Genomic DNA, 55,736 nt, shown 5'->3' with positions numbered 1-55,736 from the left:
CTGGTGGTGGCGGCGCAGCATCTCAAGAAGCTGCGCAAACGGCCCGATGCCAGGCGGCTGATCAAGATCGCCGAGGCGTGGCGGCCGTGGCGCAGCGCCGCCGCGCTTCTGCTCTGGCATTATCGCCGCAACATGCCGGACTGGAGCGCGAGGGAAGTCAAAGCGGCCGCCAAGCCCGCACCCAAGGCTGCCCGAAGGCAAGTGGAGGCGACATGATCAAACTCGACGGGCCGAGCCAGGGCCCGCAGGCCGGCGGCAAGCCGGGTCATCTCGTCGTGCTGCTGCATGGCTATGGCGCCGACGGCAATGATCTGATCGGGCTCGCGCCCGTCCTGGCGCCCTTGATGCCGGATACGGTGTTCCATGCCCCCAACGCGCCATATCCCTGCGAAGGCAATCCGATGGGTTATCAGTGGTTCGGCATTTCCCGGCTCGACCCACAGGTCGCGGCCGCCGGCGTGCGCGCGGCTGCGCCCTTTGTCGATGCATTCCTCGACGAGAAGCTGGCCCAATACGGACTCGACGAGGCCAGGACCGTGCTGATGGGGTTCAGCCAGGGCACGATGATGGCGCTGCATGTCGGTCTGCGCCGCACCAGGCAACTCGCGGGCATCGTCGGCTTCTCGGGCATGCTGGCCGCGCCCGAGGCTCTCGGTCCCGAGATCAGGAGCCGGCCGCCGGTGCTGTTGCTGCACGGCGACAGCGACGAGATGCTGCCGCACATATTGACCCAACGGGCGGCGGAAGTCCTGCGCCAGCATGGCGTGCAGGTGCGCATGCACATTGCGCAGGGCGTTGGCCATGGCATCGATCAGACGGGGCTCTCGCACGCCGCGCGCTTCCTGCTTGACGCCTTCAAGCTGCCGCTGCCCCAACAAGGGACCTGACATGACCATCCAAGGAACGTGCGAGAAGGGCTTCGAGCGCGTCGCCGATGCCTTCCGGAAGAACTTCTCCGACCACGGCGAGGTCGGCGCTTCCGTCTGCCTGATGGTCGGCGGCGAGACCGTGGTGGATATGTGGGGCGGCTTGGCCGATCCCAAAGCTGGCAAGCCCTGGAAGAGCGATACGGTCAGCATCGTCTATTCCTGCACCAAGGGAGCGACGGCGCTCTGCACCCACATCCTGGCGAGCCGCGGCAAGCTCGATATCGATGCGCCTGCCATCGAGCTGTGGCCGGAGTTTGGCCGCCACGGCAAGGGCCGTGTCACCACGCGCATGATGCTCGACCATTCCTCCGCGGTGCCGGTGCTGCGCGCGCCGATCAAGGACACCGGACCCTATGAATGGGACTACATGACCGATCGGCTCGCCAACGAAGAACCGTTCTGGGAGCCCGGCGCCCGCAACGGCTACCATGCGATGATGTTCGGCTGGACGGTCGGCGAGATGGTGCGGCGCGCCTCGGGCCGGTCACTCGGTACGTTCTTCCGTGAAGAGGTCGCCAGGCCGCTGGGCCTCGACTTCTGGATCGGCTTGCCGGAGGAGATCGAGCCACGGGTAGCGCCCATGATCCCCTATATCTACAAGTCGAACGAGGCCAGGACGCCCTTCATGATCGACGTCGCCACCAAGCCGCAGTCGATCCCTTCCCTGTTCCTGTTCAATGCCGGCGCATGGCGCACGGGTGGCGCCAACAGCCGGGCCGGCCACGCCGCGGAGATCGGCGCTGCCAACGGCATCACCAACGCGCGCGGGCTCGCCGGCATGTATGCGCCGCTGGCCAATGGCGGTTCGATGGCGGGCGGCGGCAATCTCGTCGATGCCCGCACGCTCGTACGCATGGCCGAGGTCTCGATGGCCACGCACGACGACGCCACCCTGCGCATTCCGACACGCTTTGCCCTCGGCTTCATGAAGTCGATGGACAACCGCAGGCGCAGTGTGGGCGCGGAGATCTTCGGACCGGACATCGACAGCGTCATCCTGGGCAGTGCGGCCTTCGGCCATGTCGGCGCCGGCGGCTCCCTCGGTTTCGCCGATCCCGCCGCCGGTCTCTCCTTCGGATACACGATGAACCGGATGGGTCCGGGCCTGCTCATGAACGAGCGCGGCCAGTCCCTGGTCGACGCTGCATACCGGTCGCTCGGATACGGCAACAAGGATGGCGGCGTCTGGGTGAAATGACGCCACTCTCATTCCTGTCGCGAAAATTTGCCTGAAATGACCTTGCGGGAAACGCCGTGTATTGATAGGGTCCGATAGATACACAGCGTTTCCCTTACCTTTCGGTGCAGGAGCACGCCATGGCCAAAGCCTTCCCGACCGACAATCCTTTCCTCAAGGGCTACTACGCGCCGGTGAACACCGAGGCGGATGCCGGCCATCTGCAGATCTCCGGCGACATGCCGAAGGAGCTCTGCGGTACGCTCTACCGCAACGGTCCCAATCCGCAGTTCGCGCCACGCGGTCCTTATCACTGGTTCGGTGGCGACGGCATGATCCATGCCTTCCATGTCGAGAACGGCAATGTCTCCTACAAGAATCGCTGGGTGCGCACGCCCAAGTGGGAGATCGAGAACAAGGAGGGCGAAGGCCTGTCCGGCACCTTTGGCCATCCGCTCTACACCGATCCGCGCGTGCTGGCGCTCAACTCGACCATCGCCAACACCAACATCGTCTGGCACGGCGGCAAGCTTCTCGCGCTCGAGGAGGCGCATGCGCCTTTCTCGCTCGACCCGGCGAGCCTGATGCCGGTCGGGCCCAAGGGTGGTTACGAGACCTGGGATGACAAGCTCTGCGGTCCGTTCACCGCACACCCCAAGCTCGACCCGAAGACAGGCGAGATGGTGTTCTTCGGCTATTCGGCCAAGGGTCGCTTTACGAGGGAAGTAAGCCTGCAGACCGTCGACGCCGGGGGCGCGATCACGCGTGCCGAGATCCTCGAGGGTCCCTTTCCCTCGATGATCCATGACTTTGCGGTCACCAGGAACTGGATCATCGTGCCGATCTTCCCGCTGACGAGCTCGATGGAGCGCGCCATGGGCGGCAAGCCGCCCTTCGCCTGGGAGCCCGACAAGGGCACGCACATCGCCTTCATCCCGCGTAACGGCACGGTCGCTGACGCCAGGTGGATCGCCGCACCGCCCTGCTACGTCTTCCATCCGATGAACCATTTCGAGACGGCGGACGGCAAGGTGGTGATCGACGTCATGAAGTATGACGTGGCGCCGCTCTTTCCTCTGCCCGACGGCTCGCCCTCGGCGAAGGAAACGCCGCAGGCGCGGCTCTTCCGCTGGAGCTTCGATTTCGCGGGCCAGGGCAACACCTTCAAGGAGGAGCAGCTCGACGATCGCGCCGGCGAATTTCCACGCTTCGACGAGCGCTTCTGCATGAGCGACTATCGCCACGGCTGGATCGTGTCGGGCAACGTGGCGGCCGCCGGCAGCCCGCGCCACGATGGCATCACGCACTATGATCTGGCGACCGGCAAGAACGTCACCTGGAACGAAGGACCGGACGATCGCTTCGGCGAGCCGATCTTCGTGCCTCGGTCGGAGGACGCCGCGGAGGGCGACGGCTGGCTGCTGAGCGTCGTGTTCCGCGCCGATGAAGGCCGCAGCGACCTCGCCGTATTCGAGGCCATCGATCTCGCACGGGGCCCGGTCGCGTTGGCGCATCTTTCGAGCCGCGTGCCCGCCGGCTTCCATGGCAACTGGCGGCCGGGCCCGCTCTAGGCGGACGAAGCCGGCCGGGTTGCGACCGATCGCTCGAAGCGGCCGGACTTTCTTGACCGCATCGCTGGATGGCCGGCATACATCCGGACACCGAGCGTGGCGGCCTGCATGCCCTCCTGAAGTCGACGAGGATACGGTTCATGGCTCTTCCGGCACTGTTGTGTGACTCGCTTTCCATTCCCGTCGTCGGCGCGCCACTGTTCATCGTCTCCAATCCCGACCTCGTGATCGAGCAGTGCAAGGCCGGAATCGTCGGCTCGTTTCCGGCGCTGAACGCGCGGCCGAAGGAAGTCCTGGAGGAGTGGCTGAAGCGCATCGCCGGTGAGCTTGGCGACTACAAGGCGAAGCATCCCGGAAGGAAAGTTGCGCCCTTCGCGGTCAACCAGATCGTGCACAGTTCCAACGACCGGCTGGAGCATGACGTCGATCTCTGCGAAAAGTACAAGGTACCGATCCAGATCACCTCTCTGCGCGCGCCCGACGACGTGGTGAAATCGGCGCGACGCTACGGCTGTGTCGTGTTCCACGACGTGACCAACGTCGCGCACGCCAGGCGCGCGCTGCAGGCGGGCGTCGATGGCCTGATCCTGGTTTGCGCCGGGGCGGGCGGCCACGCCGGCCGATTGTCGCCCTTCGCCTTGGTCCCCGAGGTGCGCCAGTTCTATGACGGCTGCCTGCTGCTCGCGGGCTCGATCGCCAACGGCGCATCGGTGCTGGCCGCACAGGCGCTCGGCGCGGACCTCGCCTACGTCGGCACGCGCTTCATCGCCACCTCGGAGGCGGCGGCTTCCGCGGAGAACAAGCAGTGCATCGTCGAGTCGAGCGGCGAGGAGATCGTCTATACCAACCTCTTCACGGGCGTGCACGGCAACTACCTGAAGCGCAGCATCGCGGCGGCCGGCCTCGATCCCGATGCCTTGCCCGAGGCCGACAAGAGCAAGATGAATTTCGGCTCGGGCGGCAACATGAAGACCAAGGCCTGGCGCGACATCTGGGGAGCGGGTCAAGGCGTCGGCCAGGTCCACGATGCGCCTTCCGCCGGCGAGGTCGTGGCGCGGCTCAAGGCGGAGTACGAGGCGGCACGGGCCGCGCTGTTCGCCGGCGAGACGGTGCCGACCAGCCTCAAGCAGGCGGCGGAATGACGGCCCGTGACCGTCATCCCGGGCACTTGCCAGGGATCTGATACCGAAGAAAGATCGCTCGCTGCGCTCGCGATGACACGCTAGTAGCCTGTCATGCTGCGCCGCCTCTATGACTGGGTCATCCGGCTTGCCGGACACCCCAAAGCCATTGTCGCCATGGGCGCGGTGGCCTTCGCCGAAAGCTCGTTCTTTCCGATACCGCCCGACGTGATGCTGATCCCGATGGTGCTGGCCAACCGCACCAAGGCGTTCCGGATCGCCTTGGTGTGCACCGTCTGCTCGGTGCTGGGCGGTCTCCTGGGCTATGCCATCGGCTTCTATTTCTTCGAGACGATCGGCGCCTGGCTGGTGAAGACCTACGGCCTGCAGGACGGCCTGGAGAAGTTCCGTGCGGGCTTTGCCGAATGGGGCACCTGGATCATCCTGATCAAGGGGCTGACGCCCATTCCTTACAAGCTGGTGACGATTGCTTCAGGTGCTGCGCACTTTGATCTTGTCACTTTCGTGTGGGCATCCGTCGTGACACGTGGCCTGCGGTTCTTCATCGTGGCAGCCTTGCTGTGGAAGTTCGGCGAGCCGATCCGCAGCTTCATCGAGGAACGCTTGACGCTGGTGACGTGGTTGTTCCTGGTGGCGCTGGTGGGCGGGTTCGTGGCCTTCCGCTACCTGTTCTGAGGCCGTCGATGAGCGCTGCCCGGTCCAAGCCGCTTCCCCTTCCGAGCAAGATCGGCCTGCTCGCCGCCCTTGCCAGCGCCGCCCTTCTGGGAGGAGCTCTCTACTTCCAGTACGTCGTCGGCCTGCCGCCGTGCGAGCTTTGCTACTGGCAGCGCTATCCCCACGTCGCCTCGATCGTGCTCGGCCTGGCCGCGGTCGCGTCTCTCCCCGCGCCGCGGCTCGCCTACGTCTTCGCCCTCGGGGCGATCGCGGCCCTTCTGGTCACCGCCGGCATCGGCCTGTTCCATGTCGGCGTCGAGCTGCACTGGTGGTTGGGGCCACAGGCATGCTCCGGCCACATTCCGGGCGGCCTGTCGCCTGCCGAACTCAAGAAGTACCTTTTCTCGGCCAAGATGGTGCGCTGCGACGAGCCAGCGTGGTCGATGTGGGGCGTCTCGATGGCCGGCTGGAACGTGATTTTCTCGGCCGGCGTGGCGATCCTGCTTTCGCTGAGCATCTTCCGGCGCATCAAGGTGCTTCCATGAAAACCGGCGAAGGGCGCAACCCCGGCGACCTCGAGGCACGCCGTGTCGTCGAGCGCGCGATCCGCGTCGACCAGGCGGGCGAGTTCGGTGCGGTTCGGATCTACGAAGGCCAGCTCGCGGCGCTTCGCTGGACGGGGCGCGTCAACGGCGAGGCCGGCCGCAAGATCGCGGCCATGGCGCGTACCGAACGCGAGCATCGGACCACCTTCGACCGCCTCCTGACCGAGCGCCGCGTGCGTCCGACGATGCTGTCGCCGGTTTGGAACCTCGCCGGTTTCGCGCTCGGCGCGGCGACGGCCCTGATGGGCGACAAGGCGGCGATGGCCTGCACCGTCGCCATCGAGGAGACGATCGACGAGCACTATGCGAACCAGGCCGGCGCCTTGGGCGATGATGAAGCAGAGCTGCGCACGACCGTCGAGAAATTCCGCGCCGAGGAGATCGCGCATCGCGACGAGGCCCTGGCGTCAGGCGCCGAGCAGGCGCCCGGCTACGATCTCCTGACGCGCACCATCAAGACGGGCTCCAAACTCGCGATCTGGCTGTCGACGCGAATTTGAGCAATCGGCTCAGTTCTGATCCAGCTCGCTGTCCCAATAGAGGAAGTCACGCCAGCTCTCGTGCAGGTAGCCGGGCGGAAAGGCGCGGCCGTTCTCCTGGAGCTCCACCGTCGTCGGCTCGATCGGTGCGCGCTGCAGGATCATGCCGCTTTCGCGCAGCAGCCGATTTCCTTTCAGGAGATTGCACGGGCTGCAGGCCGTGACGACATTGCTCCACATCGTACGGCCGCCGCGGGATTTCGGCACGACATGATCGAAGGTGAGTTCGTTGGTCGCGAAATCGCCGCCGCAATACTGGCAATTGAAGCGGTCGCGCAGGAACACATTGAACCGCGTGAACGCAGGCCGCCGCGCCGCCGGCACATATTCCTTGAGTGCGATGACGCTCGGCAGGCGCATCTCGAAGGACGGGCTGTGGATCTTGCGGTCGTATTCGGAAACGACGCTGACGCGGTCGAGGAACACCGCCTTCACCGCATCCTGCCAGGACCATATCGACAAGGGGAAATAAGACAGCGGCCGAAAATCGGCGTTGAGCACCAGCGCGTGGCAGGACTCAAGGCCCGGCGTCACGGCTAGCTCCGCCGCGATTGGCTGGGACTACTTGGGAAGTCGATCCGGTCGAACATGGCGCGCATTGTGGCGATATTTTTTGGAAACACAATATGTCGATATCAAGGTCAGTCGGGATATCGCGCAGAGATGGCCGCGCCTCGTCGGACCTGATCGCTAGCGGCCGAGTCGCTCGCGCGCGCCCGCTTCTGCGCCGAGCGAGGTAGCGGCAAGCGCCAGCGCGCAGACCGAGAACGTCATGACCGCGGCGTATCCGCCGGTGAGATCATGCAGCAGGCCGCCGATCCAGGCGCCGAGGAAGCCGCCGATTCCCATGCCCGTGCTGATGAGGCCGTAGATCCGGCCGAAATTGGCGCCGCGATAGCGGAGCGTCGCCAGAGTCGAGATCATCGGACCGCGCGAGCCCTGGCTGCCGCCGAACAGCAGCACGTAGAGCCACAGCCAGAGATCGTCGTCCGGGCCGCGGACGAGGGCCAGCATGCCGACACCCGCGATCGAGCAGGCATAGGCGAGCAGCGCCGCGAGCTTGCGACCGCCGCGATCCGAGAGCCAGCTGAAGCCGATCATGCCGAGCGGCGTCAGCACTCCGGCGACGGCCAGTGCACGCGCCGCGTAACCACCTTCCATCCCGCGCTCCAGCAGATAGACCATGGCCTGCGGCGCGATCGAGAAGATGCCGAGCGACGTGAAACCGAAGGAAAAGGTGAGCGCCCAGAACGGCCATTCTCGCACCGCCTGTCCCACCGTCATGCCCGCGGTCGCCGAGGCGTGCGCGCGCTCGAGTCCCGGCGCTCCCCTGGCGATGCGGCGCCACGGCAGCAGGAGCAGCAGCGGGATGAAGGCGGCGCTGATGCAGGCAAAGACGAAATAGGCATGTCGCCAGCCCGCGGTCGCGATGATGTGCTCGGCCAGCGGCAGAATGACGATGGCACCCACTCCCGAAGCGGACCACGCGACTGCCAGCGCCACGCCCAATCGATGGGCTGCAAACCATCGGCCGAGCAGGGAAGAACTCAGCACACCGGAGAGCGACGCGCCGCCGAAGCCCATGATCATGCCAAGTCCGAGATAGAGCTGCCAGAGTTGCCCAGCCTGCGAAGCGCTGGCGCTCGCGAGCGCAGCGGCCGACATGCCGATCACCGTCAGCGCTCGCAAACCGAAGCGATCCACGATCCAGCCGGCGAGAGGCGCGCCGGTTCCGCCGACCAGCAACGCAAAGCTGTAGACCACCGTCACGGCGCTGCGGCTTGCCGAGAAGTCCTGCTGCAACGAGGGCACGAACACGGGGAAAGAGTCGCTGATCGACCTGCTGGCCACACCGAGGGCGAAGCACAGCGCCACCAGCGACCAGGGCACGAAACGGCTCATCACTTCCACCCTTGGCCGCACGATCGCGATCGTGCAAGCGGTTTGCCGGCCGGCAGGCTTGCAATTGCGACATGTGCGCGTCACGTTCCGCGCCGCGGAGGAGTTGGTGAATCAAACCCTGATCGTCGAACGCAGCTTCAATGGGCCGCGCTTGTCCGGCAACGGCGGCTATGTCGGCGGCCTGCTCGCCCGGCACTTCGACCCCGACAGCGCCGTCGAGGTGACGTTTCGCGCCCCCATTCCCCTCGAACGTTCGCTGGCGTTGCACTGGTCGGACGGCAGCCTGCAGCTTCATGATGGCGATACGCTGATCTGCGAGGCACATCCGGGCTCCGTCGATCAACTCGACCCGCCGCCTCCGCCTGCCGACTGGAACGACGTGATGGGACGCGAGCGCGACGGCGGCAGTTTCGAGGACAGCGACTTCCACTATTGCATCGTATGCGGACGCGGCCGCGCGGTTGGCGACGGCCTGCGCGTCCTGGGTACATCCGGCCCCGACGCCGGTCGATCGCTCTCCTGCTACGTGCCGCATGCCGCGCACGCCGACGGCGATGGCCGCATCAAGCGGGAGTTCGTCTGGGGAACGCTCGACTGCCCCGGCGCCTGGGCAGTACAGGATCCGGGCGACTGGCGACCCGCCCTGACCGGTCGCATGACTGCGATGATCATCGACCCGCCACGGATCGGCGAACGCTGCGCGGTGGTCGGCTGGAAGCTCGGGGCCGAAGGACGCAAGCTACATTCAGGCACTGCCCTCTATACCGAGAGCGGACGCCTGTGTGCCCTCGGTCACTGCACCTGGATATTGCTCAAGGACTAGCGGCCACGCACGAAGATCATCGCCTGATCGTCGCTGTAGGCGAGACGCCAGCCGGGCAGGTGCGCCAGGAGCTTGTTGGCCGGCAGATCCTTGGAAAGGAACGTCCATTCGATCTGGTATTGATCGAGAACGGCTTCGAGCGACGTCTCGCCGTGGAGATAGGCGGCGTCGACATAGCGCTTGATGAAATCGCCGCCGAACAGCTCGCCGCGCCCGTCGATGAAGGTCGGAATGCCGGACTCGATCAGGTATCCGCCGTAGCCATAGTGATTGAACACATGGCCCTTGAGGCCGGCCTTGTGCACGAACTCGAGAGCGGCCGAGGGCGTTGTCGCTTCCGGCGCCGTGACGGCGCCGAAGCGCACCAAGCCCGCAGCCAGCAGCGCCGCCACGGCGAGGCAGAGCGCGAGCAGACCGCGGCCCGCGGGCCGTGCCAACATGACAGGCCATCCCCTTGCCTCGGTCGTCGGCCGCAACGCAGGCCATTGCCGCGCCAGCACCGGTGCAATCACGAGCGGTGCCAGCATGGCCAGGATCTCGGCATTGCGCGCGTAGCGCAGGAAGAGGTGCGCGAGTCCGAGCACGATCAGGAGGCGAACCAGTGGGAGCTTCAGACCACGCGACAACGCGAGATAGAGCGCGACCAGCAGGATCAGTTCCTGCATGGGCTGTTGCTGGAAGTTCGGCGACCTCCATTCCGAGATCGTCGCCAGCGCGTCGCCGAGACCGAAGATGCGGAGCGTGACCAGCATCGATTCAGGCCCGTACGGCGTGACGCACGCTGCCAGCGCGGCGGCGACACCGAACTTGGCCCAGGCAACGAACAGCGTCCGGCGCTCCGTCCGGTCCTTGGCTGCCACCAGCGCATCGAGCGCCATCGCGCCTGCCAGCACGAGCCCAAGAGTGAAGCCGCCATGCAGGTTGGCCCAGAGCACCATGGCGACCAGCAGCACGGGCTTCGGGGCGCGGCGCTCCTCGACCGCGCGCACGAGGCCTGCGACCCACCACAGCATGACGGGGAAAGCGAGCACATGCGGACGGGCCAGGAAGTGGGCGCTCGTCAGGGCGAAGGCTGCAACCGTGAACAGGAGTGCCGGGAAGGGCGTGAGATCGCGCAGCAGCAGGCGCAGCAGCAAGGCGAACGTCGCCGCCACGGCGGCCGCCGCCAGCGCCCCCACGCCGCCCCAGCCACCCAGATCGTAGGCGCCGGCCAGCACCACCTGGGAGAGCCACTCCTTGGCGATCCATGCCTGTCCGGCAAAGGTGAAGGAATACGTGTCGACATGGGGAACCGTGCCGTGCTGCAGGATCCAGTTGCCGACGGTGATATGCCAATGGGTATCCGGGTCACTCAGCAAAGGCTCGGCCTTGAACAGCGCAAGCCAGATGAAGACACCGAGGCCAACCAGCAGCGGCCACGATGGTGCCCAAGGTGAGCGCGCCGGATCGCTCTGGCTGTGGGATGACAGGGACAGGCCGGAAGTGACGGCCATGAAAAGCTCCGAAATGACTGAAAGAATATCAACTAATTCACTGATAATATGACATTTTCTGAAAGACTTCCAGATGCATATCGGAACGGCGACGGGACTGCTCCGTTGCCGTTAGACTGGCTGCGGCAGCGTAACGATGGAGAGGGCGCGGTATGGCGCGGGCCAGGGCAAGCATCGGTAGGACCAACTACGCGACAGCGATCACGGCCGGCCGTCATCGCCTCGAGGCCGACGAGGGTCCCGAGCTCGGCGGGCAGGATTCGGGGCCGGCTCCCTACGATCTGCTGGTGGCGGCGCTCGGTGCCTGCACGGTCATCACGCTGCGCATGTATGCCGAGCGCAAGCAGTGGCCGGTCGAGGCGGTCCACGCCGATGTGCATTTCGTGCGCGAGGGCGACGATCAGCGGATCGATCGCCATCTCCGGATCGAAGGAACCGTGGATGCCGAGCAGCGCAAGCGCATGGCCGAGATCGCCGAACGGACGCCGGTGACCCTTAGCCTGAAGCGCGGCCTCGAGATCCGCACCACACTGGACTGAAGGAGAGACGACAATGCAGATCGGATTCAGCGCGCCCACTGCTGGCCCGCTGGCCAGCGCCGACAACCTGACGCGGCTTGCCGCCGGCGCCGAACAGCTCGGCTATCACTACGCGACGTTCAGCGACCATGTGGTGATCCCGACCGACATCAAGGCGCGCTATCCCTACAGCGAAACCGGCGAGTTCAGCACCGCGGGCAATGGCGAGCGCAACGAGCAGTTGATCGAGCTGGCTTTCGTCGCCGCGTGCACCTCGAAGCTTCGGCTAGTCACGTCGGTCATGGTCGTGCCCCACCGGCCCGCCGTGCTGGCCGCCAAGCAGCTTGCCACCATCGACGTCCTGTCCGGAGGGCGCGTGACGCTGGGGATCGGCGCCGGCTGGATGAAGGAGGAATTCGAGGCGATCGACGCGCCCGATTTCGACAAACGGGGCAGGGTGACCGACGAGTACGTCGCCGCCTTCCGCGAGCTTTGGGACAAGGAGCATCCGAAGTTCTCGGGTGAGTTCGTCAAGTTCGACAACATCACTTTTGCGCCCAAGCCCGTGCAGAAGGGCGGCATTCCTATCTGGGTCGGCGGCGAATCGGGGCCGGCGTTGCGCCGCACCGCGCGCCTCGGCGACGCCTGGTACCCGATCGGCAGCAATCCAGCCTTTCCGCTCGATAGTCTCGCACGCTTCCGCGCCGGGGCCGACAAGCTCCGCAAGCTCGCGGCCGAAGCCGGCCGCGACCCCCGATCGATCGGGCTCGCCCTTCGTTTCCCGCGATACGGTGCGGCGCTGCCGGACAAGGCAGGCGACGGCGAGCGACGGCTCTTCTCGGGCGCAGCCCCAGCCATTGCCGGCGACATCAAGGCGCTGGCGGCGCTCGGCGTCGGCGCCATCGACCTCAGCTTCGGCGGCGATACGGTGGCGGCGATGCTCGAGCAGATGAAACGTTTTACAGGTGATGTCATGGCGAAGGTCTGACCCGCCTTCACCTATTTCTTCTTGCCGCCCTTCTTTTTCCACTCCTCGTAGTCGCGCTTGGCTTCGTCGCCCGCAACCGGGAACAGGCCCTTGAGCGAGCGCCCGCGCGCCACTTCGTGCTCGGCGAATTCCTCGTACTCGTAGTTCTTGACAGCTTCCTCGGCCACCGCTTCGACGATATCGGGAGGGATCACCAGCACCGCATCGCGGTCGCCGACCACGATGTCGCCAGGATAGACGGCGACACCACCGCAGGCGATCGGGAGCTGCAGATCGACCGGGCGGTGGGCGATCGGGCTGGGCGGCGAGGACGGACGGCGGTGATAGGCCGGCAAGCCCGTCTTGAAGATGCCGTTGGTATCGCGGAAGCCACCGTCGGTGACGATGCCTGCCGCGCCGCGCGCCTTGAGCCGCCCGACATAGAGGTCACCCGCGGACGCCGCCCGCGAATCGCCACGCGAATCGATCATCAGCACGTGACCCGGCGGACACTCCTCCATTGCCTGCGGCTGGATCGTCGAACGGTTGGTCGAGGCCGGCCCGTCCTTGTCCTCGCGCGACGGAATGAAGCGCATGGTGAAGGCCGTCCCCACCATGGCCGGCTGCTCGGGCCTGAGCGGCCAGACGTCGAACAGAGTCATGCTGCGCAAGCCGCGACGGTTCAGGACGCCCGTGAGCGTCGAGGTGCCGACCCGGGCCAACGCCTCCCGCAGGTCGGAGTTGAGAGCGGTCATGAGTGCTTCTCCCTGGATCTAAGCCAGCCCAGCGGACGGCGGCTCGGCTGTCTCACTCGCCTGCCGACTGGACCTTGTTATCGCGATGGGCCTGGGAGCGGCGCACAGCCTGGGAGACCCGGCCGACAGCTGTGGGTTCGAGAACATCAGGTCCCTTGGGATTCTCGATCGGTCGCATACCCTTTCCGGCCCGCCGACCGGTGCTCGGATGATGGATGCGTGCCTTGCGTTTGCGCTCGAGCGCGGCGCCGAGCCGGACGCGGATCTCGGCGCGCTTCTCTTCCGCCCGCAGATGATCGAGCCGCGCGTTCACACGCTTGAGTGCCCGGGCAAAGACCTGTTTCTTCGCCGCGACGCCGCGTTCGCTCGATGTCTCGACGGCGGCGCTGCGTGGTTCGGCCTTGCCGCGACGTACGCGGCGGCGATGTTCGATCATACCGCGCATCCTCGCCCGCTGGTCACGCAGCCATCGCGCGAGGCCGGGCAGTTCGTTACGCGCCACTTCCAGCAAGGCTGGATAGTGGCTGCGAACGACCTTCTGGTACTCGTCTTCCGTTAGCAGACGGCGTTCATCCGCGATCGATGTGCTCATGCGGGCGATCCTAGCACTGCCCGCAGCAATTGCCGAGTATCAGCGCTTCTTCTGTGCATAGGTGCCGCCGGCACTGGCGGCGCGGACCTCAGCCGCCGTCTTCGCCTTGCGGATCTGCACCAGGCGACGTGCCTCGTCGTCGAGCATGGCCCGGGCGTTCTTCAGGACCGCCTCGGCATGCTGGACGGGAAACTTCACCGCCCCGTTCTCGTCCATGTGGATGAGTTCGCCCGGCGCCACATCCATGCCGCCTACCGACACCGGCACGTTGACGGCATGCACGGCCTGCTCTCCGTGGCCGGCAGTGATGCCGCCCAGCATGTACTGGAACCTGAGCTTGCGGATGGCATCGACGTCGCGCGACGGGCCATTGGACAGAAGTCCGACGCACCCGACAGCCATCATCTGGCTCACCATTATCTCTCCGGCGAGGCCTGCCTTGTTGTGCAGCTCGGTCGGCCATTTTTGCTGGATCACCAGGATGGTCGGCTTCTTCATGCCGTCGAGCGCATCGACCACGTCCATGAAGCTCAGCCGGCCCGGGAAGTTTGGATCAGGCAAACCGTAAACGCAGGTCACCGCGTAGCCGACGGTAGCGCCGAGTTCGGGGTAGATGCAGCGGATCGACGTGTCGGTATACCAATTCTCGGTCCACGGATTGTAGAGACCGAGGCACAATGGATTCTTCGGATAGGTCGCCACCACGTTGGTGATGGTGGGCGTGTCGATCTTGCGCAGCTCAGCAAAGAGATCGTCGGTCATCGGTCGCATTTCCCCATTCGGTTCGTCCCATTCTTCTACCCCAACGTTCCGCATCTTGCGCGCGAAAAGCTCGCAGCCACAGAACCCATGCCGCCGACTCGTCTCGCGCTTTTCGAGGCGCGACGATATCGTGGGGCCAAAGCTGCGAAAGGAAGGCAAATGGTCCAACGCATTCGCCGTGTCGTCACAGGACACGACAAGGATGGCAGGTCGATCTTCATCATGGACGGCGAGGCACCGAATGTCCTCGAGATGAAGTCGATGCCAGGAGTCGCTTTGACGGACCTGTGGCGGACGAAGACATCGCCTGCTTCCAATACCCGCAACGGAGATGCGGCCGCCGGCAAGATCAAGCTCGAGCCGCCGCAAGAGGGCACGATCCTGCGGATCGTCGAGTTCCCTCCGGACTCGGCCTGGCGCGACGCGGCCGACGCAAAAGCGGCCTTCGCCTCCATCGGCGCAAGCGGCGCGCCCGATCATGGCTCGGCCGATGCAATGATGCACTGCACGGCCACCGTCGATTACGTCATCGTGCTCAGCGGCGAGATCTACGCCATCATGGACAAGGGCGAGAAGCTCCTGAAGCAGGGCGATATCCTCGTCCAGCGTGGAACCAATCACTCCTGGAGCGTGCGAACCAAGGAGCCCTGTGTCATCGCCGCGATCTTGGTCGGCGCCCAACCGGTCGGCCGGCTGGCAAGGCAAGCCAGGCGCAAGCCGGCGCCGAAGCGCGCCGCCTCTTCTCGGAGGCGGCGCTGAGAAGTGACCTCGCCCGGCCTGGCTATCCGCCGTAGTAGACGTTGTCGCCGAGGTCCTTCATCTCGAGGATGGCAGCGTCGGGACGGCCGGCGGGAGCCTTGTTGAGATGAGCTTCGGTCACTTCGCCGACGACGATGTGATGATCGCCCTGCTCAACGATGGAGATCACGCGGCACTCGACCGCGCCCGGTGCATCGACAAGGAGAGGCGCTCCGGTCGCACCGGTGCGGAAGGATTGGCCGCTGATCTTGCCATTGCTCACGTCGGCCGGCCTGAAGAAGGTGAAGGCAAGGCTCTTTTGTTCCTTGCCCAGCATGTTGAGCGCGAAGCTCTTCGCCGATTTCACGATCTGATAGGCTCCCGAGTCCGTCTTGACGCCGACGACAACCAGGGGCGGCACAAAGGCGGTTTGCGTGACCCAGTTCACCGTCGCCGCCGCGATGCCGCCCTTGCCGTCGGACGCGGTCAGAACGTAGATCCCGTACGGGATCATGCGCAGGACCGTCTTCTTCGCTTCGGTATTCATTGTTCCCTCCGTACTCGATGGCTTCCGCGGTCAGCCGTCACAGGTTAAACGCGACACGGAGCGATAACCAGAGAGCCCGGTTGACGACAGACGGCAGGAAGTGGACGCTTCGACAACCCGTGTCGAGCAGTGTCCATGGCAGACATTCTGGCTCTTGGAATATCTCACTACCCTCCGCTGACCGGACCCGACGAGCGCATGTCGTGGATCCTGAAGCGGATGCTGCAGAATCCGCGTCTGCCGCTTGGCTTGCGCACGCCGGCCGGATGGCCGGACGCCATGCGGGTCGAATGGGGCAGCGACGAAGGCACCTGTTCGGCGATACGGCATCGCGCGGAGCTCGTCGCCTGGCTGCGCAGGACCCGCGCCGCCCTCGATGCGTTTCGTCCCGACTTGGTGCTGATGTGGGGCGATGACCAGTACGAGAACTTTCGCGAGGACATCGTGCCGCCCTACTGCATCAGCGCCTACGATCGCTTCCGCTTCGCGTCGCCGCCAGGCAACGTATGGGCCGAGAGCGGCAAGACCTTCGATCTCCCCGGCCATCCCGAGGCTGCCAAGATGCTGACCGGCCGCCTGATAGAGGAAGGTTTCGACACCGCCTATGCCTACAAGGCGCTGCATCACCCGCTCGGGCATGCCTTCACCAACGCCATCCTCTATCTCGACTATGACCGCAAGGGGTTCGACTATCCGATCATCCCGTTTGCCGTGAACTGCTATGGCCGGCGCGTGATCGCCCAGCGCGGCGGCCTGCCGACGTTCGACAAGGTGGTGGCCGAGGCCGATCTCGATCCACCGGCGCCGACGCCGAGGCGACTCTTCGATCTCGGGGCCGCGACCGCGCGCATCCTTGCGCAATCGCCCTACCGGGTGGCGCTACTTGCCTCGTCCGGCTGGTCTCACGCCTTCCTGACCGCCAAGAACCATTACCTCTACCCCGATACGCCGGCCGATCGGCGCATGTACGATGCCCTGTGTGCCGCGGACTGGGATTGCTGGCGCAACTATCCGAGTGTGGCCGTCGAAGAGAGCGGACAGCAGGAGATCCTGAACTGGATGTGCCTCGCCGGCGCACTGAGCGAGCTCGGGCGCACTCCCAAGGAAGCAGGTTTGGTCGAGACCTGGATCTTCAATTCTTCCAAAGTGTTCCTGATCGCGCCGCCACCTTGAGCCGTCACGGAGCATCCCATCGATGTCGGCTGGTCGGCCGAGCCGTGGAGTTACCCCCTAAGAATAGTCGTCTCGCCCCTTTTTGAACGCGGGCGCATCAAATGCAACCGTCTAACATGCGCTGAATTTAGGGCGCTGCGTCCGAAAGGGCGGGCTGTTGACATGAAACTGTGTACCGGCGCGTGGGTGGAGGTGCGGAGCAAGGACGAGATCCTGAGCACGCTCGACGAGAAGGGTCGCCTCGGCGGCCTCCCGTTCATGCCACAAATGTTCAAATATTGCGGTCGCCGCTTTCGTGTGCAGAACAGCGCCTACAAGACCTGCGATACGGTGAGCGGACATTATGCCGGACGAAGCTTGCCCGACGCGGTGCATCTCGACATCCGTTGCGATGGACAGGCCTATGGCGGATGCCAGGCGGGTTGCCTGATCTTCTGGAAGGATGCCTGGCTCAAGCCCGCCGACGATCCGGACGAAGAGCCGCCTGCGCCCAATGGCGAAAGCCCTCAAACCGAGCGGGCGAATGGCGGGAAGGACTGCACGGAGGGCGATGTCCGGGCGGCAACACGATACGAAGGACCAGGCGGCGAAACGAGATATTCCTGCCAGGCAACCGAACTGCTCAACTACACGGCACCGCTCAAATGGTGGGATGCCCGCCAGTACGTCGAGGCCTACACCTCGGGCAACAGAACATTGGCTCAGGTATGCCGCGGCCTCTGGTATCTGCTCTACTATTACGGGACGTTCGCGTTCAGCGACAGATGGGGTCACCCTGCGCGCTGGCTTTACAACCGCTTCCAATCCGCCACCGGCGGCATCCCGTTTCCCCGCATGCAAGGGAAGATCCCGGCGGGACAGCCGACGCCCCGGCACGATCTCGGCCTTCAGCCGGGCGATCTGGTGCGGGTAAGGACCTATGATCAAATCCTTGCCACATTGGACAGGCGGCTCTCGAACAGAGGGCTGTGGTTCGACGCGGAACTCGTGCCGTTCTGCGGCAAAGTCTTCTATGTCAGCGCCTGCGTCGAACGCTTCGTCGACGAAAAGACAGGACGGATGCGGCGGCTGAAAACACCGGCCGTCATCCTGCAAGGCGTGACCTGCAGGGCGCTCTACAGCGGCCGGCGGATGTTCTGTCCGCGCGCGATCCACTTGTGGTGGCGCGAAATCTGGCTCGAGCGTGTTCTAGCTGCCGAATCCTCGCGAGCACCTCTTTCCATCCAGCTCGGCACATGCAGCACTACGCAGGAGATCGCGCCGGTCGCCTACGACGGCACCGCCGCACATTGACCGCCGACTCGCTCGTCGATTTTCTCGGAGGAGCGCACGTTCAGTGTTCGCTACGGGCCAGCTCGTCCAACATGTAGCGCCCGACCGCGGACCGGGTGTGATTGGCAAGGACGTGTCGCCGACCGTCTTCCGCCATTTGCGAAAGCCTCGGCTTGTCGGCCAGGAGGCTCACGACCTGGTCCGCCAGACAATCGCGATCGGCGTCGTAGTAAAAGCAGTGTGCGCCTTCCCCGAGGTACAGATGGCGACGGTACCGGGGTCTGTTGATGAGCGGCACGGAGCCTGCGAGACAGGCTTCATAGTGGCGATAACAATCCCAGCCCTCGCCCTCGGGCGAGAGCACCAGCCACGATCGGCTCAGCGCCTCGATGAACGCCGGATAGGAAAGCGGCGCGTCGGGGATGAAGACGCGGATGCCGCGTGACGCCAGGTGTCGCGCCTGGTCGACTGCCTTCGCTCTCGTCTCGTTGCATATCCTGCCGACAAAGATGAGATCGATATCCTTTTCTCGAGCCGCCGGAACCCTGCGCTCGTCCGGAAGCACGAGCGGAATTGGCTTGAGCTTCCGGGCCATTGGACCATCATTCGGTTCGTCGAGGGAGAGTTCCCTCTTGAAGTAGAGCGCGCAGCGAGGAAACAGCCGCAGCGTCGTGTCGCAAAGACGCCGGTCGTCGTGGATGTCCAGTACCACGCTGCGCGTCGCTCGCAATCCGTGGCGATGCAGCAGCGCGGCGACGGTCGGCAATCTCGCAGTGCGCCGCAGCAGCGCCTTCGCCATCAGCTTGTACCTCGACTGATCATGCACATGCTGGGGGTGGATCGCTGGCAGGACTATCAGGTCGAATTCGCGGCCGCGGATTCTTTTCAAGGTGCGAGCGAGAAGAGCCAGCGTCGGTGCCTCCGGCCGCATCGGCTCGTCTGCCGTCAGGCTGCCCCCCCAACGGATCCAGTGGGTATCGTCCGGTTGCAATGCCTTTAACAGACCGAAGCGAGATATTTCGAGCACTCTCATGATGCAGCTCTCCGTATCACCTTCGACCGCCCACCTTCACAAGGAATCGAGCCGGCCATCGCGCTCCAGACCTTTTCGCCGGAAGCCGTCCCAATCGGTGACGTCTCGTCCCCATACGAAGCGGCCCGGTCCGCTGCCGCGGAGAACGCGATAGATGTTGCCGTCGAACCGGTTGTTTCCCTCGGCGATGATGTCGAAGTTTCTGTCGTTGGGCTGCGTATCCGACGCTCCGCCGGAGCATGGCGCACCTTCGAACGTCATTTCGTTACCGCGCACGATATTGTTGCGCGTCCTGTATTCGCTGCCGTTGTCCGCTCGCCGTCCCTGATCGATCAACATGATGCCGCATCCGCCGGCCGATACGGTCAGCCTGTTGCCGGTCACGACCACGTCCTGGGATGCGGCAAGAGTGATGTCGGCACCCCAGAACCAGCTCCTGTTTGCGCTCCCGTTGTGCCGCACGATATTGTTGCGGATCACGGCGTTGAACGAGATCTCATGGAAGATGCCGATGTGCCGGTTGTTCTCCACGAGATTGCCCTCGTAGACGACGTTGCGGCAGTCGATATCACACCACAGACCGGCGCCATCGTTGTCGTAGACATGGTTGCCGCGCAGGATCACACCGTCGCTCTCGGCGATCTTTACGCCGCCGGCCTCCCACGCCGGATCGAAGCCGCGGATGTTGTTCGACCAGATGCGGTTGCTTTCGATCAGGATGTCCTTGCCATTGCCTTCGATGCCGATCTGGCCGTTGTGATCGATGTCGCAGTTTCGCACGCGGCTCCCGGTCCCGACGCTGATCCCGGCACCGCTGTTCAGACGCACGTCGCAGTTCTCGATCGTCCATCCCGCGCCCTCGCGGGCATGAACCGCTCCCTTTTGTGCCGGGCTCGAGTACTTTTCGACCGTCACATTGCTGATCAACACGCCGCGGGCCGTGCTTTCGAACGCGAACGAAGCGGCCGTTGCTTCGACCTTGTGGTCCGTCGGATTGTCGACGAGATAAATCTTGCGGTCGGTGTGATCGACATAGAACTGACCACTGGCGAGGGCGTTCCTGCTCAGGACCATGGTGAGCGGCCGATTGTCCATGAACAATGTTTCAGGCCGGTTGCACGCCGGTGCACTGGGCATGCAATCCCCGTGCATGGCGCCGAGGTTGAACGGGCTCTTGGCCGTCCAATAGCGCCCCTCATTCCTGAAACCGGCCAGCGGCCGGCTTCCGTCGAGGACGGTGCGGCCCTCGCCGTAGAAGCGCTGGTTCGACCGCGGCCGGACCGCCTGCGCCCTGTGGATGCCATTCTTCAGACAGAACCCAGCTCCGTCGCCGGCGAGATCGACCGCCGCCTGGATCGAGGCACCCGGCTCGACGGCGATGGTGTTGGCCGGGCAGGAACTATCGCTTGTTCGAGCCACGGCCGCCCCGGCATGGATCAGCAGGCCACAAAGCACCGACGCCCCGGCCAGCAACGACCTTGCCGCCATCATCGACCGGCGCTCCCGCTTTCGGCGGCGACCTCGGCCCGATAGACCATCACCGAACCGATGCCGAAGCCGAACAGGCACCAGAACCAAATGCCCTGCATCGGTCCTTCAAGCACGACATCGAACGTTGCGTTTATGACGATGGATGCGGTGTAGCAGGCAATGAAGAGGAAGAGATCGGCCCACTGCCCGTGGCCTCGGGTCCGAGCGAGCAGGATGGCCCTCAGCATCATGGCTCCCCACGCGACAAGCACGACTGCCCACAGCACGAGACCTGGCACGCCGGCGCGGGCGAGCAGAGTCATGTGCGCGTTGTGCGGGCTCCGCAGAGGCGGGTGCGGGTCGACCGGGTCCACTGGACCGGCAAAGCCATCGGCTTCGGCGAGATTGAGGCCAAATCCTCTGCCGGTCCAGAAATGGGGCCCGCGGAAGGTGTCATCGAGGATCACGTCCCACCACTCGAGACGCCACTCCTTGGTTCCTTGCACCTGCTCGCCGGATTGCCCGACGATGCTCTTCAAGTTCTCGACGATCTGATGGGCGCTGACCGGCCGGTCGTTCGACTCCTCGGCCTCATGGTAGTGAGAGAAGCTGGCCTCGGCCGCGTAGAGAAGGCCGAGGATGCCCACGGCAGCCAGCATTGTCGTCAGCAGCAGGCGCAGCCGGCCCAGCATGAGCATCGCAAAAACCACCGGAACAAGGACGGCCAGCGCCGCTCCCCGATTGGTTGCCCCCACCATGGCGAGGGTGGCAAACCAGATGGCAATCCAGAACGGCGACGCCTTTCGATAGCCGATCAACACGAACACCATGGCGCCGGCCAGATGGCTTCCGGCCGCGCTCGCCTGGATATCCAGTACCGGTATGTTCGGACCGTACAGGCTGGGGATCTGGTCCATCCAGTACTTGGTGATCATGTAGCCGACCGACATGACGGGCAACGTCGCGACGAAGATGGCGTAGTAGCGAAGGATGGTATCGATGCGCCGCCCATCCTCGAGCAGAAGTCCAATGACGATGAACGCGAAGCCGCCATACATGACGACGACGCTGTCGCGCAGGGCGTCGAAACCATAAATCCCGACGAATGGGATCGTCCGGGCGACGACCCAGATCATCAAAACCACGAGAAGCATGCTCGGCAGGGTCGCCAGCGAGGCGACGAACGCGCCGGACCTGGCAAAGACGAGGAGCCCGAAAAGGAATGCGATCTCGCCGATGTAGAGCGGTGGAATCCCGATATAGGCGAAGCCCTTTCCCATGAGGGCATAGCCCAGCAGCACGACGGCAAGCAGCGACAGATAGCGATCGCCTATGGTTGATATCCGCCGCGACTCGTATTGGAGCGTGTCAGACATGTTCAACCCGCCTGCGGTGCTTCACGATGGCCTGCCGGAAGGTCGGCGGGCGCTCTCGACCGCTCGTGCCGGATCAACCAGGTGACCGCGATCCCGGCCCCGACCAGTCGCACCAGATTGGCGACCAGCAGCGCAAGGCACGCACCCAGCACGCCCAACGGCTCGATCAGCGCCAATACCAGCGCGAGCGCTGCCGCCAGCGCCGCGACATTGACGAGGAAGGCAAGCTTGCCCGCCTGAACGCCGAGCAAGGCCTTGCTGATCATCTCGGTGACATAGTCGATGACGCCGGCGACCATGAGAAGCTGCAGGCCGGCGGCAACCGCGAGATACGGCGAGGAAGGTCCATAGACTGTGCGCAGAAGCAGATCCGGCATCAGGGCTCCGACGGCGCCAATGGCCAGAATCGGTCCGAGGCCGAACAGGACGTATCCACGTGCTGCCTTGAACGCGCCTGCGACGCCGCCGAAACGATGGGCATGAGCCGCCACCTGCGGGATCGCGTTGCCGATGCCGAACGCGATGGGATTCATCATGTTGGCGATGTTCAAACCGGCCTGAAGCGATGCCGTCGCCACGGTGCCGGCGATCGTCGCGAGCATCCAGGGAAGGAGCTGGACGCGCACGAGCACGAGCTGATAGCTGACGAGAGACCACTTGCCGACGGAGAAATACTCCAACGGCAGGCTTCGCACGCCGGCGATTGTCGGGCGAGCGACGCGCAGCTTGGACGCGTGCACGAGAGCGCCGACGGCGAACGCCGCGGACATCGCATAGAGCGTGGCCGGAAGCGTGATCGAACCGGTCCAGAGCAGAGCCGCGACCAGCGGGACCTGGCCTACGTAGGCGATGCTGTCGCCGGCCACCGCGCAGCGATAACGAAAATCGGCAAGCAAACAACGCCGGAGTGTCTCCTGCGCCTGCCAACACAGGTAGCAGAGGCAGCCCGGTAGAAGAATGGCAGATGCTCCGAGGAGCGCGATTCCAAGTCCCATGGTCGCGACCAGGACAAGGCTAAGACCGGCCGCGAGCACTATGGTGCTACCAACCAGACGGGCACGCTCATCTTCATCCGCGATGCACAGTCGGACCGACAGCGGATAGGAGATGAGGGAGTAGTCGACCGTCCGCAGGATGAAGATCGCGCCAAGAAAGAGGGCAAACCTCCCGTAATCTTCGGCATCGAGGATTCGGGCGAGCAGCACATTGAGGAGGAAGTTCCCGGCGCTCACCATGGCCTGGTCGACGAGCGTCGATGACGCCCTGCCAATGAACCGTGCCTGGCCCGTGGAAGCGCTCCCACTGCTCTTCGATCGGCGTGACAGCGTGCGCACGAGGAAGCCGGCGAATCGTGCGTTCAGCTCGGCGGCGGCCGCGGTCCACGGGTTGAAGGGTATAGGCGTCTTGGGCTCTATGGTGCGCGAGTCTGTTTCAAACGCGGCCAGAGCCAAGGGCCACCAGGAGCTTTCGCTGGCGACTGCGATCTTGCGCCCGACTGCTGCACGGTCGCGTCCTCTGGCTCGGCGATTTCCGTAATGCGTCCGGAACTCCGCGCGCGGGAGCTCGTGGTCGCGCCGCCTTTCCCCGTCGAATCTGGGAATGCTCATCGTCAACTAGATAACCTGACGGGAACATGCGCGGGCGGCGCGTTGGATGGCGGCTGCGACTCAAAGAGAGGTACCTCGAAGGTGGTAACGTCAAACTTCCCGCCGGCCGTGCAACGGCGCGGCTTTCCGAGAGGAGTAACCTTGGCGGTTCGTTGACTTCACACACCCCCGCCGACACGCTTCCTTCGCATCCGGCCAACCGACACGTGCTTCCGCGTGAGCAAGGCCAAGGCCGAATGGAAAGAAGGAAATGGCTTATTCACCCAGCGGCCCTGCGGCGAAGCTGTCGATCGGACTGCCGGTTTACAACGGGGAAAAGTTCCTGCCGGAGGCGCTCGATCATCTCCTGGCGCAGACCTTCCGGGATTTCGAGATCATCGTCAGCGACAACGCGTCGACCGATCGGACTTCGCAAATCTGCGCCGAATATGCGAGCCGGGATCCTCGTGTCCGCTATTGCCGAAATGACTCGAATCTGGGTGCCGTCGCCAACTTCAATCGGACATTCGAACTGTCGGCGGCCCCCCTCTTCAAATGGGCAGCCCACGACGACCTGCACCTGAATACCTATCTTGAACGTTGCGTGGCCCTGCTCGACCGGGACTCGGGCATTGTCCTCGCGCACAGCGCCACGGCCTTCATCGACGACGACGGCCAGGAATTCCCGTTCGATTCGGATAACGAGACCTATGTCGATCCCAAGACGGGCACCCGCCAAAGGCCCGACAGCCCGAAGATCGGCGACAGTCCGGTCGCATTCGAGCGCTTTCGCGACGTGCTGTCGAGCGCACGCTGGGGGAGCCATATGTTCGCCGTCATCCGCCGCGCGGCCTTGAGTCAGACGCAGCTCCTGCCGAACTTCGCGGGCAGCGATCGCGCCATGCTGGCCGAACTGGCGTTACTCGGGCGGTTCCGTTCCGTGCCCGAACGCCTCTACCTCAAGCGCTTCCACGCCGGAGTGTCCTGGGCGCTCAACCAGCGCGAGTTGAAGGACTTCCTGAGTACTGACGGAAAGGCCTATTCGCGGCGCGCGCGCCAGATCAAGGCCTATTTCGGCGCTCCCGGCGGCAAGCCGATCAGCGTCACCACCAAGGCGCTGTGCACCGCTTTCGTCGCTGGGCACTGCATGAAGACGGCGGTCCAGGCGCTGGCACGCAAGGATGCGCGCAACGCCGTCCACGGCGCCGTCTGGCGCAACAAGGCGGAAGATCGGGCTCAAGTCGCCTCGGGCGCGAGAGTCAAACACGGAAAGAGCGCACGCTCCTTACTGTCCGAAACACGGTGTTGAGAATGAAGACAGTTCTGTTCTGCGGCGGTCTCGGCACCCGAATCCGCGACGTGTCCGAAAGCATACCGAAACCGATGATACCGATCGGCGACAAGCCGATCCTGTGGCACCTGATGCACTACTACAGCCAGTTCGGGCACAAGGACTTCGTCCTTTGCCTCGGCTACAAGGCGAACGTCGTCAAGGAATTCTTCCTGAACTACAAGCCGCAGACCTACGCCGACTGTGTGGTCACGGGTTTCGGCAACCAGGTCGAGATCCTTGGCGATCCGCAGCAGGACTGGCGTATCGCGATGATCGACACCGGGATCTGGCGCAATATCGGCCAGCGGCTGTGGGCCGTGCGCGAGCACGTTGCGGGCGAGGAGATGTTCTACGCCAACTACAGCGACGGGCTTTGCGATGTGAACCTGGACGAGATGACGGAGGCCTTTCGCGCGAGCGGCAAGATCGCATGCTTCATCGCGGTTCGCCCGTCCTTCAGTCTGCACCTTGTCGACATGCGGCCGAGCGGAAAGGTTCAGCGCATTCGCGCCAGCCAGGACGCCAATCTCTGGATCAACGGCGGCTTCTTCATCTTCCGATCGGCGATCTTCGACTACATGCAGCCCGGCGACGAATTGGTCGAGGCGCCGTTTCAGCGGTTGATCGACGCCGATCAGCTCATGGCCTTCCGGCACGAGGGATTCTGGCGGCCCATGGACACGCTGAAGGACAAGCAGGTGCTCGAGGATCTCGTCGACAAAGGCACGATGCCCTGGCGTCTCAACGGCGCTCCGGGCAGCGCGTTGAGCGACGCGGAAAGGAAGGCGGGATGAGGCCTCTTGGGCTCGCGGGCTCGGGTGAGCGCCTCGCCGTGCTGTGCATCGGCGCCCACGCCGACGACATCGAGATCGGCGCCGGCGCGACGGTCCTGGGATGGATCGAGCGCGGCGTCCGTCTCGATGTCCATTGGGCGGTGCTGAGCGCCATCGGACCGCGCGCCGAGGAGGCCCGCGCATCGGCCACGGGATTTCTCGCCAAGGCAGCGCGCGCCGTCATCGATCTGGCAACGTTCAAGGACGGGTTCTTTCCCCACCAGGGCAGCGACATCAAGATCTGGTTCGAGGCACTGAAGCGGCGCACCTCGCCCGACGTCATCCTGTGCCATTGGCGTGACGACGCGCACCAGGACCATCGCCAGGTCTCCGAGCTGACCTGGAATACCTTTCGTGACCACGTCATCCTCGAGTACGAGGTGCCGAAATGGGACGGCGACACCGGCCAGCCTAACGTCTACTTCCCCGCCAGCCGGACGGTGATGGAGCGCAAGACTAAGCTTCTCAACGATCATTTCGGCTCGCAGCGGTCGAAGGACTGGTTCGACCGCGAGATCTTCATGGGATTGGCGCGCCTGCGGGGCATGGAATGCCGCGCGGCCGACGGCTTCGCCGAGGCTTTCCACGCACGAAAGCTCACGGTGCAATGATTGAACGGCGGCACATGACAGGAGTGGAACGGCGATGCGTGTAATGGTGACGGGACACTTGGGCTACATCGGAACCGTCATGGTCCCCCTGTTGATGCAGGCGGGCCATGAGGTGATCGGTCTCGACAGCGACCTCTACGAGCGCTGCACCTTTGCTGCCGGCGGCCGCATCGTGCAGGTGCCGCACATCCGCAAGGATACCCGCGACGTCGAGCGCGGCGATCTCGACGGGCTCGATGCCATCATCCATCTGGCGGCACTGTCGAACGATCCGCTCGGCAACTTCCGGCCCGAGCTCACCTACGAGATCAACCATCGTGCCAGCGTGCGCCTTGCGATGCTGGCCAAGCAGGCCGGTGTCACGCGCTTCCTGATGGCGTCCTCGTGCAGCAACTACGGGCAGGCCGGTGAGGCGATGCTCGACGAGACGGGCGCGCTCAACCCGGTCACCGCCTACGGGGAATCCAAGGTCCGATCGGAGCGCGACATTTCTCCTCTGGCGGGCGACGGTTTCTGCCCGACCTTCATGCGCCCGGCCACCGCCTATGGTGTGTCGCCGCGAATTCGCTTCGATATCGTGCTCAACAATCTGGTGGCGTGGGCGGTTACCACCGGGAAGATCTATCTCAAGTCCGACGGCTCGCCCTGGCGGCCGATCGTCCATATCGAGGACATCTCCCGGGCATTCATCGCCGCCCTCGAAGCCCCCGAGGAGCTGGTCTGCAATCAGGCCTTCAACGTCGGCCAGACCCGGCACAACTATCGCATTCGCGACATCGCCGAGATCGTGGCCCAGGTGGTCCCGGGCTGCCAGCTCGAGTTCGCGCCCGGGGCCAGCCCCGACACGCGCTCCTACCGCGTCAACTTCGACAAGATCGCACGCGTGCTGCCGGGCTTCAGGCCGCAGTACGATGCGCGCCGTGGCGCCGAGCAGCTCTACGCCGCCTATCGTCAGTCGAACCTCACGCTCGAGGAGTTCGAAGGGCCGCGCTACCAACGCATCAGCCACATCCAAAAGCTGATCGCCAGCGGCGTCCTCGCGGACGACCTGCGGCATCGCGCCGAGGGCGCGCGCACGGTCGAACACGTTGCAACAGCGGCCAGCTAGACAGGACGACGAACGTGATCTTCACCGAGACCAGGCTCAAGGGCGCCTTCGTCATCGATCTCGAACGACGGAGCGACGAACGCGGCTTCTTTGCTCGCGCCTTCTGTCAGCACGAATTCCGCGACCACGGCCTGAAACCTGTCATCGCCCAGGCGAACATCGCCTCGAATCACAGGAAGGGCACGTTGCGCGGCATGCACTTCCAGTATCCGCCGATGGCCGAGACCAAGCTGGTGCGCTGCACGCGAGGCGCCATCCTCGACATCATCATCGACCTCCGACCCGAGAGTCGCACGTACCTGCAGCATGTCGCCGTCGAGCTCAACGAGGAGAACATGACGGCGCTTTACGTGCCGGAGCGGTTTGCGCACGGCTACCAGGCTCTGCGCGATGGCACCGACACGAGCTATCAGGTCGGAGAATTCTACGCGCCGAATACCGAGGGAGGTGTGAGGCACGACGATCCGCAGCTCGGCCTGGAATGGCCGCTGCCGGTCTCGGTGATCTCGCCAAAGGATGAGGCTTTCCGTCCGCTTCGGGAAATCGAAGGGGAATTGAAACGCAAGATGTCGCTGTCGCTTGTGACAGCGTGACGACGCCGGGTCCGCACGACCGTCACGGCCATTGGGGCAAGATCTGCGGCACAGGAGCAGCACGATGTGGATCGTCGATACCGCGCTGAAGGCTCGCGAGGAGCAAAACAAGCCCATTCGCGTGGGCATCGTAGGGGCCGGGTTCATGGGCCAGGGGCTCACGAACCAGATCACTCACAGCGTACCGGGCATGCGGGTTGTCGCCATATCCAATCGGCAGGTGGAGCGGGCGGCGAACGTGTTCAGGTACGCCGGCCACGACGACATCCTGATCGCTGGTTCGCAACGGGAGCTCGACGACGCTGCCGCTCGCCGTCGGCCGGTCGTCACCGAGGATGCGATGCTGCTCGCCCGCTCGGAGCATATCGATGTGCTCGTCGACGTTACCGGTTCGGTGGAATTCGGGGCCCATGTGGTCATCGAGGCCTTCAGGAACGGCAAGGACGTCGTCCTGATGAACGCTGAACTCGACGCCACGATTGGTCCGATCCTGCAGACCTATGCGCAGCAGCATGGCGTGATCCTCACGGGCTGCGAAGGCGACGAGCCCGGTCTGCAGATGAACCTCTACCGCTGGGTCAAGGGACTCGGCCTGACACCGCGCCTGCTGGGCAACGTGAAAGGGCTGCAGGATCGCTACCGCAATCCGACGACGCAGAAAGGCTTCGCCGAGCGGTGGGGTCAGAATCCCACCATGGTGACGAGCTTCGCCGACGGCTCCAAGATCAGCTTCGAGCAGTCTGCAGTCGGCAATGCCACCGGTTTCAAGGTGCTCACACGCGGCATGTCGCGCGGCGTCGAATATACCGGCGACGTCATGAAGATCGGCGAACGCTACGACCTTGAAGAGCTGCGCCGGCTCGGTGGGGCGATGGACTATGTGGTCGGCACGCCGCTGACCAAGGTCTTCTGCCTCGCCGAGCATCCCGATCCAAAGCAGCAACATTACCTCAACCTCTACAAGATGGGGCCGGGCCCCCTCTATTCGTTCTTCCTCCCCTATCATCTGGTGCATTTCGAGGTGCCGAACGCGATCGCCCGGGCGGTCCTGTTGCGCGATCCGGTCATCAAGCCCCTGGGCGGACCTGTGGTGGAGGTCTGCGCCGTCGCCAAGCGCGACCTCAAGGCCGGCGAGGTGCTCGACGACTACGGCATGTACATGACCTACGGGGAGGCGGTGAACGTCGAGGAGATGAGCGCGGGCCGCTATCTGCCCGAGGGGCTTGTCGAAGGCTGTCGGCTGACCAACGACATCGCCAAGGATGCGGTCATCACCTATGAGGACGTCGTCCTGCCGGCTGGCCGCCTGGCTGACCGGCTGCGCGCCGACCAGTACCAGAAGTTCCGTGGTGAAAGCTGGCTCGGCGACCTGCTGGCCGCCTCGCAGGAGCAGGGCTCGGCATCCGCGCCGGTCGATGCAGCTGTGCGGACGTCCCGTGCCGACGCGCAATTGACGCCGCTTCAGGGCGCGTAGACTGCTTCGACGTGGAGCTTGGCGTAGGCGGCGTCGCGCCTGAACCAGGCTGGAAGACGGCCCTCCGGCGGACCTTGCGGAATGCCGAGGTAGCGGCCATCGAACCTGCCGATATCCATCAGCCGGTCGCGGCAGACGACCTCGATGCCGCGGCTGCCTTTGGAGAGAACACCAAGCTCGCGCAGATCCTGGATGGTGCGGTTCATATGGACGGTGGAAAGGCTTGCCGCGTCCGCCAGGTCGACCTGCGTCATGGGGATGACGCTGCCATCCAGACCGATCGCCTCCAGCCGGACCATCTGTTCGCACAGGAGATTGGCGATGCGCGGGAGTGCCGGCCGCTGGCTCACGTTCAGCAGCCTTTCCCGGAAGATGCCTGCCTCGATGATCGTGGCGCGCCACAAGGCGAGGCCTAGCCTTGGGTAGCGGTCGATAATCCGCTCGATGTCCTCATGCCGGAAGACGCCGACCAGGCAGTCGGTCAGCGCGCCGACGGCTTCATCCACCGCCGGGAGGAGATAGCGGTCGAAATCACAGAAATCGCCGGGATATTGGAACGTGAAGATCTGTCGCCGGCCGTTCTCGGTCATCTTGTACCGGCACGCCAAACCCTTCAGCAACACCGTCGCATGACCCGGCGAGCTGCCCAAGCCGACGATATCCTCGCCGCGCGTGATTCGCCCCTTGATCTTGACCAGCAGCAGGAGAGCTTGCAGCTCCTCTTCGCTATCCATACCCAAGTTACTGAATTTGCGGATGAGCGCATCAGCAATGTCGCTGCGCAACGGCCCCACGGCACCAAGCATCGCTACCCCCAAGATGGTAATCCTCGGGGTGCCGCACCTTCGCAGCAATTTTCTTTTGATGACCCTTATCGAGTCCGGAGAAGGGAAGAGCGGGCCTCCTGCCGGAGCGTCCGACGACGGTGTGCTACTTCGCGCCCTGGCCGCCGATCACCGCCGGCAGCGTGGCAATGAGGATATAGAGATCGAGCCAAAGCGAGCGATTGCGGATATAGAAGCAGTCCTGGGCCCGCTGAACGCCGAGATCGCCGGTGCTGCGCGACGAGATCTGCCAAAGGCCAGTGAGGCCGGGCAGCACCGTTACCCGCAAGGCCTGGAAGTCGGGATCGAAGGCGTCCATATGGTAGGCTGGAAATGGCCGCGGTCCCACGAGGCTCATATCGCCGCGGATCACGTTCCAGAGCTGGGGCAATTCATCGAGGCTGGTGCGCCGCAGGAAGTCCCCGACGTTGGGCAGGACCCGTGGGTCCCTCGACAGCTTGAAGTAGCGCTGCCACTGCTCCCGCATCGCGGCATCGGTCGCCAAAACGTGCTCGAGCCGTTGCTCGGCGTCCCGATACATCGTGCGCAACTTCAGCACCTGGATCGGCTTGCCATGGCGGCCAACACGTTCCTGACGATAGAGGGCCGGCCCCGGGTCCACGAACTTTATCATCAGGGCCAGGAACGCGATCATCGGTGCGGTGAGCACAGCAAGCGGCAGCGCCAGCGCAAGATCGATGGCGCGCTTTTGTCCATGGCCAAGACTACGCGGCCGGCCTCCCAACTCCAAGGCGACAAAGCGGTCGAAATGGCGGACCTGCAGGCCGAAAGAGGCGAATTCCCCGAGCTGACTGACGACCAGAATTTTCCGCACCCCCAGCCGGTAGAGTGCTTCGGGATCGCGCGGCAAGGCATGGCCATCCGGCACGACCACGACCTCGGGGCCGGCGCCGCCGGGCCACTCGTCGATCGTTCCGAGCAGCGGTAGGCCGGAGGCGGGGTCCGCTTCTTCCGTTCCGGCGGGCAGCTCTGCGGTCGCGTCGGGCAGGCCGTCATCGATGAAGCCGACCGGCCTTAGCCCCCAGGCGGGCTGACTGAGCAGGAGTCGGGCGAAAGTGCGGCTTTTGGCGCCAAGGCCAAGGATGGCGGTCGGCGTTCCCCATGCTCCCGACCGCACGAACTGGCCGATGATCAGATGCTCGGTCCACGAGCCGAGCACAAGCGCGATCACGCCGATGAGCGGTACCGCCGCCAATTCGACCGACGGTCCCTCGCGCGCCCACATCATGGTCGCAGCGAACATGAACAGCACCATTGCGGTCGCGCGGATTCGGAAACGCTCCATCAGGCTCTTGACGTTCGACCTGTAGATGCCGAGCAAGCTGGAAACGCCCACGAGCAGCGGCAGCGTCATGGAGACGTGGGTCCACATCCAGTCGGAGAACTCCGTCTGGACGATAGGCCAGGCGGAGGTCACGACCACCGAGGCGAGCATGATCGCGGCGGCGCCGGACAGAATGTCGCCGGCGAGCAACTTGAGAACAGAAAGCCCGCGCGATCTCCGTTCGACCGCCGCAAGCGGGCCGCCGTAAGCTGTGCCGCGAAATCCAACAGGTTTGGCTCCGGAAGGCGGCAATGCGCTGGCGACACGCGCTTCGACATTGGACATAAGCATCAACTCATTTGAAATGGAGCCGCCCGGTCGGGCAGATCGCAGCGGCCCGGCAACTCACGCCCTCTTCGAACGAACATCTGACGCGTGGCACCCGATTGCCCTCTCCCTGCGGCCGTAGCCTCCTTCCGTTCGACGTTCCGTGCTTGTCCACCGGGCCTCGATCACATCTGGCGCTCTGTCGCAGATGTTCGGTATTCACCTTGTTACGTTACGGCCGGTGACATCGCCCTCAAGCGCCACGAAGGAGTAATCCAATCGTCAGAACCGTCGCGCGCCATACGCGCTAGGCGCGGCGGATGGCGGCGGACCCGTTCGGTCGCCGCAAGGGTGCGCTTGCCGAACAGATCGGCGTGCCCAAGGCATGCCGGCAAGCGCCACGTTCGGGAGGATCAAATAGGAGGTACCTCCTGGATGCTCCAATGCGATGTTTGTCCCGTCACGGTTGAGATCGATCATGGCGTTGTGGCAACCGCGGGGAAAGGCGCATCGACCCTCATGTCCGTACTCGCCCCTGATAGGGGACCGGCTCTCAATCGTGCGTTCATTCTGGGTGTCGGGGTCAGCGCCATCACGCTGGAGCAGGCGGTCTCGACCATCGAGGGATGGATCGAGCGCAGAAGCCGGAACTATGTGTGCGTCACCGGCGCCCACGGCGTGATCGAGTGCCGCCGCGATCCGCAACTGCGCCTGATCCACAATCGGGCCGGCATGGTCACTCCGGACGGCATGCCCCTCGTCTTCACCGCCCGCTGTCTTGGTTTCCGGCCGGTCTCGCGTGTTTACGGGCCTGACCTGATGCGACGCCTCACCGAGATCTCTTCGCAGAAGGGCTATCGCCAGTTCTATTACGGCGGCGGGACCGGACTTGCAGAGCGTCTCGCCACGACGTTGAGAGGTCGCTATCCGGCACTGCAGGTCGTCGGCACCCTCACCCCGCCGTTTCGACCGCTCACGCCTGAAGAGGACGATGCCGTGGTGGCCCAGATCAATGCGGCCGACCCGGATATCGTTTGGGTTGGATTGAGCACACCGAAGCAGGAAATGTGGATGGCGTCGCACGTCGGCCGGCTGAAGGCGCCGGTGCTGGTCGGCGTCGGAGCGGCCTTCGATTTCCTGTCCGGCGCCAAGTCACAGGCACCGGTCTGGATGCAGCGAAGTGGACTCGAATGGGCCTACCGCCTGGCACAGGAGCCGCGTCGACTGTGGAAGCGGTACGGCCGCATCGTGCCGCTCTTTCTCACCCTCGCCGTGGCCCAGATCGTTTTCCATCGCCTGGGCGCTCGTGCCGTCGAAGACAATTGGTCGGTAACGCGTAAGTGAAGCGCCGGCTTATCACCGGTTAATTTCCCGGGCGACTTACCACCTTATCGATTGACGTGGGGCGCCAATGTGGCTGGGGGAAGTCATGGCGACACGGGTCGCGACTATCATCGTCGAACCTCGTTTGCTTGTCCGCGAAGCACTCGAATCGCTGATGGCTCATCATTCGTATCGGGTCGTTTGCGGCGTCGGATCCATCACCGAGATCGCCAACCCGTCGATCCTTGCCGAGGGGCCCAGGCTTGCAATCCTGGGCGTCCAGTCCGCCGATGATGCGATCGCCGAGGCGGTCGGCGTCAGGAAATTGTGGCCCGACAGCAAGATCATCCTGCTGTTCGAGCATGCGTCGCTTCTCGACTTTCAGAAGCTTCTGGCGTCGCAAGTCGACGGCTGTGTTCCGTTGTCCGTCTCTCCCGAGACGTTGATCAGTACGCTGGACCTGATCATGGTCAGAGATGTCCGGGTCATGGTCGTAGCCGATGCGAAGTGCCCCTGTCCTCATTCGATTGGAAAAGAAGGGTCCGACCAGCAGGAGACGAAGGCAGGCAAGCTCCAGTCGCGTGCCGACGCAGCCACGCCGACTGCGGCGGTCTGTGATGCGGAAGACGGCGTCGGCGCTCCCGATCTCGACGTGAACAACGGCGGCCCGCACCATGCATCGAAGCAGCGAAGCCTGCCCAAGCTGTCGGAACGCGAGGCCCAGATCCTGGATGGCCTCGTCAAAGGCCACGCCAACAAGGTCATCGCGCGCACGTGCGACATCACGGAGGCGACGGTCAAGGTCCACATGAAGTCGATCCTGCGGAAGATCCAGGTGGCGAACCGAACGCAAGCCGCGATCTGGGCGCTGGAGCACGGTTATCCCGGCGACGAAATGAAAGGTCGTCTTCCGAAGGCCGCTTCGACGGCCAGCGCCGCGTCCATCATGTGACGCAGCGCGGATTGTCCGGAGGTCGGCCGCTGCGACTGCGTCGCAGATCGTCATCACCTGAAGGGCGGCTCGTCGAAGCTGCGCAGCTTGCGCGAATGCAGGGAGCCGAGTTCACCGCGCAAGAGATCGATTGCTTCGAGCCCGATGCGCAGATGCTCGCCGACCGCGCGCTGGTAGAAGCTGGTCGCGGCCCCCGGAAGCTTGATCTCGCCGTGCAAGGGCTTGTCGGAAACGCAGAGCAAGGTGCCGTAGGGCACGCGCAACCGATAGCCCTGCGTGGCGAGCGCCGCGCTTTCCATATCGACGGCGATGGCCCGGCCGAGATTGATGCGGCGGCGCTCCTGGGACCAGCGGAACTCCCAGTTGCGATCGTCGTAGCTCACCACCGTGCCGGTGCGCAGCCGCCGCTTCAATTGCTCGCCGCGCTGGCCCGTCACCCGTTCCGCCGCGGCCTGGAGGGCGAGCTGCACCTCGGCCAACGCCGGGACCGGAACTTCCGGCGGTACCAGATCGTCGAGAATGCGGTCGCGCCTCATATAGGCGTGTGCCAGCACATAGTCGCCGATCGTCTGTGACTGCCGCAGCCCGCCGCAATGGCCGATCATCAACCAGCAATGTGGACGCAGCACCGCGAGATGATCGGTCGCGTTCTTGGCGTTCGACGGGCCGATCCCGATATTGACGATGGTGACGCCGCCGCGATCATCAGAGCGTTGCAGGCTGTAGGCCGGCATCTGGAAGCGGTGCCAGGGAGCCGCAGCGATCGATGCAGAGGCGAACGCCGGATCGTCGCCACGCCGCACGACCGCGCCGCCCGGCAGCACGAGGTGCGCGTAGGGTCCGGCGGGGCTGGCCAATTCCTCCAGCGCCCAGGCAAGGAACTGATCGACATAGCGCTGGTAATTGGTGAACAGGATCCAGGGCTGGATGGTGTGCCAGTCGGTGCCGGTGTAGTGGATCAGCCGACGCAGCGAGAAATCGATGCGCAGCGCATCGAACAGGGCGAGCGGCCGCGACCGGCGGCGCTCGAACACCCAGGTCCCATCGGCGATCTCGTCGCCCACATTGGCGAGGACCGGGGTCGGGAAATGGCGCGCGAGCTCGCTGACCGAGAGCTCGCCATGGATGAATTCGTCGCCTGCCTCGGTGACGAAGGGATAGGGGATTTCCTGATCGCTGGTTCCGACCTCGATGCGGGCGCCGAATTCATCCGCCAGAGGCCGCAACTGCTCGAGCAGATACCTGCGGAAGAAGGCAGGCTGCGTGATGGTCGTCGAATAAAGTCCCGGGGTCTGGAACTTCGCCCAGGCACGGCGGGTGAAATGAATGGCGCCCGATGGCTGCCAGTCGACGCGCAATTCGGGATAACGAAAGGCGCGTCTCTGCTCCGCCGTCGGCACGACCCCGGACCTGGTAAAGAGCGCCAGCGCCTCTCGCAGCGCGTCGCTTGCGCTTGCGTGGAGAAGCTCGAGGCGGTCGACCGCCTGTTCCGGCGTCAGGCCGGACCGTCCGGGGCTATCGGCGCCTGAGACGTTCATTTGAACTGCCAGCGGCTCCCCTGCTGAGGAATCACGAATCTCAGACCGAGATCGTTGCCGGCCTCCAACTCGCCGAGGATTTTCTTCTGCGGCTGATCGTCGGTCAGCGCATATTTGATGTGGGTGACAATGACCGGCAAGTCCTTCAGCGCTCCCGTGCCTGCCTGCCCTTCCAGTTCGTGCAGGGACGCCAGCAGCCACTTGGGAGTCAGATGGCCGAACAGCAACTTGTCCGGCCGATCGCTCGTATATGACGTCTCGATCAGGATGGCCTTCAGACGCCGCTGCTTCACGGTGTCGGCGACGGCCGACCAGACATCGCGCATCCTGGTCGTCCTCTCGACGGCATCCGGTCCGGTATCGCCGAAGCAAAGAACAGCATCGCCGTCGCTCTGGATCAGGAAGGCCGTCGATTCGACTCCGCCGTGGCTCAGCGGAAAGGCCGTCACGTTCATCTTCGTGCCGGAGAGCGGAGTTTCCGTCGCGGGCTTGAGATCGGTGATGGTGAACTTCTTGAGCTGCGGCGCCTTTCCCCGGTCGGTGAAATTGGGCCAGGCTTGCCAGTTGAAGTAGTTCGCCGCCAGCGCCTCTCCGACCGATGGCAGAGCGTAGATCGGCTTGTTGCTGTCGTCGGGCGAGGCGATGACGAGACCGGCCACATGATCGAGGTGGGCGTGACTGATCAGATAGCCCTTGATCTTGGTCGTCAGCACATACCCTACGCGGCTCTGCCCCGTGTCCGGAGGAACCTTGATCGCATCGAAGGCGCCTTTTGCGTCGGCCGCGCGCAGGCCATTCACCAGCGTTCCCGCATCACAGGTTACCGCCCGGTCATCGTCGTGCGGATGAAGGAGATAGGCACTCAGATTGCCGTCCTGGATGCCGCCCAGGGCGCCCAGCGCCACGATGTCGAACCCGTCGGCGGCGATGGCGCCGCCCGGGGCCGGCAAAGATGCGGAAACCACCAGCGCGGCAAGCGCCGCTTCCCAGGCTCTCATTCGGATCCTCCGGTCGACAGGGCCCCATACGACGTCGATACTGCCATGCGCCGCGCCAAGCCGCAGTCCGCACGAGCGTCTTTCCGGCTCTTGAAGATGACAGGACATAGCCGGCACCGCCGCCGCCGGACGCGTCGATCAGGCATCTTTGTGGAAGAGCTTCCGGGGACAGTCGGCGAGTACTTCGGCCGCGCGGTCGGTGACGACGAAGGTTTCGCTGACCACGAGACCGTACGATTCGAGCCACAGTGCCGGAATGCAATGGAATGTCATGCCGGGCTCGAGGACGGTCCCGTCCCCCCGCCGCATGGAGCACGTAAGCTCGCCCCACGTCGGCGGATAGCCAATCCCCACCGGATAGCCGATGCGGCTGTCCTTTTCGATGCCGTAGCGGGCAATCGTCCGCCGCCAGGCGGCCTCGAGTTCCTCCAGCGTCACCCCTGGCCTCACGGTGGACAGCACGGCCTCCAGCCCCTCGACGATGATCCTGGTCGTGTCGAGCATCTTCTGCGAGGGCCTGCCCAGATAGACGCAGCGCGACAACGGCGAATGGTAGCGATGTCGCACGCCCCCTTGCTCGATATAGAACATGTCGTTCTTCTGGAGCGGTGCATCCGACCAGCTGAGATGCGGCGCCGAGCAGATTTCATTGACCATGGCGTTGGGAGGCTTGCAGGGGAAGGTGCCGCCGACATCGGGAGTGCCGCCGATCGTCACGCGGTAGAGCGCCGCCATGACGTCACACTGGCGGACACCGATCTCGACGGCATCCACCGCGGCAAGGATGGAAGCGGCTGAGATCCGGCCCGCTTCCTTCATATACTGAAGCTCCTTCGTGGATTTCTTCAGGCGGCACCAGTTGACCAGCAGAAACGCGTCATGGAAGCGGGCGTTGGGCAATTCGTGCGTCAGGATCTGATGCCAACGGGCCGTGTAGTAGTAATCGTCCATTTCGACGCCGATGTGCGCCCTGCCCCAGCCGCGGTCGCGGATGATTCCGGCCAGGAACTGCATGGCATGGCGTTCGCGCGACGCGACATACTCGTCCGGATAGGGGACGATCCGATCTTCGCCCATATAGACGGTGAACCGCGCTCCCACCGCGTCCATTTTCCGGCCAAACCAGATCGGTTCGCTTTCGCTGACATGCACGAGAACCATCTGCGGCGTATAGAACGACCAGCCGTCGTAGCCTGTCAGCCAAAAGTGGTTCGCCGGGCTCGCCAGCAGCAGGAGCTCCAGCCCCTCGACGGCCATGCGCTCCTTCACCTGGAGCAGGCGCCTTTGATACTCGGAACGATCAAACAGTTCGATCTTGGCGGTCGACCGTTCAGTCATCGAACTCTCTTTCGTCAAAGCGGCCGGCGCGATTGCCAGCCGTATCGTCACTGCTGCCGGGGCTGGAATCAACGCACTCCTGCCGGCGCCGCCATGCATCCGCGTTCGGCCTTTGACGGCCATATGGCATTTCTCGCCCGCTATTCCGGAAACGCTCGGCAAGCGGCTGGGCCCCGAGCGGCAAGCGTGCTCCGGCGTCGGTCGGACGCCGGTCCAAATGTCCGGATGAGGGTTGTGGCAGCTCACGCAGCCCGCATCCATGGTCACCGGCGAGATGAGCCGCACCCGGCCGCTCAGCCCTGATCACGCGACCTCGCTATGCCCCGGCGTCGCCAGCACCCACTCGGCGACGTCGGTCGCGGGAAATGCCCTTGGCCCTGCCGACAACGATCCAGCCGACTTTGCCGGCTGGTGGGCCATGGCGGCAGGGCTTAGACTTCCGCCATGAACCGCAAGGAAGAGCTCGCCGTCGGGAGGCGGCTGATCGGCCATATTGACGGCCGCACGACCGATCTGGCGGACGATCTGTTCCGCAACCAGGTGATCGCCTATTCCTGTCGCGATCGCGCCAAGCTCGAGCGCGAGCGCCTGTTCCGCGACCATCCGGTCTTTATGGCGCTTGGCACGCGGCTCGCCAGGCCGGGCGACTACCTCACCGAGGATGTGGCTGGCCTGCCAGTCTTGCTGGTGCGGGGGACCGACGGTTTCGTCCGGGCCTTCGCCAACATCTGCCGTCATCGCGGTGCGCCGGTGGCACAGGGCTGCGGCAATGCCCGGGCCTTCGCCTGTCCTTACCACGCCTGGACCTACGACCTCACAGGCAGGCTGCTCGGAACCACCGACAAGGTAGGATTTGCCGGCCTCGATCTCGCGAGCCACGGTCTCGTGCCACTGCCCGCAGCGGAGAAGCATGGCATGATCTTCGTGCGGCCGAGGCCCGCACGGCCGGGCGAAGCGGAGGCCATCGACGTCGATGCGACGTTGGGTGCGATGGCTGCCGACATGGCGGCGCTCGAGCTCGATACCTATCCTATGTTCTCGGCCGACCGCATCGCGCCGTGCATCAACTGGAAATTCGCCGTCGACACCTTCCTCGAGGGCTATCACATCCCGCATCTGCACCGGAAGACCATCGGACCGTATTTCATCGGCAATTGCGGCACCTTCGACAGTGCCGGGCCGAACGGCCGCATGTGCGTGGCCCGGACCTCGATCGACGCCGTGAGGCCACTGCCCGAGGCCGAGCGCAACTACCGGCCGCACGTGATCTCCGTCTATCAGCTCTTTCCCAACACCATCGTGATCTGGCAGGTCGACCATATCGAAATCTGGCGCGCCTTTCCCGATCGCGACGATCCCGGACGGTGCGACGTCGAGATGACGATCTACAAGCCGGCCGATTCGGCGCGGCCAGACTCCTACTGGGAGAAGAACCGGGACATCGCGATCCGCACGGTGATGGAGGAGGATTTCCCCCTGGGTGAGCGGATGCAGGTCGGCTTCGAGTCGGGCGCGACCGGCGAAGTGATCTACGGCCGCAACGAGCCGTCGCTGGTCCATTTCCATCGCTCGATCCGGAACGCACTGGGTGTCGCCGCATGAAGAGGAGCAAGCCCCCGTTCCGCGCCGATCAGGTCGGCAGCCTGTTGCGCACGGCGCCGGTCAAGGAAGCGCGCACCAGGCGGCTCGCCGGCGAGATCACCGCGGCGCAGTTGAAGGGGGTCGAGGACGAGGAGATCCGGAAGCTGGTCGCCAGGCAGGAGGCGATCGGCCTGCAGGGCGTGACCGACGGCGAGTTCCGTCGTTCGTGGTGGCACTACGATTTCCTGGCCAGGCTCCAGGGTGTCGAGCTGGTGAGCGTGACGCAGGGCCTGCAGTTCAAGGGCACCCAGACGAAGGCCGAAGGGCTGCACGTTCACGGCAAGATCGATTTTCCCGCCGACCATCCGATGCTCGACCACTTCAGGTTCCTGAAGTCGGTGGCGAGGCAGACGCCCAAGATGACCATCCCCTCGCCGACGGCGCTGCATTATCGGGGCGGCCGCCAGGCGATCGAGCGCTCGGTCTATCCCGAGATGGAGCCGTTCTTCGCGGACCTGGGCAAGGCGTACACCAGGGCGGTGCGCGCCTTCGGCGAAGCGGGCTGCACGTACCTGCAGCTCGACGAGGTGTTCGTGGCCTATCTCTGCGACCCCACCCAGCGCGACTATCTCCGGGACCGCGGCGAGGATCCCGACAGGCTCCTGCACGTCTACGCCGATCTCGTGAACGCTGCCTGTGCGGGCCGGACGCCGGGCATGACCATCTCCATGCATCTCTGCCGTGGCAATTTCCGCTCCACCTGGATGGCGCAGGGCGGCTACGAGCCGGTCGCCGACATCCTCCTCAACAAGATGAACGTCGACGGCTACTTCATGGAATACGATACCGAACGCGCCGGCGGCTTCGAGCCGCTGCGCTTCCTGCCGAAGGGCAAGCACGTGGTGCTGGGCGTCGTGACCTCGAAGACCGGCGCGCTGGAAAGCAAGGACCAGCTCAAGCGGCGCATCGACGAAGCGTCAAAATTCGCGCCGCTCGACCAGCTCTGCCTCTCGCCGCAGTGCGGCTTCGCCAGCACCGAGGAGGGCAATCTGCTGGCCGAGGACGAGCAATGGGCCAAGCTTGCCCGCTGCGTCGAGGTCGCGGGCGAAGTGTGGGGGTGACCTCTCAGGCCGCCTTCTTGTGCCCCTCGATTGCCCGACGGATCGCGGCCCGTGCCAACAGTCGCGTCGAATCGAGGGTTGGCAGGGGCGAGTTGGCGTCGTTCAGGATCAGGGGTAGCTCGGTGCAGCCGAGCACCACGGCGTCGCAACCTTCCTCATCCTTGAGGCGGCCGATCACCTTCTGGCAGTAGGCCACGCCCTCGGGCTCGAGGATGCCGCGCACAAGTTCGTCCATGATGATGCGGTTGATCTCGTCGCGTTCGGGAACCGTCGGCCGCACCCATTGGAGGCCGCGGGCGGAAAGCTTCCGCGGATAGACCTCGCTGTCGGTCAGCCAGCGCGTGCCGGTAATGGCAATGCGCCGGAAGCCGCGGGCAACGCCTTCGGCCGCCACGCCGTCGGCGATGTGCAGCCACGGGATCGGCGAGCGCGCCTCGATGAGAGGCAGCGCCTGATGGATCGTGTTGTCGGGGCAGATCACGAAAGCGGCGCCGACGCGGGCAAGCTTTTCGCCCGATGCCAGCATCAGTTCGGCGACGCCCTGCCAGTCGCCGCGATAGATGCAGTTCATGTAATCGTCGAGCGAAGGCGTGTGCATGGTCACCTCGGGGTGGCCATGGCCGCCCAACAGGGCGGGCGCCTCGGTGCAGATGGTGCGATAGCAAAGCGCCGCGCCTTCGGCGGAGCAGGCGGCGATTCCGATGTGCAACGGCCTCATGCGGACAGTTTGGCCGAAGAAATCTCGCCGGTCATCTTGTTCGTTGACGGCCCTGGTTTCGCTGCTGCGCAACTCGCCATCCGGCAGAAGCGTTGAACGAGGTGCGGTTCCTTCCCATCGCCGCGAGGACCTTCCTCACAATCACCAGACACGGAGGCAGCAATGACCGACGTCACCAGGATCACGAGCGGTTCGCTGATCGCAGCCGACAGCGTGAACGGCACCGATGTCTACAATGCCGCCGGCGAGAAGCTCGGCACGGTCGACGACATCATGCTCGACAAGAAGAGCGGGCGCGCGATCTACGCCGTCATGTCGTTCGGCGGCTTTCTGGGCATGGGCGAGAAGCAGCATCCATTGCCCTGGTCGTCCTTGACCTACGACGAGAACAAGGGCGGCTTCGTGGTCAATCTCGACAAGAAGCAGCTTCAGGACGCGCCGACCATCGACGACTACGAAGCCTTCGAATGGACGCCGGACTATGGCCGCACCGTCGACAAGTACTACGGCGCGCCGACTTATTGGTAACATCGCAAGTCCTGATCGCGCTCTCAGGCGGCGCCGTGCCGGTGCGGGCCTACCTCTCCCCGAGCTGTCCGTTGATCCAGTCCTGTACCGGATCAGCCTCGAGGAAGCGGCGGGCGGTGCGGCGCAGCTTCTCGTCGGCGACGTTACCGACCACGATTGCGACGACGAGATCGCAGCGATAGGAGACAGCGATCGCCTCGGCGAGCTGCGCGGCACCCCGAGAGCGCAGCCTGTAGAGGCGGCTGCGGCCGACAAGGTCGGTGACATGGATGCGTTGGCCCGGCGCTAGCGGAACGAACAGCGGATCCACCAGGTCGATGTCGGTGACGCGGTCGACTTCGGAATCCTCCACCACACCCGTGTCGCAGTTCCCGCAGAAGCCGAGCTTCGGCCGCACATAGAGCTCGAGGCCATGGCCCCGCCACGCCTGGCCTTCGTCCCATCCGTCACGCGGGAAGGGCCAGGCGATGCGCTGCCAGCCGTCGTATTGCCTGGGCGTGTGTGCCACGTCCCAGCGCACATAGGCGGAGAACGCCGCCGTCGCGATCAGGAAGACGGCGGCGAATGCCGCATAGAGCAGCGTGCGCCGGCTGAGCATCGCTCACTTCAATCCGGCCACCGTGCGGGCCGGACCCGTCAACTCCAGGATGTGCAGGCCCGTGTTGGCGCGGTCGACGATGTAGACGTATCCCCGCGCGTCGGTCTCGACATTGTTGGTCTGGATCGCGGTTCTGCAGCGATCCTGGCCGCCTCCGCGCACGCAGCGCTTGTCCGTCTTGTCCGTAATGGCGGGAATGAAATAGCCGATCTCCATCGGGTGGTAGGGATCGCGAATGTCGAGCGCGCGCACCCCGGCATTGAAGAAAGCGATGAACGCCAGCTTCCTGTAGAAGATCGGATCCATGCTTTCGTTGGACGAATGCGCACCGAAGCGGCCGCCGCGCTGACAGAAATGGCCACTCGCCTCGGGCACTGTCCAGTTCGAGATCATCATTGGTCTCGCCTCGATCGAGACGTCGGCGAACCAGACCATCTGGCGCGCCTCGCGGCATTCGTTCTGGATCGCTTCGTCCACGACCATCACGATGTCGCGCTTGGCGCCCTCGCTGTCGTGCGCGAACTCCGCGATCGGCATCTGCGGCAGGGGAAAGGTCGTGTGCGCGCCGTTCCAGGCGGACATCAGGAGACGGCCGACCTCGGGATAGCGGAGATTGTCGTCCGTTGGCGCTGCCGGCCCCTTCAGGAGCTTCTCGCGGTCGACGATCTGCAGCATGCCGCCCTTGTCGGTGCCGTAGCCGAAATAGACCCGGTTGCCGCCGGGACCGGTCGAGATCGGGCCGTGCAGCTCCGTCGGAACGGCGCCAACGGCACCCGGCTGCTGGCCCGCCAGGCCGAAGTCCCGGATCTTCACCGGATGCGCAGGGTCGGACAGATCGTAGACCTGCGTCATGCGGCGAACGCGCCAGTCCGGCACGCCCGAGACGAGATAGGCAATGCCCGTATCACACTCCCACCAGCTCTTGTGTGTGTCCTTGAGGCCAGCGATGCGCGTGACCAGGGCCGGATTGGCGGGGTCGGCCACGTTCCAGATCTCATGCGCTTCGCTTCCGAAGGTGCGCAGCATATAGACCGCCCTCCGATCCCCCTTGGGGAGGGTGGCGCCATCGCATACGCGGACCATCTGCGCGCCGCCGCTTTCGTACTTGCCCTCCTGTCCCGGGAGGTGGTGCAGGTACCGCGGGTTCGCGGGATCTGTCACATCGACGATCGACGTGCCGTTGGGCTCGGCCTTGCCGGTGAGGGAATTGATGGGAGCCGCAACGGCATCGGTGCCGCCATGATGGCCGATATAGGCGATCCACCGGTCGCCCTGGCGGTGGATCGTCGGCTGATAGGCGCTGCGCCCCTGTAGATCGTTCCAGCCGACCAGCCGCATGTTGGACGCTTCGGGCGGATCGCCGATCTTCTGCTGTTGGGCAACGGCGCCGCCGGCCAGGATGGGCGCACCAACGATCAGCAAGGCAAGCCGCATCATGTCGTTTCCTCCGCCGGGCAAGACTATTACAGCCGGTGACGCCGGCAACCCCGCGTCCGGCCTCCCTCGCCATTCACGGTCACAAGTTGCGGAGGGACGAGCGTCGAGCGCGCGCCCGCACCGGGCCTCCGCTCATGGTCGTTTTCCGGGACGCGAATAACGATGCTTGACGCCCGCAAAGCGCCGGGCGCACGATCCGCGCGCAAGAAGCAAGAACAAGAAATGCATCCCATGGGATGCACGCGTTGGCTCGTGAACAACAAGCGTCAGCCACGGAGGAAACATGCTCACACTCACGATCAATGGCCAGGCCAAGCAGGTCGATGCCGCGGACGACACGCCCTTGCTGTGGGTCATCCGCGAGCACCTGCAGATGACCGGCACCAAATTCGGCTGCGGAGCCGGTCTCTGCGGCGCCTGCACGGTGCATGTCGACGGCACGGCCGTGCGGTCGTGCCAGACCGCGGCGAAGGACGCGGTGGGCAAGAAGATCGTCACCATCGAAGGGCTGGGCGGCGGCAAGCCGCATCCATTGCAGGTCGCCTGGGTCGAGGAGCAAGTCCCGCAATGCGGCTACTGCCAGTCGGGACAGATCATGCAAGCGGCGTCGCTGCTGGCAAAGAATCCCGATCCCACGAAGCAGGAGATCGTTGAACACATGGACGGCAATCTTTGCCGCTGCATGACCTACGGCCGCATCCAGAAGGCCATCATCCGCGCCGCGGCCGACATTCGCGCCAGGTCGGGGAGCTGAGCCATGACCCATATGAATCGCATTGATCTTCGCCGTCGCAGTTTCCTGATCGGCGCTTCCGCCACCGGCCTTGCTTTCGGCTACGCCGCCGTGCAGGGCGTGACGGGCATCAGCGACGCACTGGCCGCCAACAGCTTCGGTCCCACCACATGGTACTCGATCGCGCCCGACGGCAAGATCACGGTCATGGTCGGCAAGGGCGAGATGGGCCAGCACGTGTCTTCTGCCATGGCGCAGATCGTGGCCGAGGAGCTCGAAGCCGACTGGCGCATGATGCAGATCTCCCTGCCCGACAACGATCCCAAGTACAACGACCCGGTGCTGGGGGCGCTGCTCACCGGCGGCTCGTGGTCGGTACGCATGAACTTCGATGCCATGAGCCGCGCCGGTGCCGCTGGCCGCATCACGCTGACCGAAGCAGGCGCGGCGATGATGGGCGTGCCGGCCGGCGAATGCCGGGCCGCCAACAGCCAGGTCATCCATGGCAAGACCGGCAAGAAGGTGAGCTACGCCAAGATCGTGGCCGCCGGCAAGGCGAACAAGGTCTGGACGCCCGACGGGCTCAAGGCCATCAAGCTCAAGACACCCGACCAGTACACGCTGATCGGCCACTCGGTACCGCAGCTCGACATTCCGTCCAAGACCAACGGAACGGCCAAGTACGGCATCGACGCCATGGTGCCGGGCATGCTCTACGGCAAGCCGGTTGTGCCGCCGGTCCGTTACGGCGCGACCGTGAAGGCGGTCGACGACTCCGCAGCGAAGAAGGTGAAGGGCTTCGTCAAGGCGGTCATGCTCGACGACGGGACCAAGACGACCTCGGGTTGGGTCGTGGCCGTGGCGACGACCTACGAAGGCGCGAAGAAGGCGGCCGAGGCGCTCAAGATCGAATATGACCCCGGTCCCTACGCCAAGGTCAACGATCAGACCTTGATCGACGAGGCGAAGAAGCTGCAGGCGAGCGACGGCTCGGGCCAGCTCTTCGTCAGCGCCGGCGATCCCGCGGCGGCGATCGGGGGTGCGGCCAAGGTGCTGGAGGCGGAGTATCTCACCAGCATCAACATCCATGCGCCGCTCGAGCCGATGAATGCCCTGGCCTACGAGCAGGGCGGCGTGTGGCACGTGCATACCGGCAACCAGTTCGCCTCCCGCACCGGCGGCATCGCCGCGGCGGCGCTCGGAGTCGACCCCAAGCATCTGGTGCTGCATCAGTACTTCATGGGCGGCGGCTTCGGCCGACGGCTGGACGCCGACATGGTGGTGCCTGCGGTGCTGGCCGCAAAGGCGGTCGGCAAGCCGGTGAAGGTGATCTATGCGCGCGAAGACGACATGGCGATGGATTTCACCCGGCCGCTCACCTACCAGAAGGTCAAGGCCGGGCTCGATGCCGACGGCAAACTGATCGGCCTGCAGCACGACGTCGTCTGCGCCTGGCCGACCGCGCGCTGGGGCATCCCGGCCTTCCTCACGCCTTCGGTCGACAAGAAGGGACCGCTCGACAGCTTCACCGTGAACGGCGCGGACTTCTGGTACACCGTGCCGAACCACAAGGTGCGCGCGATCCTGAACGAGCTGGCGCAGAACGCCACGCCGTCCGGCCAGCTCCGTTCGGTGGCCCCCGGCTGGACCTTCTGGGCGGTCGAAAGCATGCTCGACGAGCTTGCCCATGCCGCCGGCAAGGACCCGGTCGACTTCCGGCTTGCCATGCTCGACGGTGCGGGCGCCAACGCGATGGGAGCGAAGAAGCTCGCCAACGCGCTACGTACCGCCGTCGGTCGCTCGGGCTACGGGGCAGTCTCCCTGCCCAAGAACTCGGGCATCGGCGTTGCCTGCGTGAGCGCCCAGGAACGGGCCACCGCGACCTGGACCGCCTGCACGGCCCAGGTCGAGGTCAATCCATCGAACGGCGAGTTCAAGGTCAACAAGCTGACCCTCGCGATGGATCTCGGCACAGTGGTCAATCCTGACGGCGTGAAGGCCCAGATCGAGGGCTCCATGCTGTGGGGCATGTCGCTTGCGCTGTTCGAGAAGGCGCCGTTGGAGAACGGCGCGCTTCAGGTCAGGAACTTCGACGGTTACACGCCGATGCGTATGAGCCAGATGCCGGATCTCGACATCTCGATCATCTCCAACAACGACCCTGCCTCCGGCTGCGGCGAGCCGGGCGTCACGGTGATCGCGCCGGCGATCGCCAACGCAATCTTCAACGCCGTCGGGGCCAGGGTGCGATCGCTGCCGATCACCGCCGATGCGGTGAAGGCGGCGATGAAGGCGTAGAGCGCGGTGGCGTTCCCGTAGCAGTCGCACGGGGACGTCGGCCAGGTCCGCGATCGGCCATCGCCGGTCGCGGATGCAGGCTCGGCAGGAAGCCCCCCGCACGCTCGAGGATCAGCGCCGGAACGGCGAGCAGCGCGATTCCCGCGACTGCGATCAGGGTCTTCGTCGCCTCGTCGAATGGACCCCAGTCGTGGTCGACCGCTTTCAGCAGGTAGATCATGATCACGTGCCAGGCGTAGACCTGCAGTGAATGCCGGCCGAGCAAACGCAGGAAGGGCAGGTTGAAGAGCTGTTGGAGGAGGCGGGCGAGTCGCCGCAGCGCTGAACTTGCCGTCTCCGGTCCGACGCGGATGACCCAGGCCACGACGTAGGCCGCCGCTGCGAAGTTCAGCAGGTAGACGACCCCGAACTCGCCGCGGTTGGCCAGGGCGTGGAAGCGCAAGGCGATCGGCTCGGGCATGGTGAAGTGGTTCGACCATACGCGCCAGACCGCGAAGAAGAGCAGCAGAATGGCGGCGATGATCGCAAGCTCGGGCCGGTCGCGACGGAACAGCCGATCCCAATCGATCCGACCCTGCGCCATGGCGACACCGATCATCAGGCCGGCCATGAAGACGAGCTGCCATGCCAGCACGTTGAAATAGGCCCGCAACGGCAGAATGCGGTCCATCGCGGCCGCCAGCGGCAGGTGCGCGCCAAGCTGGACGGCCAGCCAGAGCACCGCGCAGCCGGCGGCGAGCCATGGCCAGCGTCCGCGCAGGCAAAGCCACAACAGGGGCGGCGTCACCAGGAGATAGACGACGTACTGCGGGAGGATGTCGAGATGGTCGGGCTGGTAGAGCAGGAGCGCCGACGCGGCCACGAGCCGGCCTCTGCCGAAACTGAGGTCGCCGAGCCAGTGGTGCCAGTAGAGCTGCGAGCCGGGCAGCACCGTCTGCAGCACCAGAATGACCAGGACGCATGCCAGGGCATAGGCATAGATCTCGGCGGCGCGGTTCCAGATCGCGCCCGCGGCGGCGCCGAAGCCTTTGCGGAGGGCGCGCTGGCCGTGAACCAGGCCGGCCAGCAGGCCTGACAGGAAAACGAAACCCTGGGCGCCTTCGACGAAGCCAAGCTCGTCGTGATTGACCTTCACCAGCAGATAATCGCCGGCGAAGGTCAGATGATTGAGGAACATGAAGACGAGGAAGTACCCGCGCAGTCCGTCGAGGATGGTCAGGCGGCCCATGCACAAACTCCCCATCGCGGGCTGGACAACCCGCGCAACCAACGACTTCGCCGCCAGACGTTTGCCCCCGGTGCCCGGATACTACCAGGCCACGCGCGAGAAGAACGCCTCATCCCCAGTCCGGTTTCAGCTCCGCCTTTCAACTTTCCGTGCTTCACACGCCGCGCACGTCACGCTCAAGGCAGCCCGCCACTCCCGCGCACAAGCTCTTTGTTCACCTTGAGGCGAGTCAGATCTGATGCGCCATCGGTGGAGCGGGTATCGGGCGCACGCGTTCGTAGGCTGCGGCGGCACGCATCACCAGCGTGTCGCAGGCATGAGCGCCCACGATCTGCAGGCCGATCGGCAAGCCGTCGCGATCGAGACCGCAGGGAATGGTGGCAGCGGGCTGGCGCGTGAGATTGAAGGTGAGAGTGAAGGGCGTCCAGCCGATGTCGACGCCGTCGCCGCCCCAGGCTGCATTCTCGTTCACGGCGAAGGCCGTCATCGGCATGGTCGGAGTCAGCAACAGGTCGTACTTGGCCAGGAACTGGTTCAGGATCACGGCGACCTGCTGGCGCTGGTTGATGGCGGTCACCACCGCCTCCTGACCGAGATTCGCGCCGACCTCGGCGGCCTTCAGCAGGCCGGGATCCATCAGCGCACGCTTGTCCTCGCTGAAGCTCTTCACCAGCACCGCGACATTGGACTGCCAGTGTGCGTTCAGGATACGGCGTGGATCGAGGCCCATCAGGTCGGGGGAGTCCTCCACGACCTTGGCGCCCAGGGTCCTGAACACCCTGGCGGCCGCTTCGACTGCCGCGGCGACATCGCGGTCGATCTTCTCCCGCTCGACGAAGCCGAGGTTCGGTGAATAGGCAATGCGCAGGCCTTTCACGCCCTTGTCGAAGCCCTTGAGGTAGTCCTCCTCGTCATCCCGCCGGGAGTAGGGGTCGCGCGCGTCGTACCGGGCGATGACGTTCATCACCATCGCCGCGTCCTTCACGGTGCGCGTCATCGGGCCGATGTGGGACAGCGTGCCTTGCGACGACGCCGGCCACAGCGGCACCCGTCCCTGCGTCGGTTTCAGCCCGAACAGGCCGGTAAACGAGCAGGGGATGCGCACCGAGCCCGCGCCGTCGGTGCCGATGGCGAGGTTGCCCATGCCGACCGCTTCTGCCGCGACGCCGCCACCCGACGAGCCGCCGCTCGTGCGGCCGATCTTCCACGGATTGTGCGTCGCGCCGAACAGACCCGAGTCGGTGACGCCCTTCCAGCCATATTCTGGCGAGGTCGTCTTGCCGAGCAGCACCGTGCCGGCCTCGCGCAGGCGCTGCGCGACCGGCGCGTCGACGGTCCACGGGCCGTCGGCATCGGTCGCGAGGCTGCCCATGCGCGTGGGCATGCCTCTGGTCAGCACCATGTCCTTGATGGTGATCGGTACGCCGTCGAGATCGGAGAAGCGCTTGCCGCCCTTCTTCCAGCGCTTCTCCGAAGCGCGCGCGGCGCGCATCGCCGCGTCGGGATCGAGATGCTGGAAGGCGTTGAGCTGCGGATTGAAGGCCTCGATGCGGGCGACGGCCGCCTTCGTCGCTTCCACCGGCGAGGCCTTGCGTCCCTTGTACAGTTTCACGAGCTGATGCGCCGGCATCATCGCAAGGTCGGCCGTCATTTCACGGTCTCCGGGAGGACAGGAAATTCGAGGGGATCGACTTCGGCATAGCGGGCCGCCGCGCGCAGGACGAGCGCGTCCTTGTAGTGGCCGGCGGCAATCTGCAGGCCGACCGGCAGGCCGTCCCGGCTGCGCCCGCAGGGCACGCTGATCGCCGGATGGCGGGACAGGTTGAAGTGGAAAGTGTAGGGCGACCACAACAGGTTCGGCTTGCCATCGGGCCCCATGGGCGCATTCACGCCCGCCGCGAAAGGCTGCACCGCGAGCGTCGGCGTCAGCAGCATGTCGTACTTGGTGAAAAAAGCGGTCCAGGCGATCGTCATCTCGCGTCGCGCGGCCTGCGCATTGATCAGATCCTGCAGCGTGAACTTGAGGCCGTTCTGGGCGCCCGCCATCAGACTTTCGTCGAACTCGCCATGCCGGTTCTCGGGATAGAGCTGCAGCAGGCGCTGAAGGCCAGTCAGCCAGTGCACGACGAAGACGCGCCCCGCCTCGCGATAGTTGGTGGGCGGCGCGACTTCCTCGACGATACAGCCCATCTTCGCGAAGCGCTTGGCCGCCTTGGTTACCAGGGCAGCCACCTCGATGTCGAGCGGATGATCGCCCATGCGCAGGAGGAAGGCGACCTTGGGCTTCCTGAGCTTGCCTTTCAGTGCCTTCACATAGTCGACTTTGTCAGGCGGCAGACTCCAGCCATCCAGCGGATCGGGCCGGGCGATCACGTTCATCATCAGCGCCACGTCGAGCGCCGTGCGGCACATCGGACCGGTGTTGGAGAGCTCGCCCGAAAGCGAGGGAGGCCAGGCAGCGATGCGCCCGAACGTGGCCTTGAGTCCGACCAGGCCGGTGAAGCTCGACGGCAGGCGGATCGAGCCGCCGCCATCCGTGCCGATGGCGATCGGCCCCAGCCCGGCTGCGACCGCCGCGCCGGCGCCCCCCGACGAACCGCCCGGCGTGCGGGCCATGTCCCAGGGATTGCGCGTGATGCCGTGCAGCGGCGAATCGGTCACGGCCTTGTGGCCGTACTCGGAGCTGGTGCTCTGCGCGAAGACGATCGCGCCCGCCTCGCGCAACCGCGCCACCGCCGGGGCATCCACCTCCGACAGCGTCGCGTCTGCAAGCTTGCTGCCCATGCGGGCCGGCCAACCTTTCACGCGTACCAGCTCCTTGATCGACACCGGCACGCCGTCGATCGGCGACAGCGGCTTGCTCTTTTTCCAGCGTCTCTCCGAGGCCTTGGCCATGGCGAGCGCCGGTTCGGCGTCGATGTGGCAAAGCGCATTGAGGCGCGGATTGACGGTCTCGACGCGCTTCAGTACCGCTTTCATCGTCTCAAGAGGTGAGGCTTTCCCCTTCGCGTAGAGCCTGCCGAGATCGGCGGCGCTCGCCCGGGTCAGATCGGTCGTCACGCAGCAACTCCTTTGATGTTACGGTACTGCCGTGCAAGCTGCTCGGCCTGATATTCGGCGGCCATCGCCTGCTCGGTACGGCCGAGCTTGCGGTAGAGGTCGGCGAGTCCCCGCTTGGTCGCCGGTATGGTTGGCCGCTCGCGTTCGTCGGCTTGCAGGATCTTGAGGGCGGCGTCGTTCCAGCCGGAGCGGACCAGCGCGTCGACATGGATGGCGCCAAACAGCGAACGCTGGGCGATGCTGCCGCCGATCGTCGCCAGGTGCGGCATGGCCTGACCGAGAAGACGCGCCGCTTCTGCATGATCGCCACAGGCATGGGCGGCGAGACCGTGCGCAGCCGGAACAGTGCAGTCGGCCCAGGCCTCGCGCTCGAACGGCTTGGCCCCTTGCGCACGGTCCTCGAGGCTCGCCAACATCTCGGTGACCGCGCTTCGTTCGCCGGCGCGCGCCAACGCATAGAGATACTGCAGGTCCAGGAACGGCACGAAGTGATCGTGCAAACGGCCTTTGACATAGGAGGCGATGTCGGCCCAGCGCGGGCCGACATCGACACCGCGCAGCTCCAGCCGCGCCAGCAGCGAGATGGCGTTGATCTGGTCCTCGGAAAACTCCTTCCACACGCCCCATACGCGCCCGTCGAACAGCGCGAGCGCGTCATCGGGGCGATCGAGATCGATCAGGAAAAGCGCGAGATGCCACCAGTTGTGGGTGTACATGAAGGAGTTGCACTCTTCCCACGTATCGGCCACCGAGCCGAGGAAGGCGACGCCCTCGACTAGGCGGCCGCGCGCCTCGAGGCAATGGGCCAGCGCGTGATGCGCCCAGGGATCCTTCCGCTCCATGTCGATGGCGCGTCGGGCATGCGCCTCGGCTTCGTCGAGGCGGTTGCATTCCTCGAGGCCGAACGCGCACATCCCCCAGGCGAAATGGTTCTCGCGATTTGCCGCCAGCAGCCGCTCGCCGATCCGCAGTAGTGCCTTGGCGTCACCGCGGTTGAAGGCGTGAAGTTGCCCGAGCTTGCCCGCCAGCAGATCGCGCGGCCATTCGGATACCATCTTCTCGTGGATTTCGAGGCTCTCGTCGGTGTCGCCGGCGAGCCAGGCGGCAGTTGCGGCAATCCACGCCCGTTCCCGCGCGCTCGCATCCTTCTCCATTGTCCGCGCGCGCTGCAGATATCGGGTGCCGATGATGCGGCCTTCGGCCGAGTTCATCGACAGCGCGAGATTGGCCGCCATGACCGGCAAGAGCGCGCAGCGCTCCTCGCGATCGGCGGCCGCCATGAAGTCGGGGAAGCGCTTGCCGAAGGCGAGCCACTCCTCGCGCAGGAAGTCCAGTGCCTCGATCGCGCGCGCGTCGGCACCGCCGACCTCCAACCCCTGACCATCCCGTGCCACGCTGTCTCCCTCCGGTCCGAGTCTTGCATGGTTGAACAGGGAGAGCAAAACGTTGCGCCGGAGGATAGTCCGCGCCGGATTTGCCAGCGACCGCTACGGTCAGCTTTTGGGTGAGCCGCCGAGGAAGCAGTAGATGAGGCCGCTCGGCGAGGCGCAGATGTGGCTGTTGCCGTCGGGCGCCAGTTGCTTCAGCACGGCGTGCGGCGGCACACGTACCCAATGCCCGTCGACGAGGGCGCGCCAGGTGCCGTCGTCGGTGAGATAGGCGCGTGTCGGCCGGCAATCGCCGAGACGGCCGTCGGCCGTGCCGTTGCAACACGAATAGCCCGTGCCGGGCTGCTTCAGGTCGCGATACCAGTCGTGATTTTCGACATGTCCCTGGCCGTGGAAACCATCCTGCGCTGGGGCGGCCACGGCGAGAGCAAAAAGGAGGGGGACCGCAAGAACAACAGACCGACTGCGAAAGGGCATGAAGCAGGCCCCTCTGCACAACACCAGTCGAGCCGGTCACGTATTCGCAGCGACGCGCCATTGCGCTCGACTGAATCCGTTGTGCCGATGTTAGCCCAAGTCGCTGTGAATGTCGTCAGCTCTTCGGTACGCCGCCGATGAAACAGTAGATCATTCCGCCCTTTCCAGCACAGACATGTGAATTGCCGTCCGGCGCCAGGGTCTTCAGCACGACGCTCGGCGGCACGGGCTGCCAGTGACCGTCGACGAGCGCGCGCCACGTCCCATCGCTCGTCTTGTAGGCGCGGGTCGGGCGGCAATCACCGTGCGTCGCGTCGCCGTCGCAACACGAGTAGCCTGTGCCGGGCTGCTTGAGGGTCTTGTACCAGTCGTGATGTTCGGCGTGACCGCGGCCCCATGCGCCGTCGATCGGCGCTTCGTCTCTCGGTTGATCGTCGCTCGATTGATCGTTGTGGGCATGGCTCGACATATCCTGGGCCACCGCCGAAAGAGCGAACGCCATCGTGAGCGCGACTGAAAGGGAAAGGACGCGCATGAGGGACCGACCTCCTCAGGCGCTTAAACGTGCTCACAGGGACGGAAGTTGCGAAAGGCTGGGCTGCGCATGGCGCAATCCGCCGACGATGGCGAAGAAGTCAGGATCGTCGGCCTTGAGCAGGCCGTGCCGGACGAAGAAGTCGATCAGCACCAAATTGCAATTGTATTTGAAGCGGTTGGTATCGCGTACCGTTTCGAACACGCGCTGCACCGGCCAAAGCTCGAAGGTCTCGACTTCGCCGTCAGATGCCTGCGGTATGAAATCTTCGGGCAGCTCGAGATCGAAGCAGGTCATGATGTCGGGCTTGAGCTGGGCGCCCGACTGGTTCCAGTAGGAAACATAACCGACGGCCCTCGCCTCGCGGGCGAGCTTGGGCGGGATCGCGGCCTCTTCGCCGCACTCCTTCACCAGATTGTCGAGAATGCCGATGCCGGCCGGTTGACCGCCGGCGACCGTGTTGTCGAGTTCGCCCGGGAAGGTCGGCTTGGCGCGCGAACGCTGCGGCACCCAAATATGAAGGCCGTCCCTCTTGCGCACGTAACCGGTCATGTGCGGGCCGTAAGCGCGCACGCCGAACCACGGCACCGCCGCGCGCTCCATGGTCATGAGCGCCGGCCGCCAGAATTCCCAGGTCACGGGGTAGGGCTCTTCGCGCCACTGCCCCTTGAAGTGGCCTTGCGCGCGCAGCTCGAGCAGGAAGGCGTGCATGGCGGCCGTGCGCTTGGTCGGCGCATCGAGGGTGCCGGCGAAGTACCAGCCCTGTTTGCGATGCGTGAAAAGCTCGGGCTTCGCAGCCAGCACCGGTGCGAAGTCGCGATGAATGAAGCCGGCGCGCTCGGTGCCGATGAGCCACGGCTCGAACTGGCGCAGGTCGGCGTTGTTGCAGCGCGCGATATGGTCGAGGAAGGACATCGCGAGACGACTAGCATAAAGTGGCGTGAATGACAGAAGACGAACTGCAGTCCTTGCTCGAACAGGCCATTCCCGCCAACGAGCGCTACGGGCTTTTCGTCGAGGAATGTCGAGACCAGGACGTGCGGCTGCGGTTCTCCGTGGACGGGGGCGAGCGGTGGTCCATGCCGGCGCTCCTTGCACTGGTGGATGCCTCGTTGCGGGCGGCGGCAGGTATCGAAGCCCGCGTGACGCACCTTAACGTCACAGTGATCAGGCCGGCGCAACAGGCGGACGTGCTCGCGCTTTCGCGCGTGATCCGCCGCGACCGGGCGACCGTTCATGCCGAGACGTGGCTGTTCAGCCACGCCGTCGTCGAACCGATGCTGCACGCGACGGCGAGTCTGAGTGCACGACGTTGAAGGCGTCCCGACGAGGAGGCGCTATCGTGGCCGCTGTTGCCGACCGGCTCAGAGCGGTGGAATTCGGATCTTCTGGCCCGGGAAGATCAGGTTGGCATCCTTGATCACCTCGCGGTTGGCCTCGAAGATCTTGGGGTACTTGTTGGCGTCCTTGTAGAAATGCTGCGCGATGGCCGACAGCGTGTCGCCGGACTTGATGATGTAGTACTGCGTCTGGTCCTCGGCGGCGGGAGCCTTCATTCCGTCGACGCTGACGTTGCCCACGCCCTTCGTGTTGCCGGCGATGAGGATCGCTTTCTGCAGGGCCTCCGTGCTCGATGCCTGGCCGCCGAGCGCCACGGTGCCGGAAGCGGGGTCATAGTCGACGGTCAATCCCTCGATGCCCTTGAGGGACGCCTCGATCTCCGCCTTGATCTTGTCGTTCGCCTCCGCATCGCTGTTGAAGATCTTGCGGCCGATGTCGCGCACGAAATCGAACAGACCCATGGCTGCCTCCCGCGTTGCCGTGGCGACCATGCTAGGTAGCGTGCAGCGCCGGCGCAACCGAAGCACCGCCA

55 protein-coding genes (1 of these 55 running past the window's edge) are annotated in these 55,736 nt (G+C 64.9%); 28 read left to right on the top strand and 27 right to left on the bottom strand.

Annotation, left to right across the window (positions count from 1 at the left end; genetic code table 11):
* The 8 genes from VH499_RS17635 to VH499_RS17600 form a co-directional block, all read left to right on the top strand.
* On the top strand, window positions 1-216 hold the 3' portion of the coding sequence (locus VH499_RS17635; protein ID WP_332054057.1) for a DNA-3-methyladenine glycosylase 2 family protein. 483 nt of this gene lie to the left of the window's left edge; only the last 216 of its 699 coding nucleotides appear in the window; its start codon lies beyond the left edge, outside the window; its stop codon occupies window positions 214-216.
* Window positions 213-887 (top strand): alpha/beta hydrolase, encoded by a 675-nt coding sequence (locus tag VH499_RS17630; RefSeq protein ID WP_332054056.1) that lies wholly within the window; start codon window positions 213-215, stop codon window positions 885-887. The genes VH499_RS17635 and VH499_RS17630 overlap by 4 nt, the downstream gene beginning before the upstream one ends.
* A gap of 1 nt (window position 888) precedes the next feature.
* Window positions 889-2,127 (top strand): serine hydrolase domain-containing protein, encoded by a 1,239-nt coding sequence (locus VH499_RS17625; protein WP_332054055.1) that lies wholly within the window; start codon window positions 889-891, stop codon window positions 2,125-2,127.
* A 119-nt stretch (window positions 2,128-2,246) separates the two neighbouring features.
* Window positions 2,247-3,677 (top strand): carotenoid oxygenase family protein, encoded by a 1,431-nt coding sequence (locus VH499_RS17620; protein WP_332054054.1) that lies wholly within the window; start codon window positions 2,247-2,249, stop codon window positions 3,675-3,677.
* Between the two features lie 140 nt (window positions 3,678-3,817).
* Complete coding sequence (locus VH499_RS17615) at window positions 3,818-4,819, top strand: nitronate monooxygenase family protein (protein ID WP_332054053.1); 1,002 nt, start codon at window positions 3,818-3,820, stop codon at window positions 4,817-4,819.
* A 93-nt stretch (window positions 4,820-4,912) separates the two neighbouring features.
* Window positions 4,913-5,494, top strand: coding sequence for a YqaA family protein (locus VH499_RS17610; RefSeq protein ID WP_332054052.1), 582 nt, complete (start codon window positions 4,913-4,915; stop codon window positions 5,492-5,494).
* Between the two features lie 8 nt (window positions 5,495-5,502).
* Entirely contained in the window at window positions 5,503-6,018 is a 516-nt protein-coding gene (locus VH499_RS17605) for a disulfide bond formation protein B (protein ID WP_332054051.1), read from the top strand.
* Window positions 6,015-6,578, top strand: coding sequence for a demethoxyubiquinone hydroxylase family protein (locus tag VH499_RS17600; protein ID WP_332054050.1), 564 nt, complete (start codon window positions 6,015-6,017; stop codon window positions 6,576-6,578). Before VH499_RS17605 ends, VH499_RS17600 begins: the two co-directional genes overlap by 4 nt.
* 9 nt (window positions 6,579-6,587) lie before the next feature.
* Here VH499_RS17600 and VH499_RS17595 read toward each other — a convergent pair whose 3' ends face one another.
* Together VH499_RS17595 and VH499_RS17590 are read right to left on the bottom strand one after the other, a co-directional pair.
* On the bottom strand, window positions 6,588-7,151 hold the full coding sequence (locus VH499_RS17595; RefSeq protein ID WP_332054049.1) for an HNH endonuclease: 564 nt from the start codon (window positions 7,149-7,151) through the stop codon (window positions 6,588-6,590).
* Between the two features lie 156 nt (window positions 7,152-7,307).
* The gene (locus VH499_RS17590) at window positions 7,308-8,519 is read right to left on the bottom strand and encodes an MFS transporter (protein ID WP_332054048.1); all 1,212 of its coding nucleotides are present in this window, start codon (window positions 8,517-8,519) and stop codon (window positions 7,308-7,310) included.
* A 106-nt stretch (window positions 8,520-8,625) separates the two neighbouring features.
* Between VH499_RS17590 and VH499_RS17585 the strand changes: the two genes are divergently transcribed.
* On the top strand, window positions 8,626-9,342 hold the full coding sequence (locus tag VH499_RS17585) for a hypothetical protein (protein ID WP_332054047.1): 717 nt from the start codon (window positions 8,626-8,628) through the stop codon (window positions 9,340-9,342).
* Here the strand turns inward: VH499_RS17585 and VH499_RS17580 are convergent.
* Entirely contained in the window at window positions 9,339-10,835 is a 1,497-nt protein-coding gene (locus VH499_RS17580; protein ID WP_332054046.1) for a hypothetical protein, read from the bottom strand. The two genes, VH499_RS17585 and VH499_RS17580, sit on opposite strands and share 4 nt — an antisense overlap.
* A 152-nt stretch (window positions 10,836-10,987) precedes the next feature.
* On the opposite strand from VH499_RS17580, the gene VH499_RS17575 reads away from it, so the two are divergent.
* Together VH499_RS17575 and VH499_RS17570 are read left to right on the top strand one after the other, a co-directional pair.
* A complete protein-coding gene (locus tag VH499_RS17575) occupies window positions 10,988-11,374 on the top strand; it encodes an OsmC family protein (RefSeq protein ID WP_332054045.1) in 387 nt (128 codons plus the stop codon).
* A gap of 13 nt (window positions 11,375-11,387) precedes the next feature.
* Window positions 11,388-12,341: an LLM class F420-dependent oxidoreductase gene (locus tag VH499_RS17570; protein WP_332054044.1), complete on the top strand. Its 954-nt coding sequence runs from the start codon at window positions 11,388-11,390 to the stop codon at window positions 12,339-12,341.
* Window positions 12,342-12,352: 11 nt separating this feature from the next.
* Here VH499_RS17570 and VH499_RS17565 read toward each other — a convergent pair whose 3' ends face one another.
* The 3 genes from VH499_RS17565 to VH499_RS17555 are packed head-to-tail and all read right to left on the bottom strand — an operon-like array spanning window position 12,353 to window position 14,429.
* Window positions 12,353-13,075, bottom strand: coding sequence for a ribonuclease activity regulator RraA (locus tag VH499_RS17565; RefSeq protein WP_332054043.1), 723 nt, complete (start codon window positions 13,073-13,075; stop codon window positions 12,353-12,355).
* Window positions 13,076-13,127: 52 nt separating this feature from the next.
* Window positions 13,128-13,667, bottom strand: a complete 540-nt coding sequence (locus VH499_RS17560) for a hypothetical protein (protein ID WP_332054042.1) — start codon at window positions 13,665-13,667, stop codon at window positions 13,128-13,130.
* Between the two features lie 39 nt (window positions 13,668-13,706).
* Window positions 13,707-14,429 (bottom strand): RraA family protein, encoded by a 723-nt coding sequence (locus VH499_RS17555; RefSeq protein ID WP_332054041.1) that lies wholly within the window; start codon window positions 14,427-14,429, stop codon window positions 13,707-13,709.
* Window positions 14,430-14,588: 159 nt separating this feature from the next.
* On the opposite strand from VH499_RS17555, the gene VH499_RS17550 reads away from it, so the two are divergent.
* On the top strand, window positions 14,589-15,188 hold the full coding sequence (locus VH499_RS17550; protein WP_332054040.1) for a cupin domain-containing protein: 600 nt from the start codon (window positions 14,589-14,591) through the stop codon (window positions 15,186-15,188).
* 22 nt (window positions 15,189-15,210) lie between these two features.
* Here the strand turns inward: VH499_RS17550 and VH499_RS17545 are convergent, their stop codons facing one another.
* Window positions 15,211-15,714 (bottom strand): flavin reductase family protein, encoded by a 504-nt coding sequence (locus VH499_RS17545; RefSeq protein ID WP_332054039.1) that lies wholly within the window; start codon window positions 15,712-15,714, stop codon window positions 15,211-15,213.
* A gap of 135 nt (window positions 15,715-15,849) precedes the next feature.
* Here VH499_RS17545 and VH499_RS17540 point away from each other — a divergent pair, with 135 nt between their 5' ends.
* Both VH499_RS17540 and VH499_RS17535 read left to right on the top strand, forming a co-directional pair.
* A complete protein-coding gene (locus tag VH499_RS17540) occupies window positions 15,850-16,887 on the top strand; it encodes a hypothetical protein (RefSeq protein ID WP_332054038.1) in 1,038 nt (345 codons plus the stop codon).
* Window positions 16,888-17,049: 162 nt separating this feature from the next.
* Window positions 17,050-18,180 carry a hypothetical protein gene (locus VH499_RS17535; RefSeq protein WP_332054037.1) on the top strand — a complete coding sequence of 377 codons (1,131 nt, stop codon included), beginning with the start codon at window positions 17,050-17,052 and terminating at the stop codon, window positions 18,178-18,180.
* 40 nt (window positions 18,181-18,220) lie between these two features.
* On the opposite strand, the gene VH499_RS17530 is transcribed toward VH499_RS17535, so the two are convergent.
* Genes VH499_RS17530 through VH499_RS17515 form a run of 4 tightly spaced genes read right to left on the bottom strand, consistent with a single transcriptional unit; the run spans window position 18,221 to window position 23,273 of the window.
* Window positions 18,221-19,192 carry a glycosyltransferase gene (locus tag VH499_RS17530; RefSeq protein WP_332054036.1) on the bottom strand — a complete coding sequence of 324 codons (972 nt, stop codon included), beginning with the start codon at window positions 19,190-19,192 and terminating at the stop codon, window positions 18,221-18,223.
* A gap of 36 nt (window positions 19,193-19,228) precedes the next feature.
* On the bottom strand, window positions 19,229-20,683 hold the full coding sequence (locus tag VH499_RS17525; RefSeq protein WP_332054035.1) for a right-handed parallel beta-helix repeat-containing protein: 1,455 nt from the start codon (window positions 20,681-20,683) through the stop codon (window positions 19,229-19,231).
* Complete coding sequence (locus VH499_RS17520) at window positions 20,680-22,038, bottom strand: O-antigen ligase family protein (protein WP_332054034.1); 1,359 nt, start codon at window positions 22,036-22,038, stop codon at window positions 20,680-20,682. Before VH499_RS17520 ends, VH499_RS17525 begins: the two co-directional genes overlap by 4 nt.
* A gap of 2 nt (window positions 22,039-22,040) precedes the next feature.
* A complete protein-coding gene (locus VH499_RS17515) occupies window positions 22,041-23,273 on the bottom strand; it encodes a hypothetical protein (protein ID WP_332054033.1) in 1,233 nt (410 codons plus the stop codon).
* A 622-nt stretch (window positions 23,274-23,895) separates the two neighbouring features.
* Between VH499_RS17515 and VH499_RS17510 the strand changes: the two genes are divergently transcribed.
* From VH499_RS17510 to VH499_RS17485, 6 genes are all read left to right on the top strand, one after another.
* Complete coding sequence (locus VH499_RS17510) at window positions 23,896-24,933, top strand: glycosyltransferase family 2 protein (RefSeq protein WP_332054032.1); 1,038 nt, start codon at window positions 23,896-23,898, stop codon at window positions 24,931-24,933.
* A gap of 2 nt (window positions 24,934-24,935) precedes the next feature.
* Window positions 24,936-25,751 carry a sugar phosphate nucleotidyltransferase gene (locus tag VH499_RS17505; RefSeq protein ID WP_332054031.1) on the top strand — a complete coding sequence of 272 codons (816 nt, stop codon included), beginning with the start codon at window positions 24,936-24,938 and terminating at the stop codon, window positions 25,749-25,751.
* On the top strand, window positions 25,748-26,401 hold the full coding sequence (locus VH499_RS17500; RefSeq protein WP_332054030.1) for a PIG-L deacetylase family protein: 654 nt from the start codon (window positions 25,748-25,750) through the stop codon (window positions 26,399-26,401). Before VH499_RS17505 ends, VH499_RS17500 begins: the two co-directional genes overlap by 4 nt.
* 34 nt (window positions 26,402-26,435) lie before the next feature.
* Complete coding sequence (locus tag VH499_RS17495; protein ID WP_332054029.1) at window positions 26,436-27,509, top strand: NAD(P)-dependent oxidoreductase; 1,074 nt, start codon at window positions 26,436-26,438, stop codon at window positions 27,507-27,509.
* A 14-nt stretch (window positions 27,510-27,523) separates the two neighbouring features.
* Window positions 27,524-28,102: a dTDP-4-dehydrorhamnose 3,5-epimerase gene (rfbC, locus tag VH499_RS17490; protein WP_332054028.1), complete on the top strand. Its 579-nt coding sequence runs from the start codon at window positions 27,524-27,526 to the stop codon at window positions 28,100-28,102.
* A 64-nt stretch (window positions 28,103-28,166) separates the two neighbouring features.
* On the top strand, window positions 28,167-29,576 hold the full coding sequence (locus VH499_RS17485; RefSeq protein ID WP_332054027.1) for an NAD(P)H-dependent oxidoreductase: 1,410 nt from the start codon (window positions 28,167-28,169) through the stop codon (window positions 29,574-29,576).
* On the opposite strand, the gene VH499_RS17480 is transcribed toward VH499_RS17485, so the two are convergent.
* Complete coding sequence (locus VH499_RS17480) at window positions 29,564-30,310, bottom strand: Crp/Fnr family transcriptional regulator (protein WP_332054026.1); 747 nt, start codon at window positions 30,308-30,310, stop codon at window positions 29,564-29,566. The genes VH499_RS17485 and VH499_RS17480 overlap by 13 nt on opposite strands.
* Window positions 30,311-30,506: 196 nt before the next feature.
* Window positions 30,507-32,030: an exopolysaccharide biosynthesis polyprenyl glycosylphosphotransferase gene (locus VH499_RS17475; protein ID WP_332054025.1), complete on the bottom strand. Its 1,524-nt coding sequence runs from the start codon at window positions 32,028-32,030 to the stop codon at window positions 30,507-30,509.
* A 501-nt stretch (window positions 32,031-32,531) separates the two neighbouring features.
* On the opposite strand from VH499_RS17475, the gene VH499_RS17470 reads away from it, so the two are divergent.
* Both VH499_RS17470 and VH499_RS17465 read left to right on the top strand, forming a co-directional pair.
* Entirely contained in the window at window positions 32,532-33,356 is an 825-nt protein-coding gene (locus VH499_RS17470; RefSeq protein WP_332054024.1) for a WecB/TagA/CpsF family glycosyltransferase, read from the top strand.
* Window positions 33,357-33,510: 154 nt separating this feature from the next.
* Window positions 33,511-34,287, top strand: coding sequence for a response regulator transcription factor (locus VH499_RS17465; RefSeq protein WP_332054023.1), 777 nt, complete (start codon window positions 33,511-33,513; stop codon window positions 34,285-34,287).
* Between the two features lie 53 nt (window positions 34,288-34,340).
* Here the strand turns inward: VH499_RS17465 and VH499_RS17460 are convergent, their stop codons facing one another.
* From VH499_RS17460 to VH499_RS17450, 3 genes are all read right to left on the bottom strand, one after another.
* Entirely contained in the window at window positions 34,341-35,825 is a 1,485-nt protein-coding gene (locus VH499_RS17460; protein WP_332054022.1) for an AMP nucleosidase, read from the bottom strand.
* Entirely contained in the window at window positions 35,822-36,823 is a 1,002-nt protein-coding gene (locus VH499_RS17455; RefSeq protein WP_332054021.1) for a 3',5'-cyclic-nucleotide phosphodiesterase, read from the bottom strand. The genes VH499_RS17460 and VH499_RS17455 overlap by 4 nt, the downstream gene beginning before the upstream one ends.
* Window positions 36,824-36,961: 138 nt before the next feature.
* Window positions 36,962-38,161, bottom strand: a complete 1,200-nt coding sequence (locus VH499_RS17450; protein ID WP_332054020.1) for a Xaa-Pro peptidase family protein — start codon at window positions 38,159-38,161, stop codon at window positions 36,962-36,964.
* Window positions 38,162-38,605: 444 nt separating this feature from the next.
* Here VH499_RS17450 and VH499_RS17445 point away from each other — a divergent pair, with 444 nt between their 5' ends.
* Window positions 38,606-39,763 (top strand): aromatic ring-hydroxylating oxygenase subunit alpha, encoded by a 1,158-nt coding sequence (locus VH499_RS17445; protein WP_332054019.1) that lies wholly within the window; start codon window positions 38,606-38,608, stop codon window positions 39,761-39,763.
* Complete coding sequence (locus VH499_RS17440; protein ID WP_332054018.1) at window positions 39,760-40,863, top strand: 5-methyltetrahydropteroyltriglutamate--homocysteine S-methyltransferase; 1,104 nt, start codon at window positions 39,760-39,762, stop codon at window positions 40,861-40,863. The genes VH499_RS17445 and VH499_RS17440 overlap by 4 nt, the downstream gene beginning before the upstream one ends.
* Window positions 40,864-40,867: 4 nt before the next feature.
* On the opposite strand, the gene VH499_RS17435 is transcribed toward VH499_RS17440, so the two are convergent.
* Window positions 40,868-41,581 carry an aspartate/glutamate racemase family protein gene (locus VH499_RS17435; protein WP_332054017.1) on the bottom strand — a complete coding sequence of 238 codons (714 nt, stop codon included), beginning with the start codon at window positions 41,579-41,581 and terminating at the stop codon, window positions 40,868-40,870.
* A 162-nt stretch (window positions 41,582-41,743) separates the two neighbouring features.
* Between VH499_RS17435 and VH499_RS17430 the strand changes: the two genes are divergently transcribed.
* Window positions 41,744-42,109 carry a PRC-barrel domain-containing protein gene (locus VH499_RS17430; RefSeq protein ID WP_332054016.1) on the top strand — a complete coding sequence of 122 codons (366 nt, stop codon included), beginning with the start codon at window positions 41,744-41,746 and terminating at the stop codon, window positions 42,107-42,109.
* Window positions 42,110-42,158: 49 nt separating this feature from the next.
* Here the strand turns inward: VH499_RS17430 and VH499_RS17425 are convergent, their stop codons facing one another.
* Both VH499_RS17425 and VH499_RS17420 read right to left on the bottom strand, forming a co-directional pair.
* Window positions 42,159-42,707, bottom strand: a complete 549-nt coding sequence (locus VH499_RS17425; protein WP_332054015.1) for a hypothetical protein — start codon at window positions 42,705-42,707, stop codon at window positions 42,159-42,161.
* 3 nt (window positions 42,708-42,710) lie between these two features.
* Window positions 42,711-44,144, bottom strand: a complete 1,434-nt coding sequence (locus VH499_RS17420) for an LVIVD repeat-containing protein (RefSeq protein WP_414709806.1) — start codon at window positions 44,142-44,144, stop codon at window positions 42,711-42,713.
* Between the two features lie 283 nt (window positions 44,145-44,427).
* Between VH499_RS17420 and VH499_RS17415 the strand changes: the two genes are divergently transcribed.
* Window positions 44,428-44,898, top strand: coding sequence for a (2Fe-2S)-binding protein (locus tag VH499_RS17415; protein WP_332054014.1), 471 nt, complete (start codon window positions 44,428-44,430; stop codon window positions 44,896-44,898).
* A gap of 3 nt (window positions 44,899-44,901) precedes the next feature.
* On the top strand, window positions 44,902-47,175 hold the full coding sequence (locus tag VH499_RS17410; protein ID WP_332054013.1) for a xanthine dehydrogenase family protein molybdopterin-binding subunit: 2,274 nt from the start codon (window positions 44,902-44,904) through the stop codon (window positions 47,173-47,175).
* On the opposite strand, the gene VH499_RS17405 is transcribed toward VH499_RS17410, so the two are convergent.
* From VH499_RS17405 to VH499_RS17375, 7 genes are all read right to left on the bottom strand, one after another.
* The gene (locus VH499_RS17405) at window positions 47,138-48,403 is read right to left on the bottom strand and encodes an OpgC family protein (protein WP_332054012.1); all 1,266 of its coding nucleotides are present in this window, start codon (window positions 48,401-48,403) and stop codon (window positions 47,138-47,140) included. The two genes, VH499_RS17410 and VH499_RS17405, sit on opposite strands and share 38 nt — an antisense overlap.
* Before the next feature lie 229 nt (window positions 48,404-48,632).
* Window positions 48,633-50,054, bottom strand: a complete 1,422-nt coding sequence (locus tag VH499_RS17400) for an amidase (protein ID WP_332054011.1) — start codon at window positions 50,052-50,054, stop codon at window positions 48,633-48,635.
* A complete protein-coding gene (locus VH499_RS17395) occupies window positions 50,051-51,463 on the bottom strand; it encodes an amidase (protein WP_332054010.1) in 1,413 nt (470 codons plus the stop codon). The genes VH499_RS17400 and VH499_RS17395 overlap by 4 nt, the downstream gene beginning before the upstream one ends.
* Window positions 51,460-52,857, bottom strand: coding sequence for a tetratricopeptide repeat protein (locus VH499_RS17390; RefSeq protein WP_332054009.1), 1,398 nt, complete (start codon window positions 52,855-52,857; stop codon window positions 51,460-51,462). The genes VH499_RS17395 and VH499_RS17390 overlap by 4 nt, the downstream gene beginning before the upstream one ends.
* Before the next feature lie 99 nt (window positions 52,858-52,956).
* Window positions 52,957-53,271: a hypothetical protein gene (locus tag VH499_RS17385; RefSeq protein ID WP_332054008.1), complete on the bottom strand. Its 315-nt coding sequence runs from the start codon at window positions 53,269-53,271 to the stop codon at window positions 52,957-52,959.
* A gap of 172 nt (window positions 53,272-53,443) precedes the next feature.
* Window positions 53,444-53,863 carry a hypothetical protein gene (locus VH499_RS17380; RefSeq protein WP_332054007.1) on the bottom strand — a complete coding sequence of 140 codons (420 nt, stop codon included), beginning with the start codon at window positions 53,861-53,863 and terminating at the stop codon, window positions 53,444-53,446.
* A gap of 33 nt (window positions 53,864-53,896) precedes the next feature.
* Window positions 53,897-54,778, bottom strand: a complete 882-nt coding sequence (locus VH499_RS17375; RefSeq protein ID WP_332054006.1) for a DUF4743 domain-containing protein — start codon at window positions 54,776-54,778, stop codon at window positions 53,897-53,899.
* A 29-nt stretch (window positions 54,779-54,807) separates the two neighbouring features.
* Here VH499_RS17375 and VH499_RS17370 point away from each other — a divergent pair, with 29 nt between their 5' ends.
* Window positions 54,808-55,179 carry a hypothetical protein gene (locus VH499_RS17370; protein ID WP_332054005.1) on the top strand — a complete coding sequence of 124 codons (372 nt, stop codon included), beginning with the start codon at window positions 54,808-54,810 and terminating at the stop codon, window positions 55,177-55,179.
* A 48-nt stretch (window positions 55,180-55,227) separates the two neighbouring features.
* Here VH499_RS17370 and lysM read toward each other — a convergent pair.
* Window positions 55,228-55,736 (bottom strand): peptidoglycan-binding protein LysM (lysM, locus tag VH499_RS17365; protein WP_332054004.1); only part of this gene is annotated, 509 nt, incomplete at its 5' end.

The sequence above is a fragment of the Reyranella sp. genome (assembly GCF_036558665.1).
Lineage (GTDB): Bacteria > Pseudomonadota > Alphaproteobacteria > Reyranellales > Reyranellaceae > Reyranella.
Note: the sequence above shows the minus strand (reverse complement) of the source record. Positions and strands in the feature narration are given on the sequence as shown.

Excerpts from the sequence above, each read along its gene's own strand:
- VH499_RS17435 (WP_332054017.1), bottom strand. The coding sequence starts at position 41,581 with ATGAGGCCGTTGCACATCGGAATCGCCGCCTGCTCCGCCGAAGGCGCG.
- VH499_RS17440 (WP_332054018.1), top strand. The coding sequence starts at position 39,760 with ATGAAGAGGAGCAAGCCCCCGTTCCGCGCCGATCAGGTCGGCAGCCTG.
- VH499_RS17610 (WP_332054052.1), top strand. The coding sequence starts at position 4,913 with ATGCTGCGCCGCCTCTATGACTGGGTCATCCGGCTTGCCGGACACCCC.
- VH499_RS17570 (WP_332054044.1), top strand. The coding sequence starts at position 11,388 with ATGCAGATCGGATTCAGCGCGCCCACTGCTGGCCCGCTGGCCAGCGCC.
- VH499_RS17375 (WP_332054006.1), bottom strand. The coding sequence starts at position 54,778 with ATGTCCTTCCTCGACCATATCGCGCGCTGCAACAACGCCGACCTGCGC.
- VH499_RS17470 (WP_332054024.1), top strand. The coding sequence starts at position 32,532 with ATGTCCGTACTCGCCCCTGATAGGGGACCGGCTCTCAATCGTGCGTTC.
- VH499_RS17400 (WP_332054011.1), bottom strand. The coding sequence starts at position 50,054 with ATGACGGCCGACCTTGCGATGATGCCGGCGCATCAGCTCGTGAAACTG.
- VH499_RS17545 (WP_332054039.1), bottom strand. The coding sequence starts at position 15,714 with ATGAATACCGAAGCGAAGAAGACGGTCCTGCGCATGATCCCGTACGGG.
- VH499_RS17525 (WP_332054035.1), bottom strand. The coding sequence starts at position 20,683 with ATGATGGCGGCAAGGTCGTTGCTGGCCGGGGCGTCGGTGCTTTGTGGC.
- VH499_RS17455 (WP_332054021.1), bottom strand. The coding sequence starts at position 36,823 with ATGAGAGCCTGGGAAGCGGCGCTTGCCGCGCTGGTGGTTTCCGCATCT.
- VH499_RS17600 (WP_332054050.1), top strand. The coding sequence starts at position 6,015 with ATGAAAACCGGCGAAGGGCGCAACCCCGGCGACCTCGAGGCACGCCGT.
- VH499_RS17465 (WP_332054023.1), top strand. The coding sequence starts at position 33,511 with ATGGCTCATCATTCGTATCGGGTCGTTTGCGGCGTCGGATCCATCACC.
- VH499_RS17500 (WP_332054030.1), top strand. The coding sequence starts at position 25,748 with ATGAGGCCTCTTGGGCTCGCGGGCTCGGGTGAGCGCCTCGCCGTGCTG.
- VH499_RS17425 (WP_332054015.1), bottom strand. The coding sequence starts at position 42,707 with ATGCTCAGCCGGCGCACGCTGCTCTATGCGGCATTCGCCGCCGTCTTC.
- VH499_RS17495 (WP_332054029.1), top strand. The coding sequence starts at position 26,436 with ATGCGTGTAATGGTGACGGGACACTTGGGCTACATCGGAACCGTCATG.
- VH499_RS17420 (WP_414709806.1), bottom strand. The coding sequence starts at position 44,144 with ATGATGCGGCTTGCCTTGCTGATCGTTGGTGCGCCCATCCTGGCCGGC.
- VH499_RS17370 (WP_332054005.1), top strand. The coding sequence starts at position 54,808 with ATGACAGAAGACGAACTGCAGTCCTTGCTCGAACAGGCCATTCCCGCC.
- VH499_RS17480 (WP_332054026.1), bottom strand. The coding sequence starts at position 30,310 with ATGGATAGCGAAGAGGAGCTGCAAGCTCTCCTGCTGCTGGTCAAGATC.
- VH499_RS17415 (WP_332054014.1), top strand. The coding sequence starts at position 44,428 with ATGCTCACACTCACGATCAATGGCCAGGCCAAGCAGGTCGATGCCGCG.
- VH499_RS17535 (WP_332054037.1), top strand. The coding sequence starts at position 17,050 with ATGAAACTGTGTACCGGCGCGTGGGTGGAGGTGCGGAGCAAGGACGAG.
- VH499_RS17615 (WP_332054053.1), top strand. The coding sequence starts at position 3,818 with ATGGCTCTTCCGGCACTGTTGTGTGACTCGCTTTCCATTCCCGTCGTC.
- VH499_RS17515 (WP_332054033.1), bottom strand. The coding sequence starts at position 23,273 with ATGGTGAGCGCCGGGAACTTCCTCCTCAATGTGCTGCTCGCCCGAATC.
- VH499_RS17625 (WP_332054055.1), top strand. The coding sequence starts at position 889 with ATGACCATCCAAGGAACGTGCGAGAAGGGCTTCGAGCGCGTCGCCGAT.
- VH499_RS17460 (WP_332054022.1), bottom strand. The coding sequence starts at position 35,825 with ATGAACGTCTCAGGCGCCGATAGCCCCGGACGGTCCGGCCTGACGCCG.
- VH499_RS17590 (WP_332054048.1), bottom strand. The coding sequence starts at position 8,519 with ATGAGCCGTTTCGTGCCCTGGTCGCTGGTGGCGCTGTGCTTCGCCCTC.
- VH499_RS17530 (WP_332054036.1), bottom strand. The coding sequence starts at position 19,192 with ATGAGAGTGCTCGAAATATCTCGCTTCGGTCTGTTAAAGGCATTGCAA.
- VH499_RS17575 (WP_332054045.1), top strand. The coding sequence starts at position 10,988 with ATGGCGCGGGCCAGGGCAAGCATCGGTAGGACCAACTACGCGACAGCG.
- VH499_RS17450 (WP_332054020.1), bottom strand. The coding sequence starts at position 38,161 with ATGACTGAACGGTCGACCGCCAAGATCGAACTGTTTGATCGTTCCGAG.
- VH499_RS17445 (WP_332054019.1), top strand. The coding sequence starts at position 38,606 with ATGAACCGCAAGGAAGAGCTCGCCGTCGGGAGGCGGCTGATCGGCCAT.
- VH499_RS17540 (WP_332054038.1), top strand. The coding sequence starts at position 15,850 with ATGGCAGACATTCTGGCTCTTGGAATATCTCACTACCCTCCGCTGACC.
- VH499_RS17565 (WP_332054043.1), bottom strand. The coding sequence starts at position 13,075 with ATGACCGCTCTCAACTCCGACCTGCGGGAGGCGTTGGCCCGGGTCGGC.
- VH499_RS17620 (WP_332054054.1), top strand. The coding sequence starts at position 2,247 with ATGGCCAAAGCCTTCCCGACCGACAATCCTTTCCTCAAGGGCTACTAC.
- VH499_RS17520 (WP_332054034.1), bottom strand. The coding sequence starts at position 22,038 with ATGTCTGACACGCTCCAATACGAGTCGCGGCGGATATCAACCATAGGC.
- VH499_RS17550 (WP_332054040.1), top strand. The coding sequence starts at position 14,589 with ATGGTCCAACGCATTCGCCGTGTCGTCACAGGACACGACAAGGATGGC.
- VH499_RS17555 (WP_332054041.1), bottom strand. The coding sequence starts at position 14,429 with ATGACCGACGATCTCTTTGCTGAGCTGCGCAAGATCGACACGCCCACC.
- VH499_RS17485 (WP_332054027.1), top strand. The coding sequence starts at position 28,167 with ATGTGGATCGTCGATACCGCGCTGAAGGCTCGCGAGGAGCAAAACAAG.
- VH499_RS17510 (WP_332054032.1), top strand. The coding sequence starts at position 23,896 with ATGGCTTATTCACCCAGCGGCCCTGCGGCGAAGCTGTCGATCGGACTG.
- VH499_RS17505 (WP_332054031.1), top strand. The coding sequence starts at position 24,936 with ATGAAGACAGTTCTGTTCTGCGGCGGTCTCGGCACCCGAATCCGCGAC.
- VH499_RS17405 (WP_332054012.1), bottom strand. The coding sequence starts at position 48,403 with ATGGGCCGCCTGACCATCCTCGACGGACTGCGCGGGTACTTCCTCGTC.
- VH499_RS17380 (WP_332054007.1), bottom strand. The coding sequence starts at position 53,863 with ATGCGCGTCCTTTCCCTTTCAGTCGCGCTCACGATGGCGTTCGCTCTT.
- VH499_RS17605 (WP_332054051.1), top strand. The coding sequence starts at position 5,503 with ATGAGCGCTGCCCGGTCCAAGCCGCTTCCCCTTCCGAGCAAGATCGGC.
- VH499_RS17410 (WP_332054013.1), top strand. The coding sequence starts at position 44,902 with ATGACCCATATGAATCGCATTGATCTTCGCCGTCGCAGTTTCCTGATC.
- VH499_RS17630 (WP_332054056.1), top strand. The coding sequence starts at position 213 with ATGATCAAACTCGACGGGCCGAGCCAGGGCCCGCAGGCCGGCGGCAAG.
- VH499_RS17560 (WP_332054042.1), bottom strand. The coding sequence starts at position 13,667 with ATGAGCACATCGATCGCGGATGAACGCCGTCTGCTAACGGAAGACGAG.
- VH499_RS17430 (WP_332054016.1), top strand. The coding sequence starts at position 41,744 with ATGACCGACGTCACCAGGATCACGAGCGGTTCGCTGATCGCAGCCGAC.
- VH499_RS17580 (WP_332054046.1), bottom strand. The coding sequence starts at position 10,835 with ATGGCCGTCACTTCCGGCCTGTCCCTGTCATCCCACAGCCAGAGCGAT.
- VH499_RS17475 (WP_332054025.1), bottom strand. The coding sequence starts at position 32,030 with ATGTCCAATGTCGAAGCGCGTGTCGCCAGCGCATTGCCGCCTTCCGGA.